Below are 57,671 nucleotides of genomic sequence, written 5' to 3'. Positions count from 1 at the left end.
TGGTGGTGCAACTTGTTCTGGATTTACTCCAATATTCGTCTCAGCACGCAATGTCATAGGTGTCAACAAAAACAAACAAATAACTGTAATAAAAACCAAAATTTTCTTAAAATTTACCATATGACTCTCCCTTTTCCATTTACTCCCCTAACAAAATAATAAATCTACCAATCATATGTAATTTGTATTAAACTGGAAGAATTTTCACTATTTTTTACTATATCATATTTTTACGATGAAGAACATAAATATACAATAAAAATAAGAAGGAATTACTCTTTCTTATCCTTCTCATCAATCAACGAATCTATTAACTTTTGACTAGCTTCCTCGGGCGTAATCTCATCCGTTATCCCCATAAACGACCAACCTTTAGAATCAACCCACTCAACAAACTCTTGTAAAAATTCATCATGTGTAACATCCACATCAAGAATCGATCCATTAATCGAAATCGTTCTATTTTTAGACACGCGCATCTTGAACGTTTTTCTTACCATTACAACTTTTCTCCCTCTACTTCTGAATATTTATAAAGTGAAACTTTCATCAACCCTCACTAATCGGACTTTTACGGGCAGCCCGACTCCAACCTAACTTCTTTGCTTTTGCTGAATTTCGAGGTAAGGGATCTTACTGCCCGCAAATAGCGAGATAAAATAATCATGTATCTCTGTTATACATGATTTTCAGTAAATTGTAAAAAGGATATATTGGCCAATTTAAATAGCAAAAATGAAAATCTCTTACCTACGTAAACGTAATACGACATACAATCGCTCATAAATTATTAAATAAATCCATAAAAATATACACTTTAAAACATAATTGAGTAAGCCATTCTAGTCTTTTGGAAGATATTATCTAAAATAGTATACTAAACGGATAAAGGATATTTGAATAAAGAAACTGAGGCTTTCTATTTAGCTGGACTCTTAAGTTGTAGACTTAGAGACTTATGCCGGAATTCATATTTAATTTCTATTTCTGTACATAATATCGTAAGAAAGAAGGTAGTACTGTGAAAACAACAGAAAATTTTACTGACAGGGCCGATATATATGCAAAATATCGCCCTAGTTATCCTAATGAATATATTGATTACTTGCTTTCAGCTAACCAACTGAAAGGGAATCGGATTGTGGCTGATATTGGTTCAGGTACGGGGATATTTAGCCACCAGCTGCTTGAAAGTGGTTTACATGTTATTGGAGTTGAACCAAATGATGATATGAGGAAGATCGCTGAGCAATCGTTAAAACTATATTCTCGTTTTCAATCCATAAAAGCAACTGCTGAACATACCACTTTAAAAGAAAATAGTGTAGATTTAGTAACTGTTGCCCAAGCATTTCATTGGTTTAATAAAGAGGCTTTCAAAATCGAATGCCAACGAATTTTAAAACAAAAAGCAAATGTTGCTCTTGTTTGGAATAGTAGAGATTTAACTAGTCCACTTATTAAAGAGAATGCAGAAATTTGCCAGAAAACCTGCCCAAACTTTAAAGGCTTTAGCGGTGGAATAGATGAAAATCCAGAAGTATTTAACAGCTTTTTTAAAGATGGAAAGTATGAGTTTAAAGAATATCAAAATGATTTACTTTTTGATTATGAAAGGTTTTTGGGAAGAAATTTATCAGCGTCTTATGCTCCGAAAGAAAATGACGAACAGTATAAAAACTTTATTTTTCTCCTATCAGATCTATTCGAAAAATACAGTGAAAATGGAAAAATTATTCTCCCGAATTTAACGCGAAGCTATCTAGGCAATGTATAAACAGCCTGATACAAAGAGACTTTGATCGAAATTAAAACAAGCCTAGCCCCTTCCTGAATGTAGAACGGGGTTAGGCTTGTTTTGCATTTTACCACATCAAATTCAAATGACTTTCGTACAATAAAGTAGAATCTATTAGAAAACACCTTAAACTGAGGAGGAACTCAATGGCGCGTTGTACGTATTGTAAAACGAAATGGAAAGTAAAAGATGTATGGTCGATACTCATGACATTTGAAAAAGATTGTCCGTATTGTTTTGGGAGGCAATATCTATCAAAGAAAACAGTGAACGCTATGCCAGAACTTATAAGCTTACCTTTACACTTCTTGTTCCCTTTTCTTGTTGATTTGAGTGATGAAGGTCCTTTCGATTGGTATCGGAAATAATATAACCTCTACATCCAAAGACTACTTTCTACTAAATTCGCTTCTCATCATTATCCCTTCATACATTACTCTCATAATCGCTTATACTTTCCCTTTTAAAGATCCCATAGCTCAACAGGAAGAGCGTCCCCTGAACAAGATTTATCAATTATGACTTTAATTAACGATGATATATTGTATACTGTTAAACATAAAAAGTTAGCATTAAGTTCCAATTAAATATTAATTGAAACCCAACACTACTTGTATTCTGAATTACAGAATACAAGTAGTGTTTTTTATTATGCATTTTTGCATACAGTATGATTTTTTCTTGTAAATAGATAATAATGGTATATAATAAAATCAACGTTTTACCAATAAAAGGTAATAAAGAGTGGTGGAATAAGCAAATAACCAAAACATATTAACAGATTTGTTCTATGTAAATCATGATACATATATGGAATCAAAACTATGAAATTTTATGTAGAGGTTAGATTACTACAAGATGAAAGATTCATAGCGAATACACTCGAGGAAAAAAGCGTTCGATTAGATTAATGTTATAAAACTACTTAATGTGATATCTATGGAACGAATTGAGAATATACTTAGGGGGAATTTCAAGTGAAAACATTTGGTAAAGTATTATTAACAGGAGCTTTAGCTTTAGGTGGTTTAACAGCTATGAACATTGATACACCGAAGGCACATGCTGACGGAGCAAGCGAGTTCTGTCGTTATATTTGTGGTCCTAGCGAAACGTTGGATGGTGTTACAGTTCAAGTACACGCTACAGAATATAGCTTTGGTCAAAACGTAATTGCAAGAATTACAAATGAACGAGCTGAAGATATTCATTACAATGTCAGCATCGAGAAAAAATATGGCGATAACTGGGGAGAATATGATACTTTCTTCCATTGGCAAAATCAATGGGTTCCAGCTGGAAGTAATGATGAAATTTCTACTTTCACAGGATATGGCGAAAACATTTCAGACAATGGAACATATCGCTATAAAGTTGAAGTTGTAAGTGCTGACGGTTCTGTAGATACAATTTACACAGCAGGAATGACAGTTACAGGACGATAGCTCATGAACGAGCTCCATTATTTATGATTGTATTTTTGATGATATCATTGATAATTGCAGTGATATTATTATTATTATTGAAATAAGCTCTTCGGGGCTTATTTTTTATATACAAATCGGAATGATAATATCCAGAAAATTACATCTTTACACTATTAAAGTTTGTTGCTATTATAGGAATACATCGAATGTTACAATATTCAATAAATTATACAAATCCTTCGATTACACGAATGTAATGAAAACACATTGCTGATCGTAATATTTATAATTGGGATCCCGTAGCTCAGCAGGGAGAGCGCCACCTTGACAGGGTGGAGGTCGCTGGTTCGAGGCCAGTCGGGATCATAGGAAAAACCCCTTGATATTCAAGGGGTTTTCTTTATGTAGCAAATAAATGATTATTATTAAAACTAAATTCCCCCCCCTACTTCTTGTCTTCATTTTGGAGAAAGACATAAATTATATCAATCATCGCTCTGCGTTGTTCGCCAGAACTCGATTCTTTACTCTCTTTTGGGATCTTTTTAAAGTTCTCTTTGAAAAATAGCTTAATACAATAATTTATATATAAAAATTATCGTAACAACAAAAAACTACATAGATTAACTATGTAGTCTTTTTAAATATGAATAAACCAATCTTATTTTTCCCCTAACTTGATTGCCCTTTTGATATTACTAAATGCGCCTTTACCATATAATAATACGCCACCGCGGTAAACACGACTCGTTAAACCAATCATCATACATATTGTTGCGATTAGAATCGCTAATGCAAGCGCAATCTCCCATACTGGGATATTGAGGAATCCAATTCGAACGAGCATAACAATAGGAGTAAAGAAAGGTATATAACTAGTAATGGTAACAACCGTGCTACTTGGATTTGACATTCCATAAAGTGCGATATATAAAGCAGCAATTAACATAAATGTTAACGGCATAACAGCTTGAGAAGATTCCTCTATACGACTAATAATAGAGCCGAGTAGACAAGATAATGAGCCATATAATAAGAATCCTAATGTGAAGAATAGAATCCCATACACCACTAAAGTAGGAGCAATAGAATTAAAATCAATACTGTTTAAAATATCATTTTCCGAATCATTAACTGATGTTTTATACCCAACAGTTGCGACCGAACACCAAATTATGATTTGCGTAATACCTGCTGATAATGTTGAAAATAGCTTCGCATATAAATGTTTGGTAGGCGAAATACTTGAAACAACTAACTCCATGACACGAGAAGATTTCTCTGTTGCAACATCTGTAGCTAATTGTGCAGCATACAATAATATCATTAAATAATTTAGCATGATAAAGGTATTAATTAAAATCCCTACACCCTCTGTATGTTTTCCATCTTTAACCTTATCTGATATAGTTTTGGTATGAATTTCTACTGGCATTGTTAACACCTTTAATTCATCTTGTGATAGATTTAATTGCTGCGCGAAATTAGAAGATTGTATTTGAGATAAAATCGTTTGAACCTTACTAACATCTTGCTGATTTGTATCTGTCTCAGTTATATACGTAGCCTTTAGTTGCTTATTATCCAATTCCTCTACAACGATTGCATATGTATAATCACCATCTTTAACACCTGATTCTGCTTTTTGTTTATCCGTACTATGTTTAACATGTATCTTACTATCGACATTTTTAAACACTTGTTGAATTGTTGTATATAATTCTTCTTTTTCTGTAACAACGACAACTTGCTCTTCCTCGTTACCTACAAAATAGTTATAAATTTTTTCAAAATTCATCATTCCTATAATTAACATAGAAATCATGATTGTAATAACAATATATGATGTAGCTTTTACCTTAGATTTATAGTTTTGTAAAAAAATCGTCCAGAAACTATTCATGCTGTGCACCTACTTTCTCAATAAAGATGTCATTTAATGTAGGTTCTTCTACTGCGAATTTTTTAACAAAATCTAATTTCGTTATCTCTTTAAATAAAACATGCGAAACTTCTTCATATGAAATTTTAAGAGTAACTGCATTTTTACGTTTCTTCATACTTTCTACACCTTTTATTTCTTTCAAATGATCAAAGTCATGATCGCCAACGATTACAACATTCTTTTTACCAAAGTCACTTTTAATTTTGGCAATATCTCCTTGAACAACAGGTACTCCTTTGTGCATGATACAAATGTGTTGGCATAACTCTTCCACATGTTCCATACGATGTGAACTAAAAAGTATCGACGCCCCTTGTTTTTGCATATCAAGAACAGCTTCTTTTAACATTTCAACATTTACTGGATCTAAACCACTAAATGGTTCATCTAAAATTAAAAGTTCAGGCTTATGTATAATCGCTGTTATCAGCTGAATTTTTTGCTGATTCCCTTTTGAAAGTTCTCCTACCTTTTTGTTCAGATGCTCAGTAATATTAAAACGCTCCAGCCAATAGTGAAGTTCTTTTTCTGCATCTTTACTTTTCATGTTCTTTAATTTTGCAAAAAAATTAACTTGTTCTTTGACAGTCATTTTCGCATAAAGCCCACGTTCTTCGGGTAAATACCCAATCTTATCCGTTACATCATAATTTATAGGTTTACCATTCCATGAAATGGTCCCACTTGATTTCGATAAAAGTCCAAGTATCATTCGAAATGTAGTCGTTTTACCTGCTCCATTCCCGCCCAAGAATCCAAATATTTCACCTTTTGGTATCTCGATATTCAAATTATTCACTGCAACATGCTCGTCAAATTTCTTTGTTAAATCTTTAATTAGTAAACTCATTATCCACACCCTTAATTCTCAAGATGATTTATTTATACAATTGTATATCCATAGTCAACTACAATATTTTGCCCTCTAATGGCGTCACTCTTATAAGACATTAAAAATAAGATGACATTTGTAGAATCTGAATTCCCAAAAAATTCTCTATATGGAATCTTTTTTAATAACTTATTTCCTTCAAAGGACTTCAAATAGCTTTCGTTATTATCGTTTATGCTATAGGATAGTGAATTGTATACCACTGTAATGATTCATTTTTTATCTTTCAAAAATGAATCATTACCAACAAATGTTATATTTCGCATTATAAGGTTAGCATAAGATTTTAAATATTTAATATGCAATTCTGCATATTTTAATACTCTCAATTATTTACATAGTGTTTGACCATCTTTATTTAAAGCAGCCCCCACATTTACAAAATTCACTTAAAACAAGAATTTGTTTATCCATACTTTTTCTATAATTTTTCATGGAAGAACTGAAATTAATTAGTACCCCTGTTAAACACCTAAATCTGATACTTAAACTAACTAATCTTCTTCTAATAAATTGTTGTCTTATTTAACTTCACAATTAATAGTATCCAGCAGGCATAGTCACAACATCTTCGTACACCTCCTCATTAAAGCTGAAGGAACACTAATTAAAATCTGGTCCAGAAATTTTACCTTTCTACGTTACAGGATCCGCATAAGAAAACATAGAATACAGTACCTCCTCTGTTACAACTAGCTTTATGTCTTGAATTCAAAAAACATAATATCTAATTTATATAATTAACTTCGTGCGTTCAAACCTCTCCAGGTTCATAAAAAAGAGACACCATATCAACCTTCTACGTGATATGGTGTCTCTTTTTATCTAATTCAATCACTTTCCACCAAACATCTTCTCCAACGACTTCGCATTAGCAAACAATACTTCTTTCAAGTTATCATCTGCAACGATTTTATAATCGCCATCTTTGTTTTTCTTTAAGTTCAAGGTAACTTCGCGAGTTGCCATTGCTGCATCTTTATCCGTTAAGTTTTTGATGATAGTTGAGGTCATTGTTTTTTCGATCGCTTTTTCAGATTGTTCTTTGTCTTCGCTAAATGCGCTAGCGAAAGCCATTGGCATAACTTCTCCCACTGCTTTTGTTACAGCAACGGATAGATCAGCAGATGTAATTTTCACTTTCACTTCTGCTTTGTCATCCTTTTTCGATACTTCTTCTATCTTTTCAAATTTAAAGTTCTTTGTAATTGCACTTAGCATTGCTTTTGCCTCAGCATCATCTGTTTTTTCATTTAGTTTATTAAATTCCTTGTCACTCTCAACAAATGTACGAGCCTTTTCTACATCACCTTTTTGTATCGCTGTTAAAAATTCTTCTGTAGTATCTTTCGGATTTGCACACCCTGCTAAAACACCTGCTGTTAATCCTACTACCATCATTAATAGCAATAATCTCTTTATCTTTTGCACGCTCATTCTCCTCTTATCTTTTCTAGTAAGTCAGCATCATACAATATTATGAAACTGACATTACAAACATTTTTTAGTATAACATTTATATGATTCGTTTTCTATTAATTCCCAAAAGATAAAGGACCTTGCAGCATTCCTACAAGGTCCCTCTTCTATCAATCCGTATCCGTAGCACAAATGAACCACATTTTCTGTTCCCTACTATCTAACACCATCCAAGTAGCATCCCATGCAACATCGTAAAACCAATCTGTCCAAGGGCAATAGCTTTCGAACACTTTAATATCTTCATAGCGATCTTGGAACATATATTGACATACATTCACTGCTAATTGTTTTGCGATAACTGGTCGTTCCTTAAATCCTTCATATGCCCCGCCCGACAAAATTTGAGCGGCAATGCTACCATCAAGCATGACTGCCCATCGCTCTTTAAAATGCAACTTATATTTTTCTGACGTATGTATTTTTAACTCTTCTAAGCTATTGATTATATCTAAAGAGTTAAAGATTCTTCTAAAGAAGTGCTCGTGTCCATCTTTCCAATATGGTATTTCTTTGAAAAAATTTTCGTTATGTACTTTAACAGCTTATAACCGCTCCGCCATTTACGTTTTGTTCCTTAAATGTATGTATGAGTTTCTCAATAGATGAGTCATTCGTTTCTATTTTTTCAAACGTTCCTGCTTTCCATCTCATAACGCCCACTACTCTCTATTAAAAATTTGTTTCTTCATTATAAATAGCAAAATAAAAACCAGCAACTTTAAGGTTGCTGGCTTATCTCTTATTCATATTCGAAAAAACAATAACAACTGCTCCAATTATATAATGCCCTGCTACCATCCACATAGTCCGATCAAAGATCATAAGCGATAACCAAAGCGATATATTAATAGCAGCAAATAATACATATAACATGAAGTCTCTCTTTTGTAGCACCTCTCGATTCATCAAAATATAAATTGCACCGATTGGCGGAAGGATGAAGCAAAGGAAAAAGACAAATATTTTTCTTAACGACCACGGATATGAAGTTACTGTCTGCATATGAATCTCCTTTTCATCATAATACTTGCTTCAACATCGGCCTCACTACCCTATATTTATCACTATAAGCTTCCTTTATGATTAAAGGCGGGTAATCACTTTTTTCTTCCTCAATCATTGTGAATACTTCTGTTTTCTCTTGTAATGTATTAGATTCTTTATTTTTAGTAGGTTTTTTACTTGTTTTAATTTTCTTTGTTACTTCGCCAAGTTTTTGCCCAACTTCTTCTATTTTGGCAGATTCATTCGTAACATAGTATTCTTGTTCGTCCCATACTAACATAGGTGGCACTTGTTCTCGTTTGTTACATATTATATAAGTAGTACTAGCTACAAGTAGTAGACAAGTTAATAAATAGAAGATAGTTTTTTTATTCATATACTACACTCCTTATCTATCATTTCATTGGATTATATAATATAAGCTATTTATAGTAAATGGATTTAGTGGTAATTTTTAGGTTTAATAATAAAAAAACCTTACCGCAGTAAGGTTCCGTTTTTACATTCTATAGTGACCGACTTATTAAAACAATCATTACAATAATCGCAATAAACATAATAACTAAACAGCCGATCATTTTATAAAATCCTCGTTTCGTTAACGTCCCGCCTTGAACGTCTTTACGAATAAATAAGAATACAGCTAAAAATAATACAAGCCCAATGCCAAAAGCATACATCATTTGCATATATTAATCTTCCTTTCTCTCTTCCATCTTAATATCTTTTTGCCAAAACAACAAATGAGATAAAGACGGTACTCATTGTAAGTGCCATAAGTATATTCAATAATTCAGTAGCAGATAGTGTAAGTATTTTTAAGTTTAAGCCGATAGAGAAAAGAAGATAATATGCTGTTAATGCAAAAAAGGTTACAAACATTCCTTTATAACGAATAAGTTTCATTCGCTCGTCTTTTTCTTTAAATTGCGGGTGTAAGTAGCTTAGACAGAAACTCATAATCATCATTCCAAGCAATGGATACGTTATAGCTGGTGGTGCAGAATGCGTCATTATACCTGTTAATATCATAAATCCACTCATAAATAGAAAAATAACACCCATAATTACAAAGTACTTTTGTGAATAATTCATCCCTATTCCCCCTCTTCTTTTCCTTCATAAATAAATACATGTTCTATCGTTGTCTGAAATGTTTTCGCTATTTCAAATGCTAGCGGAAGTGATGGATCGTATTTCCCTTTTTCAATTGAGATAATGGTTTGTCTGGAAACCCCGAGTTTCTCAGCCAGTTTTTCTTGAGATAGTCCAAATTTCTTTCGGTATTCGACCATTTTATTTTCCAAGGAAATTTCTCCCTCCTCCCATATATCGAGTATATATGTAAAGTAAACTTTACGTCAAGGTTCCTTTACATTCATCCTAATCATTTTTCACTCTATTTATATAGAAGAAACTTGTTCGATTTCAGCACGTCTATTTTGTAATAAAACATGGAACACTGTATGTAATCGTTACTATATTTCCTCCTCAACTTTTTTTAAATTTAATATCTTCATATTTGTTTTATCCTTTTAAAACATTTCATTCTCTTCTTTATTAGATGAAATGTGTTATTGGTTTTACGGTGTTTTTTGGCATATTTATAGAAACTAACGGGTTATGAACCATTTTTTATGTTTAACAACTTTTTTTGTAGAAATCCTTCATTTTCCTTTCGATAGTTAACACTATCGAAATAAAGTTTACGCTAAATTCATAATTTTTTATTTTTTATACTATATTCCGTTATATTGTTGTATAATATCTATGAAAGCGCTTATTATTTCAATATACATAATTCAAACTAATTTTTATCAAAACATTCTAATTATTTTTCCTATATTTAAATGCAACAATTATAGCTATTAGTATAGGCATACCAAATATATCCACCCCATTTTTCTGTAAAATTACTTTATAAAGTGAAAGATTAACTTGGGTGATAAGTTATTGTGAATGTTTTTTTACAAAACAGATAAGTAATAGTGTTTGGTATTATGTAAATTATTGTAATAACATAAGAGTAAAGAAAACATTTACATTGATTATTGATTCATTACTTATTGAAAAAGAGCAAAATGCACCTTTGTATGGAAAAGGATTATATGCATTGGGAGGTTTAAACAAATGACGAGGAAGAATACAACGACAAACCCTTGGGCCAAGTTCCACGGTCCGAACCTTGGTTATGTTATTGAGCAGTATGATCTTTACGTAACTGGAGCAGGTTCTGTTGATCCGGAATTACAAGAGCTTTTTGAAATTTTTGGAGCTCCTTCGTTTCAAGATGATGTCGTAACAGGGGACAACACAGCAACACATTTTTCTCCTCAAAACACAGGTAACATTGAAAAGATTCTTAAAGTCGTTCAACTTGTTGAGCAAATTCGTTCTTTCGGGCACACGTTGGCTCACATTAACCCGATGGAAGATGCTGCAAATGGACAATCACTTCTTGAGAAAGCAATGAGTGAACTGAGCGATGCTGACTTGAAAGCGATTCCAGCGAAAACAGTATGGCAAGATGCACCAGAAGGTATTCACACTGCACTTGATGTAATTCATAGATTAAAAGACGTTTATACAAAATCTTTAGCTTATGAATTTTCTCATATACAAGATAGTGAAGAACGCGCGTGGTTGCATCAAATGGTGGAATCAAATTCATTGCGTCAACCACTATCAAATAAAAAACGAACTGCTCTTTTAAAACGTTTAACAGCTGTTGAAGGTTTCGAGCAATTCTTGCATAAAACATTCGTTGGGCAAAAACGTTTCTCTATCGAGGGCGTTGATATGCTTGTACCTGTTTTAGATGAAATTGTTCTAGAAGGTGCTAAGAACGGCGTAGAGGATGTCATGATTGGTATGGCTCACCGCGGTCGTCTAAGCGTACTTGCTCACGTATTAGAAAAACCATATAGTCACATGTTTGCTGAGTTCAAACATGCAAAAATAGAAAGCGCAGTAGCCAATTCTGGCTGGACTGGCGACGTAAAATACCACTTAGGTAGAGAACAAGTCGTTAGTAACGAAGAAGTTAGCACTCGCGTGACATTAGCAAATAACCCGAGTCATCTTGAGTTCGTGAATCCTGTAGTCGAAGGTTTCGCACGTGCTGCTCAAGAGAATCGTAAAAAATCTGGTCTTCCAGATCAAGACACTTCAAAATCATTCGTAATTTTAGTTCATGGTGATGCTGCATTCCCTGGTCAAGGTATTGTATCTGAAACGTTGAACTTAAGCAGATTGAACGCGTATCAAACAGGCGGAACGATTCATGTTATCGCAAACAATGCAGTTGGTTTCACGACTGATAGCTATGATTCTCGTTCTACGAAATATTCAAGTGACCTTGCAAAAGGTTTCGATATTCCGATTGTTCACGTGAACGCTGATGATCCAGAAGCTTGTCTTGCAGCTGCTAACCTTGCGATTCAATATCGCATGTTGTTCCAAAAAGACTTCTTAATCGATTTAATCGGTTACCGTCGATATGGTCATAACGAAATGGATGACCCAGCGGTTACGCAACCACAAGTGTACAAAAAAATTAAAAACCACCCTACTGTAAGAGCAATTTACGCAGATCAATTACAAGCTGCTGGTGTTCTAAATGCAGATGAGGTTGAAACAATTACACAGTTTATACAAGAGCAATTAAAATCCGATTATGCACAAGTACCACCAGCTGATACGAGCGATGCAACAATTCACGTTAAAGTGCCAGATGTTGTTGCAAAAGGTATTCAACCAATCGATACTGGTATTGAACTTGACTCACTTCGTGCAATTAACGAAGGTCTACTATCTTGGCCAGAAGGATTTAACGTATATCCAAAAGTGAAGAAAATTCTTGAGCGCCGTAAAGATGCTCTTGAAGAGAACGGTAAAATTGAATGGGCACTTGCTGAATCGTTAGCATTCGCTTCTATTTTACAAGAAGGTACGCCAATTCGTTTAACTGGTCAAGATTCACAGCGTGGTACATTCGCACACCGTCATATCGTACTGCACGATACAGAAACAAATGAAACATATTCACCATTACACCGTTTACCAAACATTAATGCTTCATTCTCTGTTCATAACAGTCCGTTATCAGAGGCTGCTGTTGTTGGTTACGAATATGGTTATAACGTATTCGCTCCAGAAACTCTTGTTATGTGGGAAGCGCAATATGGTGACTTCTCAAATACTGCGCAAGCATTATTTGATCAATATGTTTCAGCTGGAAGAGCAAAATGGGGTCAAAAATCTGGTTTAGTTCTTCTATTACCACACGGTTATGAAGGTCAAGGACCAGAGCACTCTAGTGCACGTCCAGAGCGTTTCTTACAGTTAGCTGCTGAGAATAACTGGACAGTTGCAAACTTAACGAGCGCGGCACAATACTTCCATATCCTACGTCGTCAAGCATCTATCTTAGGAACAGAAGCTGTTCGACCATTAGTACTGATGACGCCGAAGAGCTTGTTACGTCACCCACTTACGCTTTCAACTGCTAGCCAGTTAAGCGAAGGACGTTTCCAACCTGCTTTAGAACAAGAAAACCTTGGTATGAAACCAAATAAAGTAAAACGTCTTGTTTTAAGTACAGGTAAAATGGCGATTGACTTAGCAGCAGAAATCGAGTCTGGTAAACACGAGTACAGCTTAGACGAAGTTCATGTCGTTCGTATTGAGCAATTGTACCCATTCCCTGCTGAGAAAGTTCAATCTATTATTAAACGCTTTAAAAACTTAGAAGAAATCATTTGGGTTCAAGAAGAACCTCGTAATATGGGCGCATGGCATTACATGGCTCCAATTCTGTTCGAACTTGCTGGAGATAAAGTGAAAACAGGTTACATTGGACGTCCTGATCGCTCTAGTCCATCTGGCGGCGATCCATTCGCACATAAAGCTGAGCAAGAGCTAATTGTTGCACATGCTTTAGATGTGAAGTATAACTTCCGTCAAGATAAACAAGAAATTGAAGTTTACAGCAACTAAAAAGTAATAATGAAGATTTCTAGCTTGATCTTGGGCAGATATTCTGCCCAAGGCCCGGCTAACAAATGGAGATTACCGAAGACAAAAGAAGAAAAAACACACCGTTAGGCAAATAAGGGGAGGACATTTAAAATGATCGAAATTAAAGTACCTGAGCTTGCAGAATCTATTACCGAAGGAACTATTTCACAATGGCTTATCAACGTAGGCGACAAAGTTGAGAAAGGTGGCAGCGTTGTTGAGCTTGAAACTGATAAAGTCAATGTAGAAATCATTGCAGAAGATTCAGGTATTGTATCGAAGTTACTAGGCGAACCTGGGGATACAGTTGAAGTTGGCGCAACTATCGCAATTTTAGATGCTAATGGAGCACCAGTTGCAGTAAGTACACCTGCTCCAGCTGCTGAGCAACCAAAACAAGAAACAGCTGAAGCACCGAAAGCTGCAGCTCCAAATGCTGAACAAACTACGGGTCTACAAGGCTTACCAAATACGAACCGTCCTATCGCATCACCAGCTGCTAGAAAAATGGCTCGTGAATTAGGAATCGACTTAAACGACGTACGTAGCACAGATCCACTTGGACGCGTGAGACCACATGATGTACAAGCTCATGCTGCAGCACCAAAAGAAGCACCAGCTGCTCCAAAGAGTCCAGCTCCTGCTCCAGTTGCAAAAACTGAATTCGAAAAACCAGTTGAGCGTGTGAAAATGTCCCGCCGCCGTCAAACAATTGCAAAACGTCTTGTAGAAGTTCAACAAACATCTGCAATGTTAACAACATTTAACGAAGTTGATATGAGTGCGATCATGGAATTACGTAAAGAACGCAAAGATGCTTTCGAGAAAAAACATGATGTACGTCTTGGCTTCATGTCATTCTTCACAAAAGCAGTTGTTGCAGCATTAAAACAATTCCCATTATTAAATGCTGAAATTCAAGGTGACGAGCTTATCATCAAAAAATTCTATGATATCGGTATTGCAGTAGCAGCTCCAGATGGATTAGTTGTTCCAGTTGTACGCGATGCTAACCAATTAAACTTCGCTGAAATCGAAAGCGAAATTCGTAATTTAGGTATGAAAGCACGCGATAACAAACTTTCATTAAAAGAACTACAAGGTGGTACATTTACAATTACAAACGGTGGTGTATTCGGTTCTCTAATGTCAACACCAATCCTAAATAGCCCTCAAGTTGGTATTTTAGGAATGCATAAAATCCAAGTACGCCCAGTTGCAATTGATGCAGAACGTATGGAAAACCGTCCGATGATGTACCTTGCACTATCTTACGATCACCGTATTGTTGATGGTAAAGAAGCAGTTAGCTTCCTTGTTGCTGTTAAAGATATGCTTGAAGATCCAAAATCATTATTATTAGAAGGTTGATAGATTTTTAACCTATTAAAGGCTGTAGAATGAATCATTCTACAGCCTTTTTTTATTGTGTTCATACGGGACAAATTTCATGACATAAAGTAATAATGTATGCCTAAACGTAAGGAGGATTAAAATGAATAACCTTCCAATTCATGCAAAACTTAAAGTAAATAAGGATACTTTCTTCCTCCCCGATTCAAACGGGGGTGTCTATTTTCGAAATAACGCCAGTTCATTTCGCATGGACGGTGCTGGAATTTATGACTGGATTGAAAAATTAATGCCCATGTTTAACGGTAATTATTCTTTAGCAGAAATAACTGATGGACTCCCTCTCCCCTATCAAAATCGTGTATTTGAAATTGGAGAGGTTTTATATGAAAATGGTTTCGTTCGCGATGCAAATCAAGATGCACCTCATGAATTAAACAGTACATTACTCGACAGATATGCTTCACAAATTGAATTTTTAGAAGCTGATTCTCATTCAGGTGCTTTAAAATTCGAAACGTACCGCGGGGCAAATGTACTTGTACTTGGTTCTGGGGATATGCTTACTTCCTTAGTTTCTTCTTTGTTAGAATCTGGTTTACCTACATTTCATTACCTCGTTACAGATCGTGATGAAACAAACTATGACAGAATACATGAGCTAATAGAACGTGCATATGAAGTTGATAACAATGTACTTGTTCAAGAAATCGATACTACAATTGACCGTCCCTTGCATGAAGTATTCGAACCTTTTGATTGGATTTTATATGTTTCTCAAAATGGAGACATTGATGGTTTACAAACAGTTCACACTATTTGTAGAGAAACGAAAAAGAATTTCATACCAGCTATTTGTTTATCTACACTCGGTATAGCTGGGCCTGTCGTAACGGAAAATCGTGATGAATGCTGGGAATCCGCATGGCATCGACTACATGAAACGACTTTACAAAATGAAAATTCATCGGATTCCTTCTCACCAATTACATCTGCAATGTTAACAAATGTAATCGTTTTTGAATTATTTAAGCATGTCGCAGATGATTCACATCGGGAAAAAGAAGCACAATTCTTTTTATTAAACTATGAAACACTCGAAGGAACGTGGCATTCTTTTATAAAACATCCTCTTGCAACTGATGAAAGTTTTACAATTGATACGATAGAAAATCTTTCTGAAAAACTTGAGCATCGGTCGAACCAACATACTTCAACTGATGTATTCCGATTTTTTGACTCACTAACTTCTAAAGAAGCCGGTATATTCCATGTATGGGATGAACAAGATTCATATCAATTACCGTTATCACAGTGCTATATTCAAGTAGCCACTCCACTATCAGATGGCCCAGCTCCCCTTCTGCCTCTTATGACTTGCAGTGGATTGACTCATAATGAAGCACGCCGAGAAGCTGGTTTAACAGGAATTGAAACATATGTAGCAGAAATCATTCACCGCCTTATTCCTGAACATAACGATATCGGTATCGGTGCTGGAGAAACGATGACAGAAGGATTTTACCGGGCACTACAGCAACATTTAAACAATAAACTGTATGAGCGGCAGTCACATACGCTAGAAGAACTTACAACTGTTGATTTAACTGATATTCAAGATAAACATTGTAGATTTTATTACGATGCTCTCTCTACAATCCATGAAACACCTCAAATAGCAATGAGCGAAGAGATTCTTAGTTTTCCTGTCGTTTGGATCGGTATAAATGATAGATGGTACGGTGCATCTAATATAAATATGACGTTAGCGTTACGAAACGCACTACAACTATCACTCTTTCACATTCAAAATGAAGAAATTCCTTACAGAGCTAATATTTTGTATGACTCATCTATTATTTTATATGACACTGATTCTTTTAGGGTGGAGATACAAGCGGAAGAAGAAATTCCAAGTGCGCAATCTTTACAGCTTGCCTTACAGCATTTAGAAGAACATAATTTTTATCCCTTCGTGTTTGATTTAGCAATCGAACCATTTTTGAAAGAAAACTTAGACAGTGTGTATGGGGTATTAATTGCAAAGGAGGACGGTTTATGATTCAAAATATATTGCTTATAGGAGATGGCCTACTCGCAGACTATGTACATGATCAATTATGCGAACAATATTCCATCATTCGTCAACATACCCTTACAGAAGAACTCCCTGAAAATATTCATCTCGCTCTCGTATTACATGACGGATCTCCTTCTACTATTCATCATGATGCCGAACTTATTTTTCGCTCAAATCATATTCCGTGGCTTCGTGGTTTCACTTCATTTGGCGAAGGTATTATCGGTCCTTACATTCATCCTCTTACGCCCGGATGTTCCCATTGTTCTGATGGACGCCGTTTTATCGCTGGCTTTGATCAAAAAGAAATGTGGGAACTACAGCGGAAATATGCCTTTAAAGCCGAAAATGGAACGAGGCGTGATGTACGTGCCACCCAAAATGGAATGTTACAAATGTGCCATCTTATTTGTGCCGAAACAGAAAAAATATTAACTCATAACCATTCTTCTTTAGAAAATGAACTTATTTTACTAAACTTACAAACATTACAATGTACGCGGCATTCTTTTCTTCCAGATCCTCTCTGTCCTGTATGTAGTAGTTTACCTGATGATACTGCGGATGCGGCGGAAGTTTCTTTACAACCGAGTTTAAAAGTAAGCACCGAAACGTATCGCTGCCGTTCCATTCATGAATTAAACACATTTTTAACGAGAGACTATTTAGATTATCGGGTCGGTATGTTGAACGGCAAAATGCAGCATTCTTTATTACCATTCGCTGACGTCATTATAAACATGCCATTAATGTTTGGAAATGAAGGTGTTGCAGGCCGAACTCATTCATTTGCAGTGAGCGAAGCAACTGCTATTTTAGAAGGTTTAGAACGCTATTGCGGTATGTCGCCTCGCGGGAAAAAGACAAATGTACATGGTAGTTTTCATGATTTAGAGGAACATGCACTAAATCCCCTCACACTCGGTGTACATACAAATGAACATTACAATCGTGATAACTTTCCATTCAAGCCGTTTGATTCTAATTATGAGCAAAACTGGGTATGGGGATATTCTTTATCACAAAACAGACCGCTTTTAGTTCCTGAATCAATTGCTTATTATAGCCTTGGTCATCGAGATGCTTTCGTGTATGAAACATCAAATGGATGTGCAATTGGCGGTAGTTTAGAAGAAGCGATTTTTCACGGCATTTTAGAAATTGTAGAGCGTGATGCCTTCTTACTCACTTGGTATGCCGAATTACCTCTTCCCCGCCTTGATCTTAATTCAGCAAACGATACAGAATTACAATTAATGATTCAGCGGTTACGTACGATTACCGGGTATGAATTACACGCTTTTAACGCGACGATGGAACACGGCACTCCTAGCTTATGGGTAATTGCAAAAAATACGCGTGAAAATGGAATGAACGTTGTTTGTGCGGGAGGCGCTCATTTAGATCCTATTCGAGCTTTAAAAAGTGCCATTCAAGAAATAGCAGGCATGTTACTTATAACAGACGATGAGCTCGAGCACAAAAGAGAATACTATGAAAAATGCTTACAAGATCCTTATTTCGTTAATAAAATGGAAGACCATAGTATGCTGTACGGATTGAAAGAAACGGAAGAACGTCTTCACTTCCTTTTACGAGAAGATGCACCGGTGCAAACGTTCCAAGAAATGAATGTATCACAATCATTTGATATGGATTTAACATCCGATCTCCACCAACTTTTAAATCGTTTGCATCAATCTAATCTTGAAATAATCGTTGTAGATCAAACCGTTCCCCTTATAGAAAAGAACGGACTACACTGTGTAAAAGTCATTATTCCAGGCATGTTACCGATGACATTCGGCCATCACCTTACTCGTGTTACAGGATTAGATAGAGTCTATACCGTACCGATGACACTTGGATATAGCGCTGAACCGTTAACAAATGAACAATTAAATCCACATCCGCACCCGTTTCCATAGTAAAGGAGGGATTTCATGCAGCTAGATACTTTTTTACATCATCTCCATTTCTCTATTGATGAAATTATGCCGAATCATGAGGTGGACTGGAAAGACGCACCGCTTCCTTATAAATTATATCGAAATGTACCTACCATCCCGCTCTCCTTAGAAATCCCGTTATCTTTATCGAACTCTTCTACTACACCTACTCTAAATGAGATTGGTCACTATCTTTGGTATTCATTTGGTGTAACACAATTATGTCAGCTAAATAGCGAGAGAAATGTATTACGCAGATCCATTCCTTCAGGCGGTGCTTTATATCCGAATGAATTGTATATCTATTTAAAGATTGACGATTATCCAGACGGCATTTACCATTATGACGCCGCGCATCACCGACTTATTTTACTTCGCGAAGGAAATTTCGATTCTTATTTAGCAGACGCACTCGGTAATCGCTGTAATATACATGATTGTTTCGGTGCCGCATTCGTATCCACTATGTTTTGGAAAAACTTCTTTAAATACAATAACTTTTCATATCGCCTTCAAGGATTAGATAGCGGGGTTCTCATTGGACAATTACTAGAATGTGCAAAACAGTTCGGTTATACGAATGGCGTATACTTTCAATTTCTAGACCGTGCACTGAATCATTTACTCGGATTGTCAGAAGTTGAAGAAAGTGTGTATGCCGTCATTCCTTTAAGTACAGAACCAGAAACTAATTGGTTTCACAATGATTACCGTGAAAATAAAACAGTTACTTCTCATGAGTTGTTGCAACAAATTCCGCCGTTAGCACATGAACATTTCGTTCGCTCAAAACATGTAAATGAACATCCGATGATAACAAAAATAAATGAAGCTTCTATGATTGAATCGACAGCACACTTCCAAACACTACATCATGAAGAGCACTATCAACATAATACGTACGCTGTACAGCTACCGAAAGTAGAACGGTTATCGTATGATTTCCTACAACTTTGTAAAAAACGATATTCTCCTGATGCGGACTTTATTTTAACGAAATGGGATGCAGCTGAGCTCGCTACTTTACTACAAGAAGCGAGCCTCTCCTTCCCCTATTACAGCGACCTTGATGGTAAGTATGTAAATGAAAATGCACGCGTCTCATTATATGGATGTTTCTATAACGTAAAAGATATAGAAAACGGTGCTTACACTTATAACAGGAAAACACATTCCATACAACCAATTCGGTATGGGGACCTTCGTTATCTCCTTCAATCTAGTATGACGATGGATAACGTAAACCTTTTTCAAGTACCACTTTGCTTACATGTAGTCGGAAAGAAAGATTACTATACAAATGCATTAGGCTATAGAGGATACCGTATTCACCAAATGGAAGCTGGTATCCTCGTTCATAAACTCGTTTTTGCTGCAACTGCTATGGGGATGGGTGGGCATCCTTTACTAAGTTTTGATACAAATTCATGTGATCAATTGTACGGAATTGATGCTGGGAATGAAACATCTCTTATTCAAGTTCCAGTTGGGGCATATCGGGCGCGGAATTGGTTAAAAGGGGCTTTGCATAGTTAAAAGCACGCCGATGGACGGCGTGCTTTTTTTAAAGGATTTAATTTATAAAAAGAGAAATGAGTATATATTCTTACATAAAAGGAGAATTTAACTTGAACATTTTACAACGGTTAATTCAGCAAGCAAAAAATCCTAGCGGAACAATTGGTTCCTCCATGCTTTGTATTATGAACGCTGCACATACGAGATTAATAAATTGGGCATTACAGAAAGTACACATAAAGACAGATGCAGTCGTATTAGACATCGGCTGTGGTGGAGGCAAAACCATACACACTCTTTCAAAACGAACTCCACTTAGGGAAATATATGGGATTGATTACTCCGATCAAGCTGTGAAAAATTCTATACAGACGAATGCAAAAGATGTTCAAAAACAAAAAGTAATTGTTCAACAAGCAAGCGTTTCTTCTATTCCACATCATACGAACTTCTTCGATCTCATTACCGCCTTTCAAACTCATTATTTTTGGCCTGATGTTGAACAAGATATAAAAGAAGTATTTCGCGTCTTAAGATCAGACGGCTCCTTTTTATTAGTGGCTGAAACTTTCAAAATTCAATATCATATGGAGAAATGTAAAACGACTGAAGAATTAATAAACCTATTTTATAAGACAGGATTTAAAAGTGTGAAATGTTACGAAGAAAGAGGATGTCTTTGTGTAATAGGAAATAAGTAAAAAGGCAGACCTTTATGGGCCTGCTTTTTACTAGATTAACTTAAAAATACTCTTAATTTGTCTAGCAAACAACCAATTTTTCGTACCGTAGTTATCATTTAAACTATCTAAATTAATAGATTGTCCGTTAGCAAACTTTAATTCTAACGTTGTATTTTTGTCATTTGTTTTTAAATTACTATTTGTAATATCATCATACTTTAATTTTTCAATCTCAATATATTCGTCTTTTTCTTGTCCGATCACGACATGGTCTTGGAAGAAGAAAAATACTTCTACTTTTTTACCGAAACAAAATACATTTTTCGTATAAATTAATGTCGCGTTATCAAGTCCGACACATACTTCTTTCATTTCTTCCACAACGTGTCCAAAGTCTTCTTCATGTCTTGTATTTGATTCAACAATCCATTCTTCGATTGTTTTCATATTAATTGCCATACTGCGCCCCCTGGTTCGTTCATTGCTTCGTTTAAAAAATAAATACTATATGAAAATATAAGCGATTAGTAATATGTTTTCAAGGGGGAACGGTATATTCAAAATAAAGTGAATCTTTAATCAATAGGGGTCTTCATCCCCACTGATTATTAGTTGAACCAATCTTTTGCGGGATAAAGTTAAATTTCAAAGTAATATAAAAGGAACACCAATTTCATTAAATTTTAAACGTTTGAACGAGGCATTCTTCCTCATCAATTAACTGCTCTTTCTCATCAAATTCAATGTTCAGTTCTTTATATACTTTCTTCCAAAACGACACTGCTGGTACATTTTTTACAAGTTCGATAACGAAATATTGTCCTCTTTTCTCTTCTAGTAAATTCTCAACAGCTTGTTTACCGATTCCTTTTCCTTTATATTGATTCAATATGAAAATATCATTAATACCAAAATCATTTTCCTTCTTCAAAAACGGACGTTCCAGTAGTAATAAGAATCCTACAATACTATGATCAACTTTTATAAAATACGGCGTGATTCCGTCATTTTTCCAAAACATATGCAAACCTTCGTATTCAAAAAATCCGTTCGCTCCGATAGTTATATTCATAGTGAACTTAGAAAGGTCATGAAGATATAATGCGTACAAATTACGTAATATTTCTTTTTCTGATTCTTGAATTTTTTGAAGTGCTACAATCATAAAAAACTCCCCTTCCTCATATGTAACTATTTCCCAACCCTCTTCATTCGACAAAAATGATAATTCCCCTTTAACAAAAAATAGCACTTTAAAAAGTGCTATTCTGCTCTCCTTGCCGCTTGCTGAATTGGATCCCAAACGCTGTTATATGGTGGTGCATAACTTAAGTCGACGTCTTCTAAATCATGAATGCTCATTTTATTGAAAAGCGCCATCGCGATCACATCAATACGTTTATCTACGCCTTCTTCTCCAATTACTTGCCCGCCCAATAATTGTTTCGTATCGGAGCGATATAGTAATTTCAAGTAAAGTGGTTTTGCATTTGGATAATAGCCCGCCATATTTGTAGAATCTACTTTGACCGTTTTATACGGAATGTGTAGCCCTTTTGCTTCTTTTTCATTTAAGCCTGTTCTTGCGAGTGTCAAATCCATAAATTTAATAATGCCTGTGCCTAACGTGCCTTTAAATGCTCTTCGTTTATCGACCATATTAAGTCCGGCAAGTCTCCCTTGTTTATTGGCAGTCGTTCCAATTGGTATATGGTCATGAATTTCTTTTATAACGTGATAATGTGTTGCGCAATCACCGGCTGCATATACGTCTTGCACATTCGTTTGCATATATGCATTTACTTCGATTGCTCCTTTATGACTCTTACGTATATTTGTCCCTTCAAGAAAATCAGTATTTGGCTTCACTCCAACCGACACTAAAACAAGATCTGCTTTATACGTACCTTTATCCGTTTCGATTGCTTCTACTCGTTCATTTCCTTTAAATGCTTTTACATTTTCATTCGTTAAAATTTCAATATTGTGTTTATCTGCTTCTTTATGTATATATTCAGCCATATCTGCATCATAAATCGTACCGATATGATCATTTCGTTCAATCATTCTTACTTTCTTACCAAGTTCGACGAATGTTTCTGCCATCTCCAGTCCGATTGCACCGCCGCCAATAATGGTTACATCTTCAACTTTATTCGTTTTTAGCGTTTTTAATATGCGCTCAGCATCCGGAATTGTTTTTAAAAGATGAACGCCTTGTAGTTCCCTTCCTTCCCATTCTGGCATAACAGGACGCACTCCAGTCGCAATTAATAATCGATCATATGGAAATTCAAAAACATCTTTCGTCTTCGTATGTTCTGCGTACACCATTTTCTTTTCCGTATCTACTTTCGTTACTTCATGACGCACTTTTGCATCAATGCCATATTTATCACGAAATGTCTTTACATTGCGCGCAACTAATTTTTCAGTTGAAGCGATAGCACCGCTAATAACATAAGGTAATCCGCACTGAGCGTATGAATAGATTTCACCTTTTTCTAGCGTCACAACATTTGCAGTTTCATCGTTTCTAACAATTTGCATAGCTGCACTCATACCAGCTGCATCTCCGCCAATAATGACATAGTTCACTTTACCACTCCTTCTTTTTTACATACTCTTTACGTTTTCCATATTTTATAGAAATAACACCTACTTCCATTGTAAAGAAAGAGAATTTCATCTTCAAATTTGGTGCACAAACCTATGCATGAATAGGTAACCGTCGTGTCTTATAAACAACATGTTTAATATGCTATAACATTAACAATTGAAAGTAGGTGAAATATACATGTGCGCTGGTCTTCTCGCTCAGTTTCCAGAGGAACCGAAAGAACCGAAAGCCGCCCTCCCGCTTGAACAAGAATTTACTGTTAATACAACCTTATACAGTGCTCGCGCTTGGTTATCAGACAATGACACTTTCTCTCAAACTATTTGGAAAGCAACTCGCTTCGCTTCTGCATCACACGCGGGTAAGTCCATCTTCCCAGTCGGTACTGTTAAAATTGTAAATTTTTCAGATGATACAATAACGGTTACTGCATCCTCAGAATCAGATGATGCGCTTAAAATAATCGTTCCTCCTCATTCTGAAGCTGCCTTAACGTCTAGTTCTTTATCTGATGTGCAAGCCAGTACATCAGGGGGAGCAAGTAAAGTCACATTTCTCTTTCATATCTTTTTTTCTAGGGATCCTGGTCCAGCTAAATAACGATAGAGAAGGTACAGCAATATACACTGTACCTTTTTCCCGCGCTCTATTCTCTTGATTTAATTAATTCAATATTATAAGTTTCGATATCTGTTAACTTTCCTGTAAAATAGGGATTTTCTCTATACCAAGACTGTTTTGCAAAATACGCTTGCATATCTTTCGTTTGAAAAATATGTCCATGCCTTGCATATATTTCATTTCTAGCAATTTTCAACTGTTCTTTCGATAAATATGTTAAATCCGTACTCGTTAATTTTCGAATATCACTATCAGGAAAGATGAAACCATTATATACATACCCAGTCGCGGGCGTTGGAGTAACATTATAAACAACTGTTTTTTCTGTACTTTTCGTTTGGAATGGAAGATTATAAGACGAAAGTGCCGTTACCGTCTCTACTCTTGTCGTTTCCCGTCCGCTTTCTCCATTTCGTTCTAAATAAATCGTCGCACTTCCATCAGTCGCTACAGGCCCCCATGTAATTTCTTCTCCTGCGAGCGCTGTAACTGGTTTTTGATTTACGTACAATGTTGCACCAGGCGCGTTCGTTTGAACTGTAATATATTGACCTTGCAACGTTAAATCTATCGTTACGTTATTTGGGCTTTGTTTCATAAGTACAACCTTTTCCTCACGTGATAGTTTTACATAGTCATTTTTATATTCTGATTGAAACACTTGATTTCCCGGAAGAAATGGCCCATATTGCTTCTCAAACTTTTTGTCATCTGTCTTATCAATTTCTTTTCCGTTCATTTTTAACGATACGCCTTTTTCATTTGTAAGCAAAGTTGTATAGTACGTCTTCGCTTTCAATTTATACCGATCAAATATAAAGAAATACTTTCCGTCTTTCGTTAATGAAAAATCAGCCCTTTCTATTCCGTCCCGTTGTTTTTCACCTTGTCTCAAATATCCTTTTAATTCATTTACGTAAGATGGATTTTCTTTTATATATGAAAATAGAGGCGTTAAACTCTCTCTCGTTATCATAACCGATGGATCATCTGCCGTAACGATCTCAGCTAATTTCTCTCCGTCCCGCTCTTGTAAAATCGTAATCATCCGGTCTACTTGTGCCACCTGCGTATAATACGATGATCCGTACAAATACAATCCAATAATCGCTATAACAAATAGTGCTAACAGTGTAATGCCAACTTTTGTACCACCGCTCATGTTCTTCTTTACTGCAGGACTTCCCCTCTTCATCCCGCAGTTTTGACAAAATTGTACACCATCTTCAAACTGAACTCCGCACTTTGTACATACATTCATTCAGTCAACCACCTTTTCATTAGAAGCCAGTTATTCCCTGTGTTAAGGCTTGAATTATCGTGCTAATGTAAGACCAAAGTACAATGAACGTTGCAATTCCAATTAAAACATTTGCAATAATAAGTGTGTAAACGAGATCTAATCCGCCATTGTCTAGTTTTAATACGGCTACAGTTATACTAATCCCTATATAAGTTGCAACTACCGATAATAATATCGGTAAGAAAAAGATTAATAAAAAACTAAAAAGAAAAGAAAGAACTAGTATGACAATAGCCGGCGTCGCTATCGTTCCCCATATACCAAATACTTCAAGAAACGAAAAAGATGATTTCATCATCTTACCACTTACAAAAATAATAAATCCGACAAATAAAGTTAAAATTAATAAAAAGAAAAAGACCGTTATAGATTCTCCAAAAAACGTGGGAGTAGATATATCTGGTGCAAATGTTCTCGTAACTGCTGATGCTGCACTCATCATTCTATAAAAAATACATGCTCCTAAAAAACAAATAAGAACAAGACTTACAATTCCATTTCGTACTTCAATAGTGCCGCTTTTCATAATCGCTGTCGGTGCTTGTAATGCACGTTTAAAAAATTGAAAATAGCCGCTCGCAAACCGCTTCGCTTGTTCTACCGTTTCATTTGGACGCGTTTCCTTTTCTTGTGCCACGCGCGCTTGTTCCTGCCCTTCTTCTTTGCCACTACTTGCCACTACTTCTTCCGTTAACGAATGTCCACAATTCCCGCAAAACTTTGCCTCTACTGCATGTTCTGTATGACATGACGGACATTTCATTCTCTAATCCCTCCTTAAGCATATACCTTATAGGGTGTTACAAATTCAATATATGACTTTGTACATAAAACATGACTACAAGAAAAAGATTATGAAATCCTTCTTCCGAAAGAAAATATATGTGCTAGCAATCTTGAAAAATAATGCTATTATGAAACAGAACAAATAACATTTTTAACAGATTGGATGAAAGATAATGGAATTGGTAAACTCAATTTTTCAAATACTCCTTACAAGCATAATCCAATTATTTTCCTTAATTGGCGTTATCATTGTAATTGGATTTTTATTAGGTTATTTAGAATCTCTCACACGAATGTATTGGTCGAGAGCCTTTGGGAGAAAGGGATTTCTTTTGACTGCGTGGGTTGGTGTTCCTATTCACGAACTTGGACATGCCATTATGTGCGTACTGTTCCGTCATAAAATTGTAGCGACTCAGTTCTTCCCAACAGATACAAGTCAAGGGGCTTTAGGTTACGTACAACATCAATACAATCAAAAAAGTGTGTATCAACGAATTGGGAATTTCTTCATCGGCATTGGGCCTATTATTTCTGGTATTACTGCATTAATCCTTTTAATGCGTTATTTCGTACCAGAATCATATTTTTTATTTAATACAACCCTCGAAAAAACGATCGCTTCTACTTCTATTAATGTAGAAATGATCCAAAACATGCTCTTGTCGACGTTTGTATTATTGAAAAGCTTATTTACAATCGGTAATTTATTGAATCCTTCCTTTTGGTTATTTTTATTTATCGCCATTTGCATTTCCACACATATCGCTTTAAGTAAACCAGATATTAAAGGATCAATAGACGGAGTTATCGTCATGTTTATCGTATTATTTTTATTCAATATAATAGCCGGACTTTTTCAGTACGACAGTAATCAGCTAATTGGACAGGTTATGAAATATAATATGTATCTCATTGCATTTTCTAGTGTGGCACTGCTGTTCTCTTGTCTTTCTACACTTGTTAGTTTTGGGTTTTATAAAATAAGAAGAGGGCATTCTTTTTGAACGCCCTCTTCTTATTAATTATTCCCCTTATAATCACAATGCTCAACCGGAACACGAGCATGCCCCTCTTCATCGGTACACCATGACTGTGATTGGAATGCAAGAAAGATACCAATCCATTCTTCTTCCTTTTCAAAGTGAATAAGTATTCCTCCATCTTGCCATATGCCATCATCACCTTGCCATTTTTCTACATTCCCTTGATTCATGTGAATATCATGTATACCGTTTCCTGGTTTGAAATGAAAATAGGAATCTGGTGTATTTTCTTCTGGTCCCCATCTTTCGCCAAACGCGTAAATAATTGCTTTTTCTTCCATCGCTCGCTTTATATAACGTTCTATTTTTTCGTTTAAATCATTATCTGCTCCTGCTTTTTCGGGAGGCAAAGGAATCATTTGTTTTGAGTCAAATAGATTGCCTCTTACATAATCTAAAGCTACTTTCGGTTCATTATTTTTTACTTCCGTAAAACCAAATGGTAATGTCGGTAAAATATGAATCGCCTCTGACCTAATATTGTTACTCGCAAAATATAAAACTTCTGACGGATAACTTTGCGACTTTACGTTAATAGCAATACGATAATCTACTCCAGTCTCGCCCTGTAAATGAACTTGATAATGAGGTGTTTTCCCTTTTCCAATCTTTGATTGTATAACTGTACCTTTTAACACACCGTAGTTTTTTAGGGGCATACATTTCATCTCCTATTCATTTAGTAGAAGCTATTCATATTTAAATCATTATCCACTCATAAAAAAAATCCTCCTATGTTAGGAGGATTTTTAATTTCTCAACATATACCAAACAATAACTTCTACCATTACAAGCAAAACCGCACCAAAGATCATTATCGTCGTCTTCTTTAACAGTTCATTTTCACGGTAAGGGATATTACATAAGTAAGCACCTAGTGTAATCCGTGATGGACAAGCGATTGTCGCTACTGATGATGCAGTATTTTGAAGTGTTGTGACATATTGCCACGGGAGTGCTACGTTTTGTGCGGTTTGCATTTGTAGTTTTATAAACATTGCATTTGATCCTGCGTTACTACCTGTTAAAAATCCACCAATAGCGCCAATAAACGGAGCAACGAAAACGAAAAAGGTTCCAAATGTTTCACCAGCTGTCTTTGCGAGTAATGAATGCATGCCTGATGCACCCATTAGTTCTGAAATGGCGATAAACATTGTCGTCGTAATCGCAAAAGGAATCCATTGTTTGATCGTTTGCGAGAGTGATTGTTTAATAATATTAGACGGGATGCGGAAGAAAATAATAGTAAATAAGCAAGTCATACCGAGCCAAAATCCTGGTGAATATAGTAACTCTAGTTTGTAAGAGTATGATTTCAAATCGAGAACCGCATATGATCTGAACAAATCATGTAATGCTGGAACGAGGCGAGAAAGTAAAATACAAACTGTTAGAAATATATAAGGGCTAATAATTTTTATAATGGATACTTCTCTCTCCGTTGCAGCCGCATGTTCTGTTATAAGATTTTGCCCACTTTTCCCTTTTAATTTAATGATAAGAAAGCCAAATGTAATCGTAACGATAGAACTTAATATCCCGGCTAGTTCAACACTTACGTACGCATTAGAAAGATAGATTCCGAGAGAAAATAATAGAAAGAATCCTACTCCTTCTTTCCACTTTTCTATAACCGCTTGCCAGCCGCCAACAACATGTAAAGAAAGAATAACGAAGTAAGCAAACATCGGAATACTTAATAGCGCTGTATTTATACCAAGTGTTGTAAGAGGCATATTTATTAGCTGCGAACCGATAATTGTACCAGTTGCCATTGCGCCCCATGAACTAGCTAGTAAGCCGATAAATGAGAGCAGTACAGCTTGAAATGGTTTATATCCTAGTGAAAGAAAAATAGGTGCTGCAACCATGAAGCCGATACCGAATCCACTTACTGATTCAATAAGCGGGCAAATGCCAAAACACATAAGCAGCATTTGTAATAAGCGATCCTGAGTAACTTCTTCTAGAAAACGTGCTACTTGATCGATGTACCCCATTTTGTTCATGAGGTGAAATAAAAAAATACCGAAAAATAAAACGTACCCGACAATAAAACAAATTAACCATCCTTTAATCGTTGCGTGTACAGTTTCACTTATCCCTAATTGAAACGTTGGCGAGAGTAAAACGATTCCAACAGACACAGCATAAGAAATTAACGAAGACCTTAATGACGTTTGTTTAAATAAAAATAAACAAATGAAAATCATCATAATTGGGATAAGTGCCAACAATATGGCCATGTTATCATCTCATTTCGTTTAAAATACAATTTTTAACTATTATATAACAGATGTTGTAATTTTCAATTGTTTTTAAAACAGATTTAAAAAGGAGCCAAACGGCCCCTTTTCATTCACTCCCATTTTCTATTATCCTGAAAAACTGTCTGCTGTCCGATTATTTTTTTCAACACAACAAACACAATGTAAGTACATATTGCTTGCAATGCAATATTCCAAAATTTCATTAATGTAAATGAATGAATCCGTAGAAATAATTCGTTTAATAATACAATCGAAACGATACTAAATAATTCTATACTAATCGAAAATAGACATATTTCTAAAATAGACTGTTCTTGAATGCGATTTAAATTTGAAAAGATGAATACATATCCTAAAAATAGAGCCATCAACTCTATTTTCGTCATGCTAATGAGCCAAGCGTATAGTGGTACAGTTAAAAGAAGATATAGTAATTTCCATCTTAGCATGCCTTCTCACCCTCTGAATTATATGTATTTTCTGTATATTTTAACATTTATTACGCAAAACAAAAAGAAGAGACTACGCCTCTTCTTTTTGTTTTGTTGCATATATTAATTCACATATTTCTTCTCGCTTTTCATTTTCTAAAAGCTCAATGATCTTACTTCCAACGACAACTCCGTCGCATATTGTAACCATTTCTTCTACATGTTCTTTTGTTGAAATGCCAAATCCAGCGACTACTGGTAAGTTGACGTGTGATTTTACTTTTTCTAAGTAACTATGAATCTCCTCTTTAAAGTTTTGACGTACTCCCGTTACGCCCGCTACTGTAACAGCATAAACGAACCCTTCTGATTCACTCGTAATTTTTTCAATTCTTTCAATAGGGCTCGTTACGGTAACGAGTGGAATGAGCGCAATGTTTGCCTCTCGAAGTAACGGAGCAATAATATTTTGTTCTTCATACGGTAAGTCTGGGACGATGATGCCGTCTACACCTGCTTCCATACAGTTCTCGATGAATCGCTCTTTTCCGAATGCAAGTACCGGATTTAAATATGTCATAAGAACAAATGGCATTTGTACTTCTTTCCTTACTTCCGCTAAAGCTTGAAAAATGCCTTTTAATGTTACACCGCTATCTAACGCTCGCTTTCCTGCTCTTTGAATCGTTGGGCCATCTGCGACTGGATCTGAAAACGGAATACCAATTTCAACGATGCTTGCTCCAGCCTTATCTAGAAAACAGATTCTTTCTTTTAATTTCTCAAGTCCACCATCTCCGCCCATTACGTACGGAATAAATGCTTTCTTGCCATTTTCAAATGCTGCTTTAATTTTTTCTACTCCCATTTTTTACACCTCTTCCATATAACGTTTTATACTCTCTACATCTTTATCGCCGCGGCCAGATAAACAAATAACAAGTCCTTCATCTTCCTTCATTTGCGGAGCTAATTTTAATGCGTATGCGACAGCATGTGAACTTTCAAGCGCCGGGATAATGCCTTCTTTTTTCGTTAATAATTGAAATGCTTCTAACGCTTCTTCGTCTGTTATCGAATGATAAGAAACGCGGCCAATATCTTTTAGCAAGCTATGTTCTGGACCAACACCTGGATAATCGAGTCCTGCTGAAATAGAGTGTGCTTCTTGAATTTGCCCTTCTTCATTTTGCAGAAGATACATCATTGATCCGTGTAAAACTCCGACGCTTCCTTTCGTTAAAGTTGCTGCATGCTTTTCTGTATGAACGCCTTTTCCAGCTGCTTCTACGCCGTAAAGAGCAACTTCTTCATCATGTACGAACGGATAAAACATACCCATTGCGTTACTCCCACCACCAATGCAAGCAACGACTGCTTCTGGTAATTTCCCCTCTAATTCTTCATATTGTTTCTTCGTCTCATTCCCAATTACACTTTGGAAATCACGGACAATTTGCGGGAATGGATGTGGTCCAAGAACAGATCCCATAATGTAGTGCGTATCATTCACATGTGAAACCCAGTAACGAAGCGCCTCGTTTACCGCATCTTTTAATGTACCGCTACCTGCCGCTACACTTTCTACTTTCGCTCCGAGTAATTCCATTCGGAACACATTTAATTTTTGACGTCTTACATCTTCTTCTCCCATAAAAATGACGCATTCTAACCCGAGAAGAGCACATACAGTAGCTGTTGCAACTCCGTGTTGTCCAGCTCCTGTTTCAGCGACAACTTTTTTCTTACCCATTCGCACCGCAAGAAGTGCCTGACCGATTGTATTGTTAATTTTATGAGCTCCTGTATGATTCAAATCTTCACGTTTTAAATAAATCTTTGCACCTCCGCAATACTTCGTCATATTTTCAGCGAAATAAAGCGGTGTTTCTCTTCCGACGTACGTTTTTAAATAATGATTTAATTCCTTTTGAAATGCTTCATCTTGCATCGCTTCTTTATATGCTTCTTCTAGTTCTAGTACAGATTGCATTAACGTTTCTGGAACGTATCTTCCTCCGTATATACCGTAATGTCCTTTTTCATCTGGATATGCGTAGTTCATTTGGAACACTCCTTCGCTTTTATAATAAATTGTTTTATTTTCTCTACATCTTTCTTTCCTTCTATCTCTACTCCGCTGCTCACATCAACCATATAAGGCCGAGCAGTTCGAATTGCTTCTTCTATATTAAGAACATTTAATCCACCAGCTAATATCGTTTTCTCTCGCGACTCTTTTGGCATATGTGCGAGTAACTCCCATGAAAATTTCTTTCCATTTCCCCCGTGAAACTTTTCTTTCGGACTATCAAACAATATATAATCCGTTTCATATGTTTGAGCGTTTTTCATATCACCCTCTGAAGTTACTCCTAGCGCTTTTATAGACGGAATATTCAATCTTCTAATTTGATGATTATCTTCAGAACCATGTAGTTGCACATGTGTTAACCCACACTCATCTGCAATTTTCTGGATCACTTCTACTGATTCATTTACGAAAACACCGATTTTTAACACGTTGGCTGGAAGCTCCTGAATAATTTCTTTCGCTCTCTTTGGAGTGATTTTCCGTTTACTTTCTGCAAAAACAAATCCGAGTGCATCTGCGCCATATTCGCACGCACTTTTCGCTGTTTCCACATCAGTGATGCCGCAAATTTTCACTTTCATATATTCACCTTACAATCTTCAAAAAAACTACTAATAGAAGATGATGTCATAAGCGCCTCTCCAACTAATACACCTTTGGCTCCAGCTCTTTTAACACGAATAATATCTTCTTTTGAATGAATGCCACTTTCACTAATCCAAAGTAGTTTCTCCTCATTCAATCTTTTTCCAAGCTTTTCAGTTTGGCTTAAATCTACTTCGAACGTTTTTAAATTACGATTATTAATGCCAATAACGTGCGGATTTAATACAATCGCAGTTTCTAATTCCTGTTCATCATGAACTTCAACAATCGCTTCTAATCCTTTTTCTAACACGTAGCTATACAACTCTTTTAACTTCTCTTTCGTTAACGCTGCTACGATTAGTAAAATAATATCTGCTCCCGCTTCATACGCTCTATCAATTTGAATCTTATCGATTATGAAATCTTTACATAAAAGCGGAATGTTACTTTCTTCTCTTGCTGTTTGTAAATCGTGAAACGATCCTTTAAAAAATTGACCATCTGTTAAAACAGATACTGCTCCTGCCCCGCAGTCTTCGTATATTCCCACTTGTTTTCGTACGTCAACGTGTAAATTGATATCTCCTTTTGATGGTGATGCTCGCTTTACTTCTGCAATGACAGTAAACTGCTGTAACGCTTCTACAAGTGAATGTGTCTTTCTTTTTGCTTTTACGGGTGTATATATTTCATATAACTCCGCAACTTCCTTTTTCTTCTTTTCTACAATTTTATCTAAAATCGTTCCCACTTTAGTTCACCCTTTCTAATTTTTCGTTGCTTGCTGCAATTAATAAGTTTAATTTGGTTAATGCTTTTCCAGAGTCAATGCTATGTGCCGCTAGTTTAATTCCTTCCTCAATCGTTTCTGTTTTTCCATTGGCGAAAAGGGCTAGACCTGCATTTAATAAAACTGTATCGCGATAAACACTCTTTTCTCCGCTCAATACGCCGACTGTAATCTTTGCATTTTCTTTTGAATTCCCCCCTCTAATTTCTTCATTTTTCACTCTTGAAAAACCATACTTTTCTGGATCAATACTCATTTCTACTATTTCATTATCTTTTAAAAGGACTACGTGATTTTCCCCTTGTAATGATGCTTCATCTAAAAAACCACTTCCATTTACGACAAGCGCTTGTGTCCGGCCTAACTTTTGTAATACTTGCGCAACTGGTAATAACATATTTCGTTTATAAATACCGACAAATTGTGTTTCTAAATTCACTGGATTTGTTAAAGGACCAATTAAATTAAAGATCGTCGGCACGTTTAACTCTTTTCTTATTTTCATAATGCGCCTTAGTGCTGGATGCATCGCTGGTGCAAATAAAAATGCAATGCCCACATGCTCTAATAAATAATCAATTTCGTTTGGCGTACTGCTAATATTTACACCGAGTTCTTCTAATAAATCTGCACTTCCTGTTTTACTAGAAACAGCTCGATTACCATGTTTTGCAACCTTTACGCCAGCTCCTGCCAGTACAAATGCCGATGTTGTACTAATATTAAACGTTTGGGCACCGTCACCACCCGTTCCGCAATTGTCCATCGCTCCTTGTATATGGTTCGAAAATGGCAATGCCTTTTCGCGAAGAGCTCGAACGAGACCGTATATTTCTTCTGCTGTTTCACCTTTCGCTTTCAGTAAGACTAAGAAAGCTGCAATTTCACTTTCCAATATGTTTTCACTTAGTAAAAGTAGTCCTGCTTCATACATTTCCTCTTCTGTTAAATGTTGCCCCTCCACTAATTTACGAAGATAGTTATTCATACTCTTTCCTCCTCCTTCACTTCTGTTAAAAAGGCACGTATTAACTTTCCGCCTTCTTCTGTCGCGATTGATTCCGGATGAAACTGTAATCCGAAGAGCGGATAATAATTGTGACGGACTGCCATTATTTCTCCATCGTCCATCGCTGTCGCTAGTATGTCAAAACACTCTGGCAAGCTCGTTTGCTCTGCAACAAGGGAATGGTAGCGCATCGCTGTTAATGGCTGTGTAACGTATGAAAAAATTGACGTTCCGTTATGTTTCACGCGTGATGTTTTCCCGTGTTTAATACGCTCCGCTCGAACAATTCCTCCTCCAAATGCTGATATAATCGCCTGATGACCAAGGCAAATACCTAATATGGGAACGTTCTTATAAAAATGACGAATCACTTCGATACAAATACCAGCATCCTCTGGTTTTCCTGGTCCTGGTGAAAGCACAATTTCTGTTGGATTCATCTCTTCTAGCTGTTCTATCCTTATTTCATCATTTCTTACGACTACAATATCTTCTTCGTATTCACCTAACAGTTGATACAAGTTATAAGTAAATGAATCATAATTATCAATTAGTACAATCATTTCATTACCTCCAATAGTGCTCTCGCTTTATTTAACGTTTCTTCATATTCAGCTACTGGGTCTGAATCATAAACAACTCCCGCTCCTGCCTGAACGTATGCTTTTTCATCCTTCACGACCATCGTTCGAATAGCGAGCGCCATATCAAGATTTCCTGAAAAACTAACGTATCCAACTGCACCCGCGTATACATTTCTTTTTTCATTCTCTAGCTCATTTATAATTTCCATCGCTCTAATTTTCGGAGCTCCCGACACTGTTCCTGCTGGTAGGCAATACGCTAATGCATCAAATCCACTCATTTGTTTTCGCAATGTTCCGTAAACTTCAGATACAATGTGCATAACGTGAGAGTATTTTTCTACTTTCATATATTTATCTATCGTAACCGAGCCAATTTCGCTCACTCTACCAATATCGTTTCGCCCAAGATCTACAAGCATCATATGCTCTGCTCGCTCTTTCTCATTGCCAAACAGTTCTTTTTCGATTTCCTCATCTGCCCTCTTCGTTTTCCCCCTCGGCCTTGTACCAGCAATTGGATTCGTCATCACTTTATTCTCCCTTACTGATAGCAAACTTTCCGGCGAAGAACCGAGTACAACATAATCTTGAAAATCGATATAGAACATATATGGTGATGGATTTGCAATTCGAAGTTTTCGGTATAACGCGAATGGATCACCAATACATTCACTTTGTAAACGCTGTGACAGTACGACTTGGAATATGTCTCCGGCTCTTATATGTTCTTTCGCCATTTCTACCATCTCACAAAACTCTTTTTCCGTTATAGAAGAAGTGAATGATAATGTGGATTGTATTTCATTTACTTCAGCTTCTTCTCCTTGTAGCACTTCCTCTTTGTATACTCGCAGCCTTTCGTATACTTCCTCATAATCTGCTGAATCATCTTCCCTGCATACATATACAAACGACAACTTTTGGCGTAAATGATCGTAAACGATAAACTCACGATATAGTAAAAGGTGTACTTCCGGAATATTTAATGGGTCGTGTAAATCCGCTCCAATGTTTTCATACTGCCGAATGACATCATATCCAATATAACCAACTGCTCCCCCGCAAAATGGAAATGGGCTGTCTACTTGTGATGGTGCGATTATTTCTTCTAACACTTGTAGTACGTTACCTTGTAACTTTTCTGTTTGCCCGAAAATCGTTCGTTCCACTTCCGTACCAACGCTTTTTACTTCTCCATAAGGATTACATCCTAAGTAAGAATAACGCCCTTTATCTTGATGAAGCTGTGAACTTTCTAATAAAAATTTCTTCTTTCCTTTCATACGTCTATATAAAGAAATTGGCGTAATGCTATCTCCTTCTTCTTCAGTGATTACTAAAAATGTCTTTCTCTCTCTTTTTTGTTTTATAAATTCTTCTTTCGTCATCATGTCCTTCACCTCACTCTGAAAAATAAAAAAGTCCCCTACATATCGAAAATATGTAGAGGACGATAAATATACCGCGGTACCACCTCGTGTTGGATGCAAAAGCATCCCGCTTTGTTCAGGTACAAATTTTATACCTTATCCTTGTAACGGCGGAACCCGGGTTGCCTACTGAAAATAATTGTTCAGCATACCTCTCGTAAGCCCATTCCGTATATGGCACCGTACCGGGCTCCCACCTATTCCCAGCTCTCTGTAACGTCTCCAATATACGTACTCTTCTTACTTAAACGATTTCATTTATTTAATTTTTTATACACAAAAAGGGAGTACTCATCCTATAGAAAGGACGGGTACTCCCGTGGTGCCACCTTAATTCGTTACAAATGTAACGCACTTTACCGTATCAAAAACAATACGTGTCTCTTGTATCGATGAGATCATGTCGCCAAAGCCTACTTCTTTCGTTTCGGTTTGGAAGCTCCGAAGCCCATTCCACATCAATTCCATACTGATTCGCACCAACCATCAGCTCTCTGATATGTTCATCATGTGTACTCTTCTTCATCAACGCTTGCATTTTTTTAAGTTGCACTCATTATAGACCTGACTTTTTTCACAAGTCAATACTTTTTTAAAAATTTTATTTTTCTTTCCTTTCAATATTATATTGACAAAACAACCTCTTTTTATGTAAATATAATAAATACTCTATTAAAAATAAGGTTTTTTGTATGAATATTATATATTAAAAAAGTAAAATGACATCAAAAAGCGCTTACATTTCTGAAAATTCGTATTTCTATATGGATTTTTCAGAATAATCATGATAGATTATAAAGTGAAACTTTAATCAGTGGGGGGTGTTCATCCCCACTGATTATTAGTTGAACCAATCGGGCATTTACGGACAGTTGATCTCCCACCTAACTTCCTTGCCCAGCCAATTTTAAGGTGGGAGTTTTACTGCCCGTTTATGCGGGATAAATATGCATAACGCATCAAAAGATCTGACAAAAGAAAGGGGAACTACATGAGTACGCAGATGTTAACTTTAACTTCTATCTCTATTTACATGCTCGGGATGTTAGTAATCGGCTATTTCGCCTACAAACGAACGTCCAACTTAACAGATTATATGCTTGGCGGGCGTACACTAGGCCCCGCAGTAACAGCATTAAGTGCTGGAGCATCCGATATGAGTGGCTGGCTTTTAATGGGATTACCCGGTGCAATGTTTAGCGTTGGATTAAGTAGTAGTTGGATTGCGATCGGCCTGACACTAGGCGCATACGCAAACTGGCTATATGTCGCTCCTCGCTTACGTACCTACTCTGAAATGGCTAATAACTCTATTACTATCCCAGAATTTTTGGAACACCGTTTCCACGACAAATCTCATATGCTACGTTTAGTATCTGGACTTGTTATTATGATTTTCTTTACTTTCTATGTAGCTTCAGGATTAGTTTCAGGCGCTGTATTATTTGAAAATTCATTTGGCATGAACTATCATGTTGGATTATTCATTGTAGCAGGCGTTGTTGTAGCTTACACATTATTTGGTGGTTTCTTAGCAGTAAGTTGGACAGACTTCGTGCAAGGAATCATTATGGTAGTTGCTCTTATTCTTGTTCCTACCGTTACAATTATGAATGTAAATGGACTTGGTCCTGCATTTAGTACAATTAAATCGATTGATCCAACATTATTAGATATTTTTAAAGGTACTTCTGTATTAGGAATTATTTCATTATTCGCATGGGGCCTTGGTTATGTTGGACAACCTCATATTATCGTACGCTTTATGGCAATTTCGTCTGTAAAAGAAATTAAAAGCGCACGAAGAATTGGTATGAGCTGGATGATTTTCTCTGTTGTCGGAGCTATGTTTACTGGTCTTATTGGTATTGCTTACTATTCACAACAAGAGTTGACATTATCTAATCCAGAAACAATTTTCCTTGAACTAGGAAAAATTTTATTCCACCCACTTATTACTGGATTTTTATTAGCAGCCATTCTAGCAGCGATTATGAGTACAATTTCATCTCAGCTACTCGTTACTTCTAGTGCTGTAACTGAAGATTTATATCGTACATTCTTTAAACGTTCTGCATCTGATAAAGAACTTGTATTTGTCGGTCGTATGGCTGTACTTGTTATTGCATTAGTTGGGTGCGCATTAGCGCTTAAACAAAATGATACGATTTTAGCTCTTGTTGGATACGCTTGGGCTGGATTTGGTTCTTCATTCGGACCTGCTATTTTATTAAGCTTATATTGGAAACGTATGACGAAGTGGGGCGCACTTGCCGGTATGATTTCTGGTGCCGCTACTGTTATTATCTGGACTCAGTTTGAATTCTTAACAAAATTCTTATACGAAATGATTCCTGGTTTCACTATTAGTTTACTAGTAATCATAGTTGTTAGTTTACTAACACAACCTTCAAAAGAAGTTGAAGAGCAATTTGAGGATTTCGAAAAACAACATCGTCATAATTTATAAAAAAAGCTCTGCTGTTATCGTAACAGCAGAGCTTTTTACAGTTCGACAATCTTCTTATCAAATTTAACAAATTCTTTATGTTTCGTTAAATTTAACATAACACTACTCCTTTATAGTATGAATATCAGCACTTATACAGAAAGGGGACTCCAATATGTTAGCAGCTTTCCAGCAACAACAAACACGAAAATTTTCACCTATTACAAATACTTCTGCGTCTTGTTTAAACATGCAACCTAACCCGCCTAAAATTTCAATTGCTCCTTCTGTTATTTCAGTCATCGGTGTTCATATGGAAAAGCATAAATTAAAAATAAAAACGGGACAAAATATTGTTTTATCAGCTTCCATTTTGCCAATACAAGCAACAAATAAAGAGCTTATTTGGTCAAATATGAATTCTGATATCATCACCATATATCCAAAAGGTGACACCGTGACGATTACTGGAAAAAGTGCAGGTAGAGCAGTCGTAATTGTCACAACTGCTGAAGGCAAATTCCGTGACCTATGTGTCATTCATGTACAACCTTATATGACAAATCCAAAGTAAAAGAGTGGCTACGAAGCCACTCTTTTACTTGATTTCAATATTTGAGTTTTTACTTTTTACAAGATTAATAAATTGTTCTTTATTTCTTGGAGAAATAATTTCTGTTTTATGTGTATCGTAAACAATTTCAAGTCGATCGAATGATAGAGCATGAGCTGCTATTGGATTTTTCGTATTTGAAATTTGTTTTATATCTCGTATAAAAATACGTTTTTTAATAAAACCTGACCTAATGATAATCATTTCCTCTTCCACAATATATTTGGTTGAAAACCACCCAAAAATAAATACTATGGCTAACGGAGTCGTAAAAAATAAAAGAAAATATTCTCTCTCTGCAAATATAGGAGCAAAACACGCTCCTATGACAACAAAAAAAATCGGATATAACCATACATCTTTTTTTGATGGAAATTCCACTAAACTTTCCCCCTCTTGATTTAAGTCAATGAATCTCCTCCTCTTCCCTATTACAATGAAAACAATATTAGAAAAGGAGGACGTATTATGACTGGACGAAAGTACGCCTTATTTGCTGGTACCTCTCTTCTTGTTATGGCATTCATTGCATTTTTTTCTTACGGTTTTGTTCATGGAAATCTCGTTATACAAGGAGATGCGAGTACAACATTCCATAATATCCAAACTTCAAATTCACTTTTCAAAGCAGAAATCTTCGGGTGGATTACCATTTTTATTACTGATATTGTCGCCGCATGGGCTCTTTATTTCTTTCTAAAACCAATTCATACTAGCCTCTCATTACTAGCAGCTTGGCTTCGTCTTATGTATACAGCTATACTTGGGATTGCTATATTCAATCTAATATTGGCATTGTTGCTTTCAAAAAATACAATTGCGAATCCAGAAACATATACGATGTTGTTTCTCAGTGCATTCGAATACATTTGGTCTGTAGGATTGATTATTTTTGGATTGCATCTTTTCGTTTTAGGATATGTAACTTTTCTCTCTAAACAGATACCAAAGTTTATTAGTATACTGCTGTTCATTGCTGCTACCGGTTATATGCTAATTCACGTCATGAATACAATGTTTACACAATACGATACAATGATTTCAATCATACAATCACTATTCCAATTACCTATGATTGCAGGTGAATTAGGACTTGCGATATGGCTACTATTGAAAGGTGGTAAACACTCTAATTAAGCCGTTTCTTAATTCTACTTAATGATTCTGGTGTCATGCCAAGATAGCTTGCTAGCTGATATTGTGGAACGCGATTAATTAAATACGGACGTTTTCGTAACAATGTTTTATATCGTTCTTCTGGTGTCGATGAGATAAATACAGCAAGTTCATCTTGTACTTCACCGAAATTGTACTCGATCATTTTACGCGTCATTTCTTCTAATTGTGAATACTTATTATACATGTCCTTTTCACTATGTAGATCACCAACAACTACAGTACAATCTTCTAAACACGTTAACGTATATGATGAAGATTTATCTTGTTTATGATGGTTGAAATTCGAAATTGCCTGTTCTTCTGTATAAAAATTTGATGTAACTTCTTTCCCTGCTTCATCTATACTATGTTGCCTAACGCATCCTTTTAATACAAAATAACATTTTAACGGAACATTTCCTTGTCTTAGGAGCACTGTTCCTTTTTTATATTCTTCAATTTGTAATTCACTGAGGATCATTTGCTGCTCTTCTTCACTTAATGTTGTAAGATTCTTCATATACTTCTTTAATATCTCTGCCATTTCCCTCCCCCTTCTACGCCCGTATTTCTATAAAACAAAAAGAGAAGTATCACAACTTCCCTTTTCTCCCCTAACACTATAATTCCTGTGTATACACCGGCTCGTTTACGACATTTTTTGATGTTCGCTTTTGTTGCTGTAATAAGAAAACAGATACACCAAACAATACGAGCATGCTACCGATAATTTGCATTGCGTTTAATTTTTCTCCAAGTAAGAAGAACGCAAGTATAGATGCTCCAACAGGTTCTCCTAAAATACTCATTGAAATTGTCGTTGCATTTACATAATTTAATAGCCAGTTATTAATTACATGTGACACTGTCGGCACAACCGCAAGTAAAAGAAAAACGGTCCAATCCCACTTCGTATAACCTGTAAAGGGTACTTGCAATATGACATTATAAATCCCCATAAAAAGACCTGCGAATGCAAAGACTGTAAAGCTATAAATCCAGTGTGATACTTTCTTTACTGTCGTTTGCCCGATAAATAAATAACCGACAACTGCTATTACACTTAGAAAGGATAATATGTCTCCATAAATTGCTTGCTTACTTAAACCTAAATCTCCCCAACCAATGCACATTACGCCTAGAATAGCGATTCCCATCGTTGCAATGGCTGAATATGTTGTTCTTTCTTTAAACAGAAAAAAACCTCCAACTAAAGATACGATCGGTTGAAGTGCCAAAATAATTGTTGAACTAGCAACTGTTGTATGCTTTAAAGATTCAAACCATAAAAGAAAATGAAGTGCTAAAAAGAAACCAGATCCAATTAAAAAGCCCCAATCTTTCATTTGGATCCTATTAAATTCCTCTCTTTTTTTCCATACGATAGGCAGCATAATAAGTACGATAATCCATAAGCGGTACATACTTAATATTGAAGATGGTGCTGAGGACATCTTTACAAAAACTGCTGCAAAGGAAATGGCAATTATAGAAATAGCTAATGGTAGTGCGATTGATTTTTCTTGTTTCAAACCCTGTCTCCCCTCTCACCTGTCAAAAATCCCACTTCATTATATCCGTTTTCTTTCATAACTTAAATACTAATTTTTTAGATTCTTCGTACCATTATGGTAAAATAGAAATTAAGGCACCAATTAGTGAATAATTATTTCCTTTTTCACTACAAGCGTCGCTCTTACAATCGTTACAGTAAATTTTTATTTAGGGGGATCTACATGAGTCAAACAATAGGGAGAATTGAAGAAATTTCATTTTATAGCGCATCGCTTCAAGAAGACGTTACTCTTCTCGTTTATTTACCAGTAAATTACACACCACTGCACAAACATACAGTTGTAATTGCACAAGATGGTAGAGATTATTTTCAGCTCGGTAAAGCGCACCGTGTAATTGAGCGCCTTCGTGAAACTGAAGAAATTGACCGTACAATTATTGTCGGTATTCCATATAAAAATGTACATGATCGTAAAGAAAAATATTTCCCAAATGAAGTAAAAAATGCTGCATATATTCGTTTCCTTGCTCATGAACTTGCACCGTATATTGATGAAAATTATCCAACGTATCAAATGGGAAAAGGTCGTGTTTTAATTGGTGATTCTCTTGGCGGAACAGTTTCCTTTATGACTGCACTTATGTATCCGCATACATTCGGTAAAGTCGTTATGCAATCACCATTTGTGGATGAGACATTGATGAACTTAGCAAAAGACTTCAAAGATCCACAAGCATTAGAACTGTATCACGTCATTGGCACAGAAGAAACGGCTGTAAAACGTACTGATGGACAAGTATCTGATTTCGTAGAACCGAACCGTGAGTTAAATACGCTTCTTATAAATAGAAATTTCATCACGCATTACGAGGAGTTTGAAGGTAATCATACTTGGAAATATTGGCAAACTGATTTACCGAAAGCCTTCTCTCATATTCTATCAATGAAATAATAGAGAGCAGTATTCAGAATAATTTGATATAATAGATAAAGAGATTTATTTATCTCAAAATCTAACTAGACTTACAAAGGGAGGAATTGGAACATGAAATTAGGCATTGTAATTTTTCCATCTAAAATGATTCAAGATAAAGCGAACGGATTGCGTAAGCGTTATGACCCGCACTACGCATTAGTTCCGCCACATATTACATTGAAAACACCCTTTGAGACGCAAGATGAACAATTAGAATCGATTGTAAACGAGCTACATACAATCGCAGGTAAAACGAATCCGTTCACCCTTCATGTTGGGAAAGTTGGTTCATTCGCACCTGTTAATAACGTCCTTTATTTTAAAGTAGAAAAAACACCTGAACTTACTTTCTTAAATGAAGAAATGCATGGCGGGTTATTCACGCAAGAACGCGAATATGCTTTCGTACCTCACTTAACAATCGGACAAGGCTTATCAGATGCAGAGCATGCTGATGTATTAGGTCGATTACGTATGAAAGATTTCTATTATGAACAACCAATTGATCGTTTCCATCTTCTATATCAATTAGAAAATGGAACATGGACTGTACACGAAACATTCCACCTTGGAAAGGAGAACAACTAATTTGCACGCACAGATTGTACAAACGGACGAACAACTAAGAGATGCATTCTCTGTACGTAAACAAGTGTTTGTAAATGAACAACGTGTCTCTGCTGAAGAAGAGTACGATGAGTTTGAAGAAACTTCAACACACGTTGTTATATATGACAATGATGTTCCAGTTGGTGCTGGACGTTTTCGCACCCTTGATGGTATCGGAAAAATGGAACGCATTTGCGTGCTAGGTTCCCATCGAAAAAAAGGCATCGGAAAAATTGTTATGGATGCGCTTGAAGCGTATGCAAAAGAAAATTCGCTACCAAAATTGAAACTTCATGCTCAAACACATGCTGAAGATTTCTATAAAAAACTTGGATATGTAACGAGTTCTGATGTATTTATGGAAGCAAATATCCCGCACGTCATAATGATAAAAGAATTGTAATTTGAAAGCAGGAGGTGACCCCTCCTGTTTTTTACATTGCTATTTTCTTTTTCTTCCGCTAAAGTTAAATGTTGATGCTATAGTTTTGAAGGTGAACATATGACACAAGAAAAATTTTCACAAAAATCGTTAACACACGCTGATATTCCGCGTGCGACATATCATATTCCGAAAACATCTACCCATTTAATTATGGAAGAAGATGTAGATGCGGCTTATTTCCGCGCTCTCGAACAACAAAATGTTTTTTTAAACGAAAAACAACTAGAAGCCGTGCGCACAACCGAAGGTCCTGTTCTCACACTAGCTGGTGCTGGAAGCGGGAAAACATCTGTTTTAACAACTCGCGTTGGTTATTTAGTAAATGTAAAACAAGTTCATCCACGAAATATTTTATTACTTACATTTACACAAAAAGCAGCTGAAGAAATCCGAAGTCGTGTCGCGAAGTTACCAGGTATGAATCATGCAGCAAGTAGCTACGTTGTTGCTGGTACATTCCACTCTGTTTTCTTAAAATTGCTTCGTAGTCAAGGGTATAATCAGCAAATTTTAGCAAATGAAAAACATAAACAAATTATGATAAAGAAAATCTTAAAAGAATTGCGTTTAAAAGACGATTACGATGCGGAAACGATGCTCGCAATGATTTCACTTGAGAAAAACAAATTAAATCGTCCGAAAGATGTAAAAGCGAAAACACCAGTGGAACAAGAATTTAAAGAAGTATATGAACGTTTTGAAGAAGTAAAACAACGATACAATTATATTGATTTCGATGACATCTTATTGGAAACATATTATATGTTAGAAAATAATGCTCCTTTACTAACTCAATTACAACAACGTTTTCACTACATTGAAGTAGATGAGTTTCAAGATACATCGTATGCACAATATGAAATTGTAAAATTGTTAGCCACGCCAAGAAATAATTTGTTCATCGCAGGTGATGATGATCAAGCTATCTATGGCTGGCGAGGGGCAAGTCACCAAATTATTTTATCTTTTCCAAAAGAATTTGATAACACAACAATCATTGCACTAAATACGAATTATCGATCCAATCCCTTTATCGTCGGGCTTGGAAATGAAGTTATAAAATTAAATCAAGAACGTTTTGATAAAGAGCTATACTCCGTTCGTGAGGAAGGTGTACAACCTTTTTATGCAAGACCTGCTACAACTCTTGATGAAGCAAATCAAATTTTACAGCTCATTCAAGAAAAAGTAGATAGCGGTGAACGAAACTATAAAGATTTTTGTTTACTGTATCGCACACATTCTGTAAGTCGTTCGTTACTTGATCAACTTACCATTCATAAAATCCCGTTTATTAAACACGGGGCAAGCCAATCATTTTATGAACATTCTTTAATTAAGCCTGTATTAGATCATTTACGACTCGTGATTGAGCCGTTTCGACTAGAATCACTTTCAAACATATTACCGACGATGTATATCGGACGTGATGATTGTATTTCATTTATTGAACGTGAACAATGGAAATATGGTGAAGGCCGTTTTCCTTCTCTTCTTCATTTCTTACTATTAAATCCGAGCTTAAAACCTTTTCAAGTGAAAAAGGTAAATGAACGTATTGATTTTATTAAATTTATTAAAGAATTAGAACCGAAAAAAGCATTAAAAGAAATCATTCATGGTAAAGGAAAATATTTAGAGTACTTACAAAGTAACGATCGTTCTTCCTTTACGATGCATAAAGACATACAAGAAGAAATGTTGGAAGAATTAATGGAGTCTGCAACTCGTTTCACCGATATTCCAGCTTATTTACAATTTATTGACGAAGCGATTCAAGGTCAAAAAGAAATGGAAGCATTAAAAACAATGCCGCAAAAAGATGCCGTTTCACTTATGTCAATTCATAACGCAAAAGGCCTTGAATTTCCATGTGTCTTTTTACTTGGAGCGAGTGATGGGATCCTGCCGCATACTTCTTCTTTAAAAGATGCAAATGATCGTGTTACGGAAACTTCTGAAGCATTAGAAGAAGAACGCCGATTACTTTATGTCGCCATTACACGTGCGAAAGAAGAACTGTACATTTCTTCTCCGCAATTTTTCAGAGGAAAGAAATTAGATATATCTCGTTTTTTATATACTGTGCGAAAAGACTTACCTGAAAAGACATCCACTAAATAAGGATGTCTTTTTTTTATAATGCGTTATGTACATCCCTCCTATATAAATTCCTTGTTTTTATCATAAGAATTAACGTAATATCAGCCATATCCCACTCATATTGTAATAGTGTATGTCAGAACTCACGAGAAGGAGTGAACATAATGAGCTGCAATTGTAATGAAGATCATCAACATGAGTGTGATTTCAACTGTGTATCGAATGTCGTTCGTTTTATACATGAACTGCAAGAATGTGCAACGACAACATGTGGATCTGGTTGCGAAGTTCCATTTTTAGGTGCACATAACAATGCATCAGTAGCTAATACACGTCCTTTTATTTTATACACAAAAACTGGAGAACCTTTTGAAGCATTCGCACCATCTTCAAGCCTTACTAGCTGCCGATCTCCAATTTTCCGCGTAGAAAGTATAGATGATGATGACTGTGCTGTATTGCGTGTATTAACTGTAGTTTTAGGTGATGGTACCGCTGTACCACCTGGTGACGACCCAATCTGTACGTTTTTAGCTGTACCAAATGCAAGACTAATATCAACCTCCACTTGTCTGACTGTTGATTTAAGTTGTTTCTGCGCGATTCAATGCTTACGCGATGTTTCTATATAAAACTAAATACTGATTTAAGCATGGATTGGGTGGCAGAATTATCTGCCACCCAATCCATGCTTAAAGAGTATTATTATGTAAATTTCTTAAAATTGGGAACTTGTCTAGAACATAGAACCTGTCCTTTTCATTAACTGAAAGTAGAAACAGATAAAGGAGTGAAAAACATGTTCTCTTCTGATTGCGAATTTACTAAAATTGATTGTGAGGCGAAGCCAGCTAGTACACTACCTGCCTTTGGTTTTGCTTTCAATGCTTCTGCACCTCAGTTCGCTTCACTATTTACACCACTATTATTACCTAGCGTAAGTCCAAATCCAAATATTACTGTTCCTGTAATCAACGATACAGTAAGTGTCGGAGATGGCATTCGAATTCTACGAGCTGGTATTTATCAAATCAGTTATACATTAACAATTAGTCTTGATAACGTACCTACTGCACCAGAAGCTGGTCGTTTCTTCTTATCATTAGGTACACCAGCTAACATTATTCCTGGATCAGGTACAGCCGTTCGTTCTAACGTTATTGGTACTGGTGAAGTAGACGTATCCAGTGGGGTTATTCTTATTAACTTAAATCCTGGTGACTTAATTCAAATTGTACCAGTTGAGTTGATTGGAACTGTAGACATTCGTGCTGCAGCATTAACAGTTGCACAAATTAGCTAGTAAAAAGCGGTATTTCTAATACAGAAATACCGCTTTTTATATATAATAAAAAACACTCACAGTAGCATGAGTGTTTCATTCTTCATATTGTTTTATTGTGTTCTTCTTTTTCCCACAATTGCATCCCTTTTTCTTCACAAATCCTTGTTGTTGTAATTGTTCTTGATATGCCTGTTGTTGTGCTTGGTGTTGTTGCTGTATATGATACCACTGCTGCAGGTCATATGAATTCTGCCTTGGATTATTGCTCACAGCAAACATCTCCTCTACTGTCAATTCTGTCTATTTACTATATGAACAACTCTTTACTTCCGTTCCCTCATTCTTTTAAACTCCGCTTTTTCTCGTATTATGAAAATATATTATTCTCCCATAAAATATCCTGTAATTGTTTCAATGATTGCTGCTGCTCCTGCAATGGCTAATAATGCAAGTAACGGCTCCGCAACGATAGGAATCCAATTATATAAAACTAATAAAAAAGCACTAACCCATACACCTGTACACCAATAACAGCTTAATAATTCGCCAATCCACTTTCTTAATCCATTACCTTTCACTTTTGTAAACGTTGATACACTTCCATCCGGCTCCGTAATCTCTAATTCATCAATAAATGGTCTTCGCAAAAAGGCTGTTATTTTATCATATACAATTAAACGAGTGAGCCTAAAAGCAGCTAACGCAAAAATAAAAAATAAAAGCCAGCTTGTAAACAGCATAATTCCACCTTCCCTTATCCTCTTTCGCCTATTTAAAAAAAAAGGTCTTGAGATTGTGACCAAATCTCCTCGACTCCAATATCTTATTAATGTAAATACAAACAAGAAGATAAGGAGTGACATTAATGAGTTGTAACGAAAATAAACACCATGGCTCTTCTCATTGTGTAGTTGACGTTGTAAAATTCATCAATGAATTACAAGATTGTTCTACAACAACATGTGGATCTGGTTGTGAAATCCCATTCTTAGGTGCACATAATACTGCATCAGTAGCAAATACACGCCCTTTTATTTTATACACAAAAACTGGAGAACCTTTTGAAGCATTTGCACCATCAGCAAGCCTTACTAGCTGCCGATCTCCAATTTTCCGTGTGGAAAGCGTAGATGATGATAGCTGTGCTGTGCTACGTGTATTAACTGTAGTATTAGGTGACGGTACTCCGGTACCACCTGGTGACGATCCAATTTGTACGTTTTTAGCTGTACCAAATGCAAGATTAATATCGACAACTACTTGCCTTACTGTTGATTTAAGCTGTTTCTGTGCGATTCAATGCTTACGCGACGTTTCTATCGTAAAGTAAACTAAAAAACTATTGGGGTGGTAGAAGCTTTCTACCACCTTTACATATTTAAAAGCCGGCCATACTAATCGATTGGATATCATCTATAGACAACCTAATATCTCTCATACTATTTTGCGGCATAATAGATACAATGCCATTACGATACGATATGATCGATCCAATATAAGAAACTGTAGCTGTTTTTATTCTGCACCTTACTTTCGGAATGTAATGAGGGCGGTTTAGTAAAAAATGAATTTTTTCATCATTATTCATATCCTTAAATGATTTATTATACGGGACAGTTCTTACTGGTTCTGGTTCTTGCTCTTCTTGTTCTGCATGTTCTTCTTTTTCCTCTTCTTCTATTTTTTCTTCCACTTGCTGCTCTTCTTGTTGTTCTTGCTCTAATACCTCTTCCACAGCACTGCTTACAATATTTTCTTGTCTATTACTTTGCTCTTTTTGATCTTCATTTTCAAAGTTTGTCAGGATAATCCTTTTTATTTTCGGTGCAGCAAGTTCTAAACTTACTTGCGCAATATATAACAACGGTTTTCCAACTGTTGAACTTTTATTTTTATTCTTCACACTCGTCCCTCCCACTTCCATACGTAGCTGAATAAATCGTGTACTATTATAGTTATATTCATCACGTGGTAAGAACTTTCGTTAAAAATCGTTCTTTCTCAGAACAAATAAAAAGGACAATCTCAGCATTTAGAGATTGTCCTTTAAAAATTAATATTATATTTATCCTAGGATATGATACCCTGAATCAACGTGAATGTTTTCTCCTGTTACTCCACGTGCTAAATCACTGAATAGGAATACTGCTGTATCGCCAACTTCTTCTGGAGTTGTTGTACGACGAAGTGGTGCGCGCTCTTCAATTTCTCTTAAGATTGAGTTGAAATCGCCTACACCTTTTGCAGATAACGTACGAATTGGTCCTGCAGAAATAGCGTTGACGCGAATACCATGTTGACCTAAATCGTTCGCTAAATATTTCACGCTCGCTTCTAATGAAGCTTTCGCAACACCCATAACGTTATAATTTTTCACAACGCGCTCGCCGCCAAGGTATGTTAATGTTAAAATATTTCCGCCTTCTGTCATTACTTTCTTCGCTTCTCTTGCTACAGCTGTTAAAGAGAATGCACTAATATTTTGTGCAAGTAAAAATCCATCGCGAGAAGTATCTACAAATTCACCTTTTAAGTCATCGCGATTTGCAAAAGCAATACAATGTGCTACACCGTGAATAGTACCTACTTCTTGTTTAATTGTTTCAAAGCAAGCTGTAAGTTCCTCATCATTCGTTACATCACAAGGTAATACAAGTGATTCTTGTCCTTCTAATGTGTCCGCTAATTCACGAACATTTCTTTCTAAACGTTCTCCTGCATATGTGAATATTAATTTTGCACCTGCATTATGCAAAGAGCGAGCAATTCCCCATGCAATACTTCTTTGGTTCGCAACGCCCATAACAACAAATGTTTTCCCTTGTAATAGTTCCATGATATATCCTCCCAGAAATACTTATACTTGTTATTAGTACCTGATACTATAATTATAGTACCATAAAACCGCTTAAAGGCAAACAAAAAAGTCATTAACAGAAATTTGTTAATGACTTTTGGTTTCTATAAAAAACCGCTCTAATCCTTCTTCCCAAGACGGCATTTGTAAAAAACCATTTAATCGTAGCATGTTATGTTGAAAGATAGAATATTTTGGCCTCGCAGCTGCAGCCCCGAATTCTTCCGTTGAAACAGGTAATACATTCACTTTCATATTTGTATACGAAAATATCTTTTGTGCAAATTCAAACCAAGAGCATGAGCCTCTGTTTGATACGTGGTATGTACCGTATAAAGAAGTATGAATGAGCTTATTAATAACCATATTTAAATCCGCCACATACGTAGGCGAGCCAACTTGATCCGCTACAACAGATATTTCATCTCTTTCTTTTCCTAATCTCATCATCGTTTTCACGAAATTATTTCCATATTTACCATATAGCCACGATGTGCGAACGATAAAATATTTATTATGTAACTCTTTGACGAACTGCTCCCCCGCATACTTAGAGGCTCCATATATATTTATCGGCGCTGGACTATGAAATTCGTCGTATCCATCTGGTCTGGCACCTTGAAATACATAATCAGTACTAATATAAACTAGCTTCGCTCCTACTAATTGTGAAGCAACCGCTACATTTCGAGCTCCGATTGCATTTATTCTATATGCAAGATCCTGTTCTTTCTCCGCATGATCTACTTTCGTATAAGCAGCACAATGAATAATTATATGTGGTTTTATTTCTTGTACCACTTGTTGTATTCGGGATATATTTGTCACATCTAATAACTTTTTATCAAATGGATATATATCATATTCTTCAGAATCTAACTCTTCAAATAGTTGCTTTCCTAATTGACCGTTTGCTCCTGTTATGATAACCCTCTCTTTCATTTAACATGCCCCTTACTGGTCTTTTAGTGGTTTCCACCATTCCTTATTCTTTTCATACCATTTCACCGTCTCTTGTAATCCTTGTTCAAACGTATATTTCGGTTCCCAATCAAATTCATTCTTCATTTTCTCTGCATCAATCGCATAACGACGATCGTGCCCTAAACGATCTGTAACATATTCAATGTCTTTTTTTGTTTTTCCTAAAAGAGTAATAATTTGTTCCACAACTTCTACATTTGTTTTTTCATTATTTCCACCTATATTATATACTTCTCCTACACGTCCCTTATGCAGAACAACGTCAATCGCACTGCAATGATCCGTTACATGTAACCAATCTCTTACATTTAAACCATCACCATATAACGGTAGTTTTTTTCCTTCCAATGCATTCGTAACCATTAACGGAATTAATTTTTCTGGATACTGGTACGGCCCATAATTGTTAGAACAACGCGTTACTATAACCGGTAATTGATATGTTTTATAGTAAGATAAAGCTATCATGTCCGCGCTCGCCTTACTTGAAGAATATGGACTATTTGGAGCTAACGGCGTTATCTCTGTGAACTTCCCTGTTTTCCCTAAAGAGCCATACACTTCATCCGTTGATACTTGCACAAGTTTTATATGCGAATATTTTTTAACTAGTTCTAATAAAGTGACCGTCCCAATTACATTTGTATCATAAAAAGGAATCGGATTTTCAATACTACGGTCCACATGTGATTCAGCTGCAAAATTTACAATCACTTGTACGTCTCGCTCTTTTATAACGTGTTCTAATAGCTCTCCATTTTGAATTTCTCCTTTTACAAAAGAGTAATTCGGGTGATCCTGAAGAGACTTTACGTTATTTAAATTCCCGCTATATGTTAATGCATCGTAATTAATAATTTTATATGTTTCATAACTTTGTAGCATGTAATGAACGAAATTACTTCCAATAAATCCAGCCCCACCTGTTACTAATATATTCATAAACAACGCTCCTACTTAAAAACTATCTTCATATTCCTCTAGTAATGGTAATATCTGGTCCTTACCAGACAATATAGGATCGGTTACTGGCCAAGGAATTGCTAAATCTTTATCTTCCCAAAGTAATCCTGAGTCATGCTCTGCGCTATAATATTCATCTACTTTATACATAACGATAGTATGCGGGACAAGCGTGCAAAATCCATGCGCAAACCCTTTTGGCACTAGCAATTGTCGATGGTTATCTGCACTTAAAATATACCCTTTCCATTGTTTAAATGTTGGTGATTCTTTTCGCAAATCAACGATAACATCATAAATTGCCCCGTGCATAACTTGAATGAGTTTCGTTTGTGCCTTCGGTTTTTTTTGAAAGTGTAGTCCCCGAATCGTTCCTGCCTTAGCCGAATAAGATACGTTATCCTGTACAAATGAATACGTAATCCCTAATGTTTCTAGCACCTGCTTATTATAGCTCTCTGAAAAAAAGCCACGCTCGTCTCCAAACAACCTCGGTTCTAACAATTTTGCATCGGTAAAATTTGTTTCTACAACTTTCATATTCTCACCTATTCTCCGTTAAACTGTTTCCCAAAATTAATATCCCGTGCTAACGTATTTGCCTTTTGAAGAGAAGCATGAGTTCCCGCATCAGTCCACCAGCCGCTCATTTCATTATAAGTAAGTACCCCTCGTTTTAAATACCAATTATTTATATCTGTAATTTCAAGTTCTCCCCGTGCAGAAGGTTTTAATTCTTTAATATAAGAAAATACTTTCGAATCATACAAATAAATTCCCGTAACCGCATAAGAACTTTTCGGCTCTTTCGGCTTTTCTTCAATTTCAACTATTTTTCGGTTTTGAATATGTGCTACGCCAAATCTTTCGGGATCTTCTACAGATTGCAATAGCACTTTCGCACCTTCTTTTTGATTTGCAAACTCTTCAACATACGGAAGAATATCATCTGAAAAAATATTATCCCCTAATATAACTACCATACGATCATTCCCGACGAAATCTTCACAAAGCCCTAACGCCTGTGCGATACCGCCTGCTTTATCTTGCACACGATACGTAAAGGACACGCCAAATTCATGACCACTCCCTAAAAAGCTAACAACATCCCCCATATGCTCTTTACCTGTAATAATCATAATATCTGTAATATCGCATTGTTTTAGCTTATATACCGCATGATAAATCATCGGATACCGACCAACAGGAAGTAAATGTTTATTCGTTACTTTCGTTATTGGATATAATCTCGATCCAGTTCCACCTGCTAAAATAATTCCTTTCACTTTGCATCTCTCCTTTATGATGGAGATAATATATCTTTGTAATGTTCTACAAACACTTTCCGGTACTTCTCATATGTATCCGCATCAAACTCATCCCCGTTGTAATGAATACACCATAAATTTGCTTGATTTGGGATACCGATTAAATAACCAGCCCTTTGAAACTCTAAAGACTGTGACACATCATAAAAGTGAAACCCTTGAAACAAATCTTCTCGCCACGGAATATCATACTGCGTTGCCATGAATAAACCATCAATTGCCTGAACTGACAAAAATGGTTGATTACCATAAAAAACCTGATCTAAATTTAATAATTGATAATTCTGTCTTCTATACTCAATCACTTTCCCTACTAAATTTTTTCCTTCCCACCATATCCCGTTATTCGGTAAAAACTGAGCCCCAGCGACTCCTATTAAACCAAGCTTTTCATTTTCTTTAAAAAGAGATATAAGTGTAGAAAACATGTCTCGATTAATAAGATATGTATCTTGATGTATATACACTTTGTATTTCGCTGGATATGAAAGGGCTCCGTTGTATGCACTTGCCATACTTTGCGCATCTCGTATCGGAAAAATTTGCACGACATAACCAGGGGGAACAAAAATGTTTCTTATTTGGCTCTCACATTGTTTGAAAAGCTCTTCATTATTTACACAAACAACGACTAATATTGTATGATTTTTCATTTTTGTCCCCCCTTTTATTCTTCCTTATTTACATCTGACATATAGTGTTCCACAAATATTTTCCGATACTTTTCATAGTTCGTCATATTCACATCAAAATGATAATGGATACACCAAGCATCGCGCTGTACAGGTACACCGACTGTATATCCTGCTTTTTTAAATTCAAATGATTGAGATACATCATAAAAGTCAAATCCGTCAAGTAAGTCTTCTCGCCACGGAACATCATATTGTGTCGCCATTAATAAACCGTCAATACATTCTACAGGAATAAATGTTTTTGATTCGTGATACGGTTGTTCTAAACTTGCCATATAAAACAAATCATTCATATAGCCAATGACCTTTCCTACAATTCCACGCCCTTCATTCCATACACCAGTTGGAGGAACATATTGCGCTCCAACCATCCCAATCATACCAAGATGTTCATGTTCCTCAAATAATTGAAGTAATCCGTATAAAAAGGCTCTATTTATAATAAAAACATCTTGATGTATATACACTTTATACTTCGCTGGATGCGAAATGGCTTGATTGTATCCACTCGTCATACTTTTCGCATTTCGAATCGGCATAAATTGAACAATATACCCTGGAGGTACTAACAATTGCAATATATGTCGCACGCAGTTTGCATACAATTTCCGATCATTTATACATGTAACAAATAATATGGTTTTGTCTGCACCACTCATAATTGTGATTTTTCAGCTTCAATAATATACTGAAATACAACTGTCTCAGCCATGAAGCCACTTCCAAGACGATATTTTTTACAAATTCCATATAACTCCTCAATAAGCGGCTCATACATTTTGTGATCAACATATACACGATCTACTTTACTAATAACATATCCTGCTTTTAAAAACATTCTTAGCATTTCATTAAATGTAAAAAAACGAATATGTGTTTTATCTAATAAACCATATTCTGTATACGTCCAATTTCCAGCAAGTAAAGGCGCTAATACTGAAATATGAGCAATATTCGGTATACTAGCTAAAATCACACCATTTTGCTTTATATATGGCTTAACCTTTTCAATCACAGCCCACGGATTAAATAAATGCTCTAATACATCTCCAAATATGACGCAATCAAATTGCTCCTCTTCATAAGGAAGATCTATTTTTTCTATATCACCTAAAATAACATGATCAAGTCTTTCCTTCGCTTTTTCTGCCGCCTCTGGGAATGCCTCAATTCCTGATACACGTGTGCCGTTTTCTTTAATAACTGCTCCCAATGCACCACTCGAGCAACCAATATCAAGAACTTCTTTCCATTCCTTTTTTATATGCTTCAATAAATTTGGGTTCGCTGCATTATAATAATGCTCGGATTTTTCTTCATATAAAGAGCTTTTTTCGCGATTCATTTCACACACTCCTTATGCAATTTGAATTTGAAATATAAATCTCATATGAATTTTATAAAGTGCAGATTTTGTTCATCCCCCACTGATTATTAACCCGCAAATAGCAGTATAAAATTTTTATCTATATTGGTTACGTTACTGATACTCTAATATATAACCAATCTATTAGAGTTAGAATAACGATAAATCATTTCTACAAAAAACGAAACCTATTACGCTTTATATGGTTTATCAAAAACTCCACGAAAATATTTACGGTTATATTCAATTGCAGCATTATTCGGAACATAAGAAGCTGCTAATTCATTGTAATAATACGCTTTATCCTGCTCCCCTAACCTGCTATAACAAATGCACATTTGTAAATAAGGTAGCCATGTGTAGCTAGCAGGACTATGGAAAGGACTCTCTGTTGCCATTGGTACTTCCGTTGCAAGTTTAAACCAAAATATCGCTTCATTATATTTTTCTTGTTCCATATACATATATCCTATTCTTGTACAATTCTCTCCTCTAGGGACGTCATACCGAAACGACTTCACACAAGATTCGATTGCCTTCTCCCACATTCCGAGCTTCGCATAGCAATCTCCTAACTTACCACATGCATAAATTTTCTCTTCATACCATCCTTCGTCTTGATTAAGAAACGTTTCATAAAGAAGAACTGCATCATCATATTTTTGGTTATCCGTAGATTCATTTGCGTAATAAAATAAATCCCTCGCACTCAATTCTTCCCCTGCAGCTACAGTATTTTGAAAAATTTTCAAATTACGATTTGTTACTTTCTTTTCTTTTTTATGCGTAATAGCAACTTTACTACTAAAAGTCTCACCCGCAATAGCTAAATACTCGTGAACCTTTCCAAACCATTGAAATTGTTTTTCACGCTTTACAAGTCGATTTCTTTTTGTACAATATAAAGGTTTCCCGTTAGAATCCATCGTAAGATGATAAGGCATCGAAACAGCATCAATTTTAGGATCTAATTCTATTTTTAAGAGTTTCAATGCTTCTTGAGCATCTTCTAATAATACGTCATCTGCATCTAGCCACAATATATACTCTTGCGTCGCTTTTGAAAAAGAAAAATTTCTTGCTGCCGCAAAATCATCAATCCACTGGAAATCATATATGTTAGAAGTGTATTTCTCTACGATTTCTTTCGTTCGATCGACGGAACCTGTATCCACTACTATAATTTCATCTACAATTTTCTCGACTGTGTCTAAACAACGGGCTATTGTCTCCTCCTCATCTCGAACAATCATACATAAACTAATTGTAATTCCTTGCTTGTTCAACATAATCACCCTCTTCCAAATCAATCATATGTTATACATATACTAAACTTTCCATTTTTTTAAATTGTTCAAGTAGTTTAAGATTTCTTTTCAATAATTCAAATGTCCGTGTCATTTTCTTTCGGTTTTGCATCTACTATATAATGAACGCTTTATGGAGGTGAATTTATGTCAAATAATAATTATTCAGATGGATTAAATCCCGATGAATCTTTATCAGCTAGTGCATTTGACCCTAATCTTGTAGGACCAACATTACCACCGATACCACCGTTTACTCTTCCGACTGGACCGACTGGACCTACGGG

At 35.8% G+C, this 57,671-nt stretch carries 62 protein-coding genes, 1 tRNA gene, 1 pseudogene and 2 other annotated features (1 of these 66 running past the window's edge); of the genes and pseudogenes, 23 read left to right on the top strand and 41 right to left on the bottom strand.

The annotated features are described in order from the left end of the window. Nucleotides 1-120 carry the 5' portion of a D-alanyl-D-alanine carboxypeptidase family protein gene (locus tag MR170_RS13565; protein ID WP_043936739.1) on the bottom strand. Its footprint begins 1,167 nt before the window's first position, so only the first 120 of its 1,287 coding nucleotides appear in the window; the start codon lies at nt 118-120; its stop codon lies off the left edge, out of view. 152 nt (nt 121-272) lie between these two features. Next, entirely contained in the window at nt 273-500 is a 228-nt protein-coding gene (locus MR170_RS13560) for a hypothetical protein (RefSeq protein WP_000251856.1), read from the bottom strand. Nucleotides 501-1,021: 521 nt separating this feature from the next. Here MR170_RS13560 and MR170_RS13555 point away from each other — a divergent pair. The 4 genes from MR170_RS13555 to MR170_RS13540 all read left to right on the top strand — a co-directional run bounded on the left by MR170_RS13555 (nt 1,022) and on the right by MR170_RS13540 (nt 3,591). Continuing rightward, nucleotides 1,022-1,777 carry a class I SAM-dependent methyltransferase gene (locus MR170_RS13555; RefSeq protein ID WP_242308451.1) on the top strand — a complete coding sequence of 252 codons (756 nt, stop codon included), beginning with the start codon at nt 1,022-1,024 and terminating at the stop codon, nt 1,775-1,777. Between the two features lie 167 nt (nt 1,778-1,944). Then, nucleotides 1,945-2,166: a hypothetical protein gene (locus MR170_RS13550; RefSeq protein ID WP_242308449.1), complete on the top strand. Its 222-nt coding sequence runs from the start codon at nt 1,945-1,947 to the stop codon at nt 2,164-2,166. A gap of 609 nt (nt 2,167-2,775) precedes the next feature. Further along, complete coding sequence (locus tag MR170_RS13545) at nt 2,776-3,243, top strand: DUF5065 family protein (RefSeq protein ID WP_242308448.1); 468 nt, start codon at nt 2,776-2,778, stop codon at nt 3,241-3,243. 275 nt (nt 3,244-3,518) lie between these two features. Further along, nucleotides 3,519-3,591 (top strand) — tRNA-Val (locus MR170_RS13540). Between the two features lie 295 nt (nt 3,592-3,886). On the opposite strand, the gene MR170_RS13535 is transcribed toward MR170_RS13540, so the two are convergent. The 9 genes and pseudogenes from MR170_RS13535 to MR170_RS13495 form a co-directional block, all read right to left on the bottom strand. Then, complete coding sequence (locus tag MR170_RS13535) at nt 3,887-5,128, bottom strand: ABC transporter permease (protein WP_048564898.1); 1,242 nt, start codon at nt 5,126-5,128, stop codon at nt 3,887-3,889. After that, nucleotides 5,121-6,020: an ABC transporter ATP-binding protein gene (locus MR170_RS13530; protein WP_242308447.1), complete on the bottom strand. Its 900-nt coding sequence runs from the start codon at nt 6,018-6,020 to the stop codon at nt 5,121-5,123. The genes MR170_RS13535 and MR170_RS13530 overlap by 8 nt, the downstream gene beginning before the upstream one ends. A gap of 876 nt (nt 6,021-6,896) precedes the next feature. Next, nucleotides 6,897-7,493 carry a DUF5105 domain-containing protein gene (locus MR170_RS13525; RefSeq protein ID WP_242308446.1) on the bottom strand — a complete coding sequence of 199 codons (597 nt, stop codon included), beginning with the start codon at nt 7,491-7,493 and terminating at the stop codon, nt 6,897-6,899. 158 nt (nt 7,494-7,651) lie between these two features. Then, nucleotides 7,652-8,195: pseudogene (locus MR170_RS13520) on the bottom strand (hypothetical protein). A gap of 81 nt (nt 8,196-8,276) precedes the next feature. Beyond that, complete coding sequence (locus tag MR170_RS13515; RefSeq protein WP_242308445.1) at nt 8,277-8,546, bottom strand: hypothetical protein; 270 nt, start codon at nt 8,544-8,546, stop codon at nt 8,277-8,279. A 16-nt stretch (nt 8,547-8,562) separates the two neighbouring features. Further along, nucleotides 8,563-8,925: a hypothetical protein gene (locus MR170_RS13510; protein ID WP_200458408.1), complete on the bottom strand. Its 363-nt coding sequence runs from the start codon at nt 8,923-8,925 to the stop codon at nt 8,563-8,565. A gap of 130 nt (nt 8,926-9,055) precedes the next feature. Beyond that, nucleotides 9,056-9,238: a DUF3976 domain-containing protein gene (locus tag MR170_RS13505; protein WP_001178297.1), complete on the bottom strand. Its 183-nt coding sequence runs from the start codon at nt 9,236-9,238 to the stop codon at nt 9,056-9,058. Between the two features lie 28 nt (nt 9,239-9,266). Then, on the bottom strand, nt 9,267-9,644 hold the full coding sequence (locus tag MR170_RS13500; protein ID WP_048564894.1) for a hypothetical protein: 378 nt from the start codon (nt 9,642-9,644) through the stop codon (nt 9,267-9,269). 2 nt (nt 9,645-9,646) lie between these two features. Further along, nucleotides 9,647-9,856: a helix-turn-helix transcriptional regulator gene (locus tag MR170_RS13495; RefSeq protein WP_000428506.1), complete on the bottom strand. Its 210-nt coding sequence runs from the start codon at nt 9,854-9,856 to the stop codon at nt 9,647-9,649. An 823-nt stretch (nt 9,857-10,679) separates the two neighbouring features. Between MR170_RS13495 and odhA the strand changes: the two genes are divergently transcribed. The 6 genes from odhA to MR170_RS13465 all read left to right on the top strand — a co-directional run bounded on the left by odhA (nt 10,680) and on the right by MR170_RS13465 (nt 21,169). After that, nucleotides 10,680-13,547 carry a 2-oxoglutarate dehydrogenase E1 component gene (gene odhA / locus MR170_RS13490; protein ID WP_242308444.1) on the top strand — a complete coding sequence of 956 codons (2,868 nt, stop codon included), beginning with the start codon at nt 10,680-10,682 and terminating at the stop codon, nt 13,545-13,547. Nucleotides 13,548-13,679: 132 nt separating this feature from the next. Further along, nucleotides 13,680-14,939: a 2-oxoglutarate dehydrogenase complex dihydrolipoyllysine-residue succinyltransferase gene (gene odhB, locus MR170_RS13485; RefSeq protein ID WP_000569892.1), complete on the top strand. Its 1,260-nt coding sequence runs from the start codon at nt 13,680-13,682 to the stop codon at nt 14,937-14,939. Nucleotides 14,940-15,063: 124 nt separating this feature from the next. Continuing rightward, nucleotides 15,064-16,983 carry a putative thiazole-containing bacteriocin maturation protein gene (locus MR170_RS13480; protein ID WP_098628925.1) on the top strand — a complete coding sequence of 640 codons (1,920 nt, stop codon included), beginning with the start codon at nt 15,064-15,066 and terminating at the stop codon, nt 16,981-16,983. After that, nucleotides 16,980-18,929, top strand: coding sequence for a TOMM precursor leader peptide-binding protein (locus tag MR170_RS13475; protein WP_242308443.1), 1,950 nt, complete (start codon nt 16,980-16,982; stop codon nt 18,927-18,929). Before MR170_RS13480 ends, MR170_RS13475 begins: the two co-directional genes overlap by 4 nt. Before the next feature lie 15 nt (nt 18,930-18,944). Further along, the gene (locus tag MR170_RS13470) at nt 18,945-20,486 is read left to right on the top strand and encodes a SagB family peptide dehydrogenase (protein ID WP_242308442.1); all 1,542 of its coding nucleotides are present in this window, start codon (nt 18,945-18,947) and stop codon (nt 20,484-20,486) included. A gap of 92 nt (nt 20,487-20,578) precedes the next feature. Beyond that, complete coding sequence (locus MR170_RS13465) at nt 20,579-21,169, top strand: class I SAM-dependent methyltransferase (protein WP_242308441.1); 591 nt, start codon at nt 20,579-20,581, stop codon at nt 21,167-21,169. A 30-nt stretch (nt 21,170-21,199) separates the two neighbouring features. Here the strand turns inward: MR170_RS13465 and MR170_RS13460 are convergent, their stop codons facing one another. The 3 genes from MR170_RS13460 to MR170_RS13450 all read right to left on the bottom strand — a co-directional run bounded on the left by MR170_RS13460 (nt 21,200) and on the right by MR170_RS13450 (nt 23,749). Then, nucleotides 21,200-21,610 carry a DUF3908 family protein gene (locus tag MR170_RS13460; RefSeq protein WP_000996808.1) on the bottom strand — a complete coding sequence of 137 codons (411 nt, stop codon included), beginning with the start codon at nt 21,608-21,610 and terminating at the stop codon, nt 21,200-21,202. A 217-nt stretch (nt 21,611-21,827) separates the two neighbouring features. After that, complete coding sequence (locus MR170_RS13455) at nt 21,828-22,316, bottom strand: GNAT family N-acetyltransferase (protein ID WP_242308440.1); 489 nt, start codon at nt 22,314-22,316, stop codon at nt 21,828-21,830. Nucleotides 22,317-22,414: 98 nt separating this feature from the next. Beyond that, complete coding sequence (locus MR170_RS13450) at nt 22,415-23,749, bottom strand: FAD-dependent oxidoreductase (protein WP_242308438.1); 1,335 nt, start codon at nt 23,747-23,749, stop codon at nt 22,415-22,417. A gap of 199 nt (nt 23,750-23,948) precedes the next feature. Between MR170_RS13450 and MR170_RS13445 the strand changes: the two genes are divergently transcribed. Further along, nucleotides 23,949-24,371: a hypothetical protein gene (locus MR170_RS13445; RefSeq protein ID WP_242308437.1), complete on the top strand. Its 423-nt coding sequence runs from the start codon at nt 23,949-23,951 to the stop codon at nt 24,369-24,371. Nucleotides 24,372-24,417: 46 nt separating this feature from the next. Here MR170_RS13445 and MR170_RS13440 read toward each other — a convergent pair whose 3' ends face one another. Both MR170_RS13440 and MR170_RS13435 read right to left on the bottom strand, forming a co-directional pair. Further along, nucleotides 24,418-25,653, bottom strand: coding sequence for a TcaA 3rd/4th domain-containing protein (locus tag MR170_RS13440; RefSeq protein WP_242308435.1), 1,236 nt, complete (start codon nt 25,651-25,653; stop codon nt 24,418-24,420). Between the two features lie 19 nt (nt 25,654-25,672). Next, the gene (locus tag MR170_RS13435; protein WP_050842898.1) at nt 25,673-26,458 is read right to left on the bottom strand and encodes a zinc-ribbon domain-containing protein; all 786 of its coding nucleotides are present in this window, start codon (nt 26,456-26,458) and stop codon (nt 25,673-25,675) included. 196 nt (nt 26,459-26,654) lie between these two features. Between MR170_RS13435 and MR170_RS13430 the strand changes: the two genes are divergently transcribed. Beyond that, entirely contained in the window at nt 26,655-27,488 is an 834-nt protein-coding gene (locus MR170_RS13430) for a hypothetical protein (RefSeq protein WP_242308433.1), read from the top strand. A gap of 14 nt (nt 27,489-27,502) precedes the next feature. Here MR170_RS13430 and MR170_RS13425 read toward each other — a convergent pair whose 3' ends face one another. The 10 genes from MR170_RS13425 to trpE form a co-directional block, all read right to left on the bottom strand. After that, nucleotides 27,503-28,186: a DUF2278 family protein gene (locus MR170_RS13425; RefSeq protein WP_001128611.1), complete on the bottom strand. Its 684-nt coding sequence runs from the start codon at nt 28,184-28,186 to the stop codon at nt 27,503-27,505. Between the two features lie 90 nt (nt 28,187-28,276). Continuing rightward, the gene (locus tag MR170_RS13420; RefSeq protein WP_242308431.1) at nt 28,277-29,776 is read right to left on the bottom strand and encodes an L-lactate permease; all 1,500 of its coding nucleotides are present in this window, start codon (nt 29,774-29,776) and stop codon (nt 28,277-28,279) included. A gap of 113 nt (nt 29,777-29,889) precedes the next feature. Further along, nucleotides 29,890-30,249: a DUF4029 domain-containing protein gene (locus MR170_RS13415; RefSeq protein ID WP_242308429.1), complete on the bottom strand. Its 360-nt coding sequence runs from the start codon at nt 30,247-30,249 to the stop codon at nt 29,890-29,892. 73 nt (nt 30,250-30,322) lie between these two features. Beyond that, nucleotides 30,323-31,099 carry a tryptophan synthase subunit alpha gene (trpA, locus tag MR170_RS13410; protein WP_242308428.1) on the bottom strand — a complete coding sequence of 259 codons (777 nt, stop codon included), beginning with the start codon at nt 31,097-31,099 and terminating at the stop codon, nt 30,323-30,325. A 3-nt stretch (nt 31,100-31,102) separates the two neighbouring features. Then, the gene (trpB, locus tag MR170_RS13405; RefSeq protein WP_242308426.1) at nt 31,103-32,296 is read right to left on the bottom strand and encodes a tryptophan synthase subunit beta; all 1,194 of its coding nucleotides are present in this window, start codon (nt 32,294-32,296) and stop codon (nt 31,103-31,105) included. Beyond that, nucleotides 32,293-32,907, bottom strand: a complete 615-nt coding sequence (locus tag MR170_RS13400; RefSeq protein WP_242308424.1) for a phosphoribosylanthranilate isomerase — start codon at nt 32,905-32,907, stop codon at nt 32,293-32,295. The genes trpB and MR170_RS13400 overlap by 4 nt, the downstream gene beginning before the upstream one ends. Beyond that, nucleotides 32,904-33,665, bottom strand: a complete 762-nt coding sequence (gene trpC, locus MR170_RS13395) for an indole-3-glycerol phosphate synthase TrpC (RefSeq protein ID WP_242308423.1) — start codon at nt 33,663-33,665, stop codon at nt 32,904-32,906. Before trpC ends, MR170_RS13400 begins: the two co-directional genes overlap by 4 nt. A gap of 1 nt (nt 33,666) precedes the next feature. Continuing rightward, on the bottom strand, nt 33,667-34,692 hold the full coding sequence (trpD, locus tag MR170_RS13390) for an anthranilate phosphoribosyltransferase (protein ID WP_242308422.1): 1,026 nt from the start codon (nt 34,690-34,692) through the stop codon (nt 33,667-33,669). Further along, nucleotides 34,689-35,276, bottom strand: coding sequence for an aminodeoxychorismate/anthranilate synthase component II (locus tag MR170_RS13385; protein WP_242308421.1), 588 nt, complete (start codon nt 35,274-35,276; stop codon nt 34,689-34,691). The genes trpD and MR170_RS13385 overlap by 4 nt, the downstream gene beginning before the upstream one ends. Next, nucleotides 35,273-36,691: an anthranilate synthase component I gene (trpE, locus tag MR170_RS13380; RefSeq protein WP_242308420.1), complete on the bottom strand. Its 1,419-nt coding sequence runs from the start codon at nt 36,689-36,691 to the stop codon at nt 35,273-35,275. Before trpE ends, MR170_RS13385 begins: the two co-directional genes overlap by 4 nt. A 52-nt stretch (nt 36,692-36,743) precedes the next feature. Further along, nucleotides 36,744-36,988, bottom strand: a binding site (T-box leader). Nucleotides 36,989-37,030: 42 nt separating this feature from the next. Beyond that, nucleotides 37,031-37,268: a binding site (T-box leader), on the bottom strand. A 453-nt stretch (nt 37,269-37,721) separates the two neighbouring features. Here trpE and putP point away from each other — a divergent pair. Both putP and MR170_RS13370 read left to right on the top strand, forming a co-directional pair. Next, nucleotides 37,722-39,200, top strand: coding sequence for a sodium/proline symporter PutP (gene putP / locus MR170_RS13375; protein WP_088115496.1), 1,479 nt, complete (start codon nt 37,722-37,724; stop codon nt 39,198-39,200). 154 nt (nt 39,201-39,354) lie between these two features. Next, nucleotides 39,355-39,753: an Ig-like domain-containing protein gene (locus tag MR170_RS13370; protein WP_000878735.1), complete on the top strand. Its 399-nt coding sequence runs from the start codon at nt 39,355-39,357 to the stop codon at nt 39,751-39,753. Nucleotides 39,754-39,777: 24 nt separating this feature from the next. Here the strand turns inward: MR170_RS13370 and MR170_RS13365 are convergent, their stop codons facing one another. Then, nucleotides 39,778-40,173, bottom strand: a complete 396-nt coding sequence (locus tag MR170_RS13365; protein ID WP_242308419.1) for a PH domain-containing protein — start codon at nt 40,171-40,173, stop codon at nt 39,778-39,780. Nucleotides 40,174-40,260: 87 nt separating this feature from the next. On the opposite strand from MR170_RS13365, the gene MR170_RS13360 reads away from it, so the two are divergent. Further along, nucleotides 40,261-40,929: a DUF4386 domain-containing protein gene (locus tag MR170_RS13360; protein ID WP_242308418.1), complete on the top strand. Its 669-nt coding sequence runs from the start codon at nt 40,261-40,263 to the stop codon at nt 40,927-40,929. On the opposite strand, the gene MR170_RS13355 is transcribed toward MR170_RS13360, so the two are convergent. Both MR170_RS13355 and MR170_RS13350 read right to left on the bottom strand, forming a co-directional pair. Continuing rightward, the gene (locus tag MR170_RS13355) at nt 40,922-41,494 is read right to left on the bottom strand and encodes a Crp/Fnr family transcriptional regulator (protein WP_075718259.1); all 573 of its coding nucleotides are present in this window, start codon (nt 41,492-41,494) and stop codon (nt 40,922-40,924) included. The genes MR170_RS13360 and MR170_RS13355 overlap by 8 nt on opposite strands. Before the next feature lie 76 nt (nt 41,495-41,570). Then, nucleotides 41,571-42,482 carry a DMT family transporter gene (locus MR170_RS13350; RefSeq protein WP_016082441.1) on the bottom strand — a complete coding sequence of 304 codons (912 nt, stop codon included), beginning with the start codon at nt 42,480-42,482 and terminating at the stop codon, nt 41,571-41,573. 204 nt (nt 42,483-42,686) lie between these two features. Between MR170_RS13350 and MR170_RS13345 the strand changes: the two genes are divergently transcribed. The 6 genes from MR170_RS13345 (at nt 42,687) to exsF (ending at nt 47,902) form a co-directional block, all read left to right on the top strand. Continuing rightward, on the top strand, nt 42,687-43,418 hold the full coding sequence (locus tag MR170_RS13345; protein ID WP_242308417.1) for an alpha/beta hydrolase: 732 nt from the start codon (nt 42,687-42,689) through the stop codon (nt 43,416-43,418). 93 nt (nt 43,419-43,511) lie between these two features. Next, nucleotides 43,512-44,030: a YjcG family protein gene (locus tag MR170_RS13340; RefSeq protein WP_016082443.1), complete on the top strand. Its 519-nt coding sequence runs from the start codon at nt 43,512-43,514 to the stop codon at nt 44,028-44,030. Between the two features lies 1 nt (nt 44,031). Then, entirely contained in the window at nt 44,032-44,454 is a 423-nt protein-coding gene (locus tag MR170_RS13335; protein ID WP_000543304.1) for a GNAT family N-acetyltransferase, read from the top strand. Between the two features lie 99 nt (nt 44,455-44,553). Beyond that, nucleotides 44,554-46,620 carry an ATP-dependent helicase gene (locus MR170_RS13330; RefSeq protein ID WP_016082444.1) on the top strand — a complete coding sequence of 689 codons (2,067 nt, stop codon included), beginning with the start codon at nt 44,554-44,556 and terminating at the stop codon, nt 46,618-46,620. 143 nt (nt 46,621-46,763) lie between these two features. After that, a complete protein-coding gene (gene cotY, locus MR170_RS13325; protein ID WP_016082445.1) occupies nt 46,764-47,231 on the top strand; it encodes a spore coat protein CotY in 468 nt (155 codons plus the stop codon). 167 nt (nt 47,232-47,398) lie between these two features. Further along, a complete protein-coding gene (exsF, locus tag MR170_RS13320; protein WP_016082446.1) occupies nt 47,399-47,902 on the top strand; it encodes an exosporium protein ExsF in 504 nt (167 codons plus the stop codon). A gap of 75 nt (nt 47,903-47,977) precedes the next feature. Here the strand turns inward: exsF and MR170_RS13315 are convergent, their stop codons facing one another. Together MR170_RS13315 and MR170_RS13310 are read right to left on the bottom strand one after the other, a co-directional pair. Continuing rightward, nucleotides 47,978-48,163 carry a hypothetical protein gene (locus MR170_RS13315; RefSeq protein ID WP_029948404.1) on the bottom strand — a complete coding sequence of 62 codons (186 nt, stop codon included), beginning with the start codon at nt 48,161-48,163 and terminating at the stop codon, nt 47,978-47,980. 101 nt (nt 48,164-48,264) lie between these two features. Next, complete coding sequence (locus tag MR170_RS13310; RefSeq protein ID WP_000899664.1) at nt 48,265-48,624, bottom strand: DUF1360 domain-containing protein; 360 nt, start codon at nt 48,622-48,624, stop codon at nt 48,265-48,267. Between the two features lie 125 nt (nt 48,625-48,749). On the opposite strand from MR170_RS13310, the gene exsY reads away from it, so the two are divergent. After that, nucleotides 48,750-49,214, top strand: coding sequence for an exosporium assembly protein ExsY (exsY, locus tag MR170_RS13305; RefSeq protein WP_001277739.1), 465 nt, complete (start codon nt 48,750-48,752; stop codon nt 49,212-49,214). A gap of 48 nt (nt 49,215-49,262) precedes the next feature. Here exsY and MR170_RS13300 read toward each other — a convergent pair whose 3' ends face one another. The 10 genes from MR170_RS13300 to MR170_RS13255 form a co-directional block, all read right to left on the bottom strand. Next, nucleotides 49,263-49,808, bottom strand: a complete 546-nt coding sequence (locus tag MR170_RS13300) for a spore coat CotO family protein (RefSeq protein ID WP_080117245.1) — start codon at nt 49,806-49,808, stop codon at nt 49,263-49,265. Between the two features lie 141 nt (nt 49,809-49,949). After that, complete coding sequence (gene fabI, locus MR170_RS13295; protein WP_000421885.1) at nt 49,950-50,720, bottom strand: enoyl-ACP reductase FabI; 771 nt, start codon at nt 50,718-50,720, stop codon at nt 49,950-49,952. Nucleotides 50,721-50,828: 108 nt separating this feature from the next. Further along, nucleotides 50,829-51,683, bottom strand: coding sequence for a dTDP-4-dehydrorhamnose reductase (rfbD, locus tag MR170_RS13290; protein WP_088114575.1), 855 nt, complete (start codon nt 51,681-51,683; stop codon nt 50,829-50,831). Nucleotides 51,684-51,695: 12 nt separating this feature from the next. Beyond that, nucleotides 51,696-52,667: a dTDP-glucose 4,6-dehydratase gene (gene rfbB, locus MR170_RS13285; protein WP_016082449.1), complete on the bottom strand. Its 972-nt coding sequence runs from the start codon at nt 52,665-52,667 to the stop codon at nt 51,696-51,698. Nucleotides 52,668-52,682: 15 nt separating this feature from the next. Beyond that, on the bottom strand, nt 52,683-53,228 hold the full coding sequence (gene rfbC / locus MR170_RS13280) for a dTDP-4-dehydrorhamnose 3,5-epimerase (protein WP_050842875.1): 546 nt from the start codon (nt 53,226-53,228) through the stop codon (nt 52,683-52,685). Between the two features lie 8 nt (nt 53,229-53,236). Further along, nucleotides 53,237-53,974: a sugar phosphate nucleotidyltransferase gene (locus MR170_RS13275; protein ID WP_000676160.1), complete on the bottom strand. Its 738-nt coding sequence runs from the start codon at nt 53,972-53,974 to the stop codon at nt 53,237-53,239. 14 nt (nt 53,975-53,988) lie between these two features. Then, the gene (locus MR170_RS13270; protein WP_242308416.1) at nt 53,989-54,669 is read right to left on the bottom strand and encodes a glycosyltransferase family protein; all 681 of its coding nucleotides are present in this window, start codon (nt 54,667-54,669) and stop codon (nt 53,989-53,991) included. Nucleotides 54,670-54,683: 14 nt separating this feature from the next. After that, complete coding sequence (locus tag MR170_RS13265; protein WP_242308415.1) at nt 54,684-55,370, bottom strand: glycosyltransferase family protein; 687 nt, start codon at nt 55,368-55,370, stop codon at nt 54,684-54,686. Continuing rightward, the gene (locus MR170_RS13260; protein WP_242308413.1) at nt 55,367-56,056 is read right to left on the bottom strand and encodes a class I SAM-dependent methyltransferase; all 690 of its coding nucleotides are present in this window, start codon (nt 56,054-56,056) and stop codon (nt 55,367-55,369) included. The genes MR170_RS13265 and MR170_RS13260 overlap by 4 nt, the downstream gene beginning before the upstream one ends. 212 nt (nt 56,057-56,268) lie before the next feature. Next, nucleotides 56,269-57,366 carry a glycosyltransferase gene (locus MR170_RS13255; protein WP_242308412.1) on the bottom strand — a complete coding sequence of 366 codons (1,098 nt, stop codon included), beginning with the start codon at nt 57,364-57,366 and terminating at the stop codon, nt 56,269-56,271. 165 nt (nt 57,367-57,531) lie between these two features. Here MR170_RS13255 and MR170_RS13250 point away from each other — a divergent pair. Then, nucleotides 57,532-57,671: exosporium leader peptide-containing protein (locus MR170_RS13250; RefSeq protein WP_141543581.1), on the top strand; the 140-nt coding region annotated here is incomplete at its 3' end.

Source organism: Bacillus cereus group sp. BfR-BA-01524 (assembly GCF_022662595.1).
GTDB classification, from domain to species: Bacteria; Bacillota; Bacilli; order Bacillales; family Bacillaceae_G; genus Bacillus_A; species Bacillus_A thuringiensis_S.
This window is presented reverse-complemented; position numbering and strand designations above follow the sequence as displayed.

Excerpts from the sequence above, each read along its gene's own strand:
- MR170_RS13560 (WP_000251856.1), bottom strand. The coding sequence starts at position 500 with ATGGTAAGAAAAACGTTCAAGATGCGCGTGTCTAAAAATAGAACGATT.
- MR170_RS13550 (WP_242308449.1), top strand. The coding sequence starts at position 1,945 with ATGGCGCGTTGTACGTATTGTAAAACGAAATGGAAAGTAAAAGATGTA.
- MR170_RS13535 (WP_048564898.1), bottom strand. The coding sequence starts at position 5,128 with ATGAATAGTTTCTGGACGATTTTTTTACAAAACTATAAATCTAAGGTA.
- MR170_RS13530 (WP_242308447.1), bottom strand. The coding sequence starts at position 6,020 with ATGAGTTTACTAATTAAAGATTTAACAAAGAAATTTGACGAGCATGTT.
- MR170_RS13515 (WP_242308445.1), bottom strand. The coding sequence starts at position 8,546 with ATGCAGACAGTAACTTCATATCCGTGGTCGTTAAGAAAAATATTTGTC.
- MR170_RS13510 (WP_200458408.1), bottom strand. The coding sequence starts at position 8,925 with ATGAATAAAAAAACTATCTTCTATTTATTAACTTGTCTACTACTTGTA.
- MR170_RS13505 (WP_001178297.1), bottom strand. The coding sequence starts at position 9,238 with ATGCAAATGATGTATGCTTTTGGCATTGGGCTTGTATTATTTTTAGCT.
- MR170_RS13500 (WP_048564894.1), bottom strand. The coding sequence starts at position 9,644 with ATGAATTATTCACAAAAGTACTTTGTAATTATGGGTGTTATTTTTCTA.
- odhA (WP_242308444.1), top strand. The coding sequence starts at position 10,680 with ATGACGAGGAAGAATACAACGACAAACCCTTGGGCCAAGTTCCACGGT.
- odhB (WP_000569892.1), top strand. The coding sequence starts at position 13,680 with ATGATCGAAATTAAAGTACCTGAGCTTGCAGAATCTATTACCGAAGGA.
- MR170_RS13480 (WP_098628925.1), top strand. The coding sequence starts at position 15,064 with ATGAATAACCTTCCAATTCATGCAAAACTTAAAGTAAATAAGGATACT.
- MR170_RS13475 (WP_242308443.1), top strand. The coding sequence starts at position 16,980 with ATGATTCAAAATATATTGCTTATAGGAGATGGCCTACTCGCAGACTAT.
- MR170_RS13470 (WP_242308442.1), top strand. The coding sequence starts at position 18,945 with ATGCAGCTAGATACTTTTTTACATCATCTCCATTTCTCTATTGATGAA.
- MR170_RS13460 (WP_000996808.1), bottom strand. The coding sequence starts at position 21,610 with ATGGCAATTAATATGAAAACAATCGAAGAATGGATTGTTGAATCAAAT.
- MR170_RS13455 (WP_242308440.1), bottom strand. The coding sequence starts at position 22,316 with ATGATTGTAGCACTTCAAAAAATTCAAGAATCAGAAAAAGAAATATTA.
- MR170_RS13445 (WP_242308437.1), top strand. The coding sequence starts at position 23,949 with ATGTGCGCTGGTCTTCTCGCTCAGTTTCCAGAGGAACCGAAAGAACCG.
- MR170_RS13440 (WP_242308435.1), bottom strand. The coding sequence starts at position 25,653 with ATGAATGTATGTACAAAGTGCGGAGTTCAGTTTGAAGATGGTGTACAA.
- MR170_RS13435 (WP_050842898.1), bottom strand. The coding sequence starts at position 26,458 with ATGAAATGTCCGTCATGTCATACAGAACATGCAGTAGAGGCAAAGTTT.
- MR170_RS13430 (WP_242308433.1), top strand. The coding sequence starts at position 26,655 with ATGGAATTGGTAAACTCAATTTTTCAAATACTCCTTACAAGCATAATC.
- MR170_RS13425 (WP_001128611.1), bottom strand. The coding sequence starts at position 28,186 with ATGCCCCTAAAAAACTACGGTGTGTTAAAAGGTACAGTTATACAATCA.
- MR170_RS13420 (WP_242308431.1), bottom strand. The coding sequence starts at position 29,776 with ATGGCCATATTGTTGGCACTTATCCCAATTATGATGATTTTCATTTGT.
- MR170_RS13415 (WP_242308429.1), bottom strand. The coding sequence starts at position 30,249 with ATGCTAAGATGGAAATTACTATATCTTCTTTTAACTGTACCACTATAC.
- trpA (WP_242308428.1), bottom strand. The coding sequence starts at position 31,099 with ATGGGAGTAGAAAAAATTAAAGCAGCATTTGAAAATGGCAAGAAAGCA.
- trpB (WP_242308426.1), bottom strand. The coding sequence starts at position 32,296 with ATGAACTACGCATATCCAGATGAAAAAGGACATTACGGTATATACGGA.
- MR170_RS13400 (WP_242308424.1), bottom strand. The coding sequence starts at position 32,907 with ATGAAAGTGAAAATTTGCGGCATCACTGATGTGGAAACAGCGAAAAGT.
- trpD (WP_242308422.1), bottom strand. The coding sequence starts at position 34,692 with ATGAATAACTATCTTCGTAAATTAGTGGAGGGGCAACATTTAACAGAA.
- MR170_RS13385 (WP_242308421.1), bottom strand. The coding sequence starts at position 35,276 with ATGATTGTACTAATTGATAATTATGATTCATTTACTTATAACTTGTAT.
- trpE (WP_242308420.1), bottom strand. The coding sequence starts at position 36,691 with ATGATGACGAAAGAAGAATTTATAAAACAAAAAAGAGAGAGAAAGACA.
- putP (WP_088115496.1), top strand. The coding sequence starts at position 37,722 with ATGAGTACGCAGATGTTAACTTTAACTTCTATCTCTATTTACATGCTC.
- MR170_RS13370 (WP_000878735.1), top strand. The coding sequence starts at position 39,355 with ATGTTAGCAGCTTTCCAGCAACAACAAACACGAAAATTTTCACCTATT.
- MR170_RS13360 (WP_242308418.1), top strand. The coding sequence starts at position 40,261 with ATGACTGGACGAAAGTACGCCTTATTTGCTGGTACCTCTCTTCTTGTT.
- MR170_RS13355 (WP_075718259.1), bottom strand. The coding sequence starts at position 41,494 with ATGGCAGAGATATTAAAGAAGTATATGAAGAATCTTACAACATTAAGT.
- MR170_RS13345 (WP_242308417.1), top strand. The coding sequence starts at position 42,687 with ATGAGTCAAACAATAGGGAGAATTGAAGAAATTTCATTTTATAGCGCA.
- MR170_RS13340 (WP_016082443.1), top strand. The coding sequence starts at position 43,512 with ATGAAATTAGGCATTGTAATTTTTCCATCTAAAATGATTCAAGATAAA.
- MR170_RS13330 (WP_016082444.1), top strand. The coding sequence starts at position 44,554 with ATGACACAAGAAAAATTTTCACAAAAATCGTTAACACACGCTGATATT.
- cotY (WP_016082445.1), top strand. The coding sequence starts at position 46,764 with ATGAGCTGCAATTGTAATGAAGATCATCAACATGAGTGTGATTTCAAC.
- exsF (WP_016082446.1), top strand. The coding sequence starts at position 47,399 with ATGTTCTCTTCTGATTGCGAATTTACTAAAATTGATTGTGAGGCGAAG.
- MR170_RS13315 (WP_029948404.1), bottom strand. The coding sequence starts at position 48,163 with ATGTTTGCTGTGAGCAATAATCCAAGGCAGAATTCATATGACCTGCAG.
- MR170_RS13310 (WP_000899664.1), bottom strand. The coding sequence starts at position 48,624 with ATGCTGTTTACAAGCTGGCTTTTATTTTTTATTTTTGCGTTAGCTGCT.
- exsY (WP_001277739.1), top strand. The coding sequence starts at position 48,750 with ATGAGTTGTAACGAAAATAAACACCATGGCTCTTCTCATTGTGTAGTT.
- MR170_RS13300 (WP_080117245.1), bottom strand. The coding sequence starts at position 49,808 with ATGGAAGTGGGAGGGACGAGTGTGAAGAATAAAAATAAAAGTTCAACA.
- fabI (WP_000421885.1), bottom strand. The coding sequence starts at position 50,720 with ATGGAACTATTACAAGGGAAAACATTTGTTGTTATGGGCGTTGCGAAC.
- rfbD (WP_088114575.1), bottom strand. The coding sequence starts at position 51,683 with ATGAAAGAGAGGGTTATCATAACAGGAGCAAACGGTCAATTAGGAAAG.
- rfbB (WP_016082449.1), bottom strand. The coding sequence starts at position 52,667 with ATGAATATATTAGTAACAGGTGGGGCTGGATTTATTGGAAGTAATTTC.
- rfbC (WP_050842875.1), bottom strand. The coding sequence starts at position 53,228 with ATGAAAGTTGTAGAAACAAATTTTACCGATGCAAAATTGTTAGAACCG.
- MR170_RS13270 (WP_242308416.1), bottom strand. The coding sequence starts at position 54,669 with ATGAAAAATCATACAATATTAGTCGTTGTTTGTGTAAATAATGAAGAG.
- MR170_RS13265 (WP_242308415.1), bottom strand. The coding sequence starts at position 55,370 with ATGAGTGGTGCAGACAAAACCATATTATTTGTTACATGTATAAATGAT.
- MR170_RS13260 (WP_242308413.1), bottom strand. The coding sequence starts at position 56,056 with ATGAATCGCGAAAAAAGCTCTTTATATGAAGAAAAATCCGAGCATTAT.
- MR170_RS13255 (WP_242308412.1), bottom strand. The coding sequence starts at position 57,366 with ATGTTGAACAAGCAAGGAATTACAATTAGTTTATGTATGATTGTTCGA.